Below are 57,496 nucleotides of genomic sequence, written 5' to 3'. Positions count from 1 at the left end.
TGCCCGGGTTTTTGAAGCTAAGACGCTTCGTCCCGCCAAGCATCGTAATAAGCTTATTCGGAGCGTCGAGCGCGATTAGCCGGCCGCCGCTAATAATAGCAACGCGGTCGCATAGCGCCTCGGCTTCCTCCATGTAGTGGGTGGTGACGACGATCGTTCTTCCCTCCTTGCGGAGCTTGAGAATGGTCTGCCACATCTCATGCCGGGCATTCGGATCGAGCCCCATGCTCGGTTCGTCCAGGAAGACGATTTCGGGATCGTTGATTAGCGACAGCGCAAGCGCGACCCGCTGCTTCCAGCCGCCGGAAAGAGATTTGTACATCGCATCAAGCTTGTCGTCCAGACCGAACGAGCGGGCAACGGCTTGTACGTCGGCGGACTTGTCGTAGAAGGAGGAGAATAAGCGGAGCAGCTCCCCTACCCTTGCTTTTCCCGGGATCGAAGTCGACTGGAGCAGCACTCCGATTTTTTGCTTGATTCGATCGGCTTCCTTGCCTATATCCATACCCAGCACCGCAGCGGTGCCGCCATCGGCTTGACGCAGCCCTTCGATAATTTCGATCAGCGTCGTCTTTCCCGCGCCATTAGGACCAACGATGCCGAATATTTCGCCCTTGCCGATTTCAAGCGTCAAATCGTCGACAGCCAGCTTCGCGCCATACGTTTTCCGAATTTTATCCAAGCGGATAACCGGATCCATGGGAAACTCCTCCTCGTTTGCTCTGGACAGCAGAGTCGCTCTGTCCTTCAGAGTAATCAACGATTCGGATATATTCAAGTTACTATAGGATGATTCTGGAAAAATACGTAGCTGCTACATCTCGTCCTGCTCGAACATCGCCGCTTCCCTGTCGCGAATCATCCGACGGAGGTCTCCCGCGATCTCGCGCGATATTTCCCCTTTTTCGAACAGCGACTGCACCTCGTCCCTCTCCGCCTGGATCGCCGTCCACCGAAGCTCCTTTTTCGCATCCAAAAAGGCAGGATCCGTTCGGCCTGTCGTCAGAGACGTCCGGCTTAACCGATCGACCACTTCATTGTAGAACGTTACGATCCCGTAGGATTCCTCCTCGTTGTCCGCGCACCTTATCTTGTTCACCTCGCGGATGGCAGCTTGGCACGTCTGGATTTTCGCTTTTCTCAACGTTTCGAGCTCATTGCCGGAAAGCTTATCGTCCGTGCTCCGTCTGCCGGGTGTCAATCCTGCCTTTATTCGCCGAAAAAGCAGCTTGAACGTCATTTTCCAGAGATGCGTCCGGTTCGACACGATTAGCTCCGCCTGATCCAGTCTTTTCATCAACCTGGCGGCTTGCTCGCGATTGATCTCTTCATCCCGGAGCATATTCCTCACGTATTCCCGTTCAGCTCCAATCGCAAGAAGGCGCAGCTCCGTCTCCGTTTCCCGGGATCGGGTCGGTCTTCTTCCGCTGTCTCCGCTCGTCCGCGCCTCGTGAATCCATTTGCGATAGTCGGCGATGACGGAAGCGGCCGCGGCTTTATGCTCGTGTTCCTCTTTCATCAGCATCACCGCTTGAACGGCTGCCTTCAACACTTTAATTCGGATTTCCCGCTCGTTCTGCTCCGCCTCGGCGCTCGCTTCCGAGCCTTTCTTCTTGGCGAGCAGGGGCAGCAGCACGCTTGCCGCGATGAGCGAGAGCAGGATAACCAATGCGGCTAGGAACAGTATGAGGTTGCGTTCGGGAAAAGGGCCGCCTCCCTCGACAACGAGCGGGATGGAGAAAGCTCCAGCGAGCGTAACCGCGCCGCGTACACCCGAGAACGAAGTCATGACCAGCATCTTGAGGCCGAGCGGCTTCTTGTCTTCATTGCCGCCGAAAAATCGGGGCGTCCTCGTAAAGGCGAATAGCCAGCCGAAGCGTAGAGCGATGAGCATAGCGAAAATAGCGACCGCATAGCCGATCACTTTGAAGTTGTCGAAGGCCGGATCGCTCAGAATGACGCGGGAAACCCCTGGAATTTGCAGCCCCAGGATGACGAATACGAGACCGTTCAATATAAAAAGAATGACCGACCACGTATTGTCCGACACGGTCTTCAAGTTGAGAATCGGCGATTCCGTCCGATCGCGCTCGATCGCATGAACGATTCCGCCCGCAACGGCAGCCAAGATGCCCGACATTCCGAGCTCCTCCGCCGTTATGTACAGAATGAAGGGCGTTAAAATTTGAATGAGCATATGCATTGTGACGTCTTCCATGCCCGAACGGCGGAGCAGCAGTCGTATCCAGGTGATGAGAAAAGCCAGCGCGGCGCCGATTGCGAGACCGCCCAATGAAATAAGGACGAAGCTGACCGACGCTTTCGGAAGCGAGAACACGCCGGTCACGGCGGCCGCGATGGCGAACTTGAACGCGACAAGCCCCGACGCGTCGTTCATGAGCGCTTCGCCTTCCAGCAGACGCATCATGCTTTTCGGCAGATGGATTCTTCCGGCGAGGGCGCTTACCGCAACGGCATCCGTCGGCGACAAAATCGCCGCCAGCCCGAACGCCGCGGGCAACGGAATTGTCGGGATCATGCCGTGAATCGCATATCCGACTGCGAATACGGTGATGAACACAAGACCGACCGCGAGCAGCAAAATAGGCGCGCGCAGCTTCCACAGCTCGTCGCGCGGCGTATGCTTGCCGTCATTATAGAGAAGCGGTGCGATGAACAGCACGAAGAACAGCTCAGGCTCCAGCGGAAGATGAACGCCCGACGGCAGTACGGCGACGACGATGCCTAGCGCGATTTGAATAAGCGGTACCGGAATGAACGGAACATACCGGTTAAGGACATTCGATACGCCGATTAAGCCCAGCAGAATAAGGACGGCCAAGAACGTTTCCATTTTTGCATCTTCCTTTCAGGATCGCTGCCCGACGCTTGGTCCCGCCGCGTCGCCAATGGCAAGTAGTATTTCCAGCAAAACAAATGAATGCGCGCTCGTTCGGCGAGTTTGTCAAACGTTCGGGTAGAACGTCCGAACGAAACGAATCCACTCCCGGGCGGCGAACGACAAATAGCGGTCTTTGCGCCAAACGAACGCTAAGCTCCATGGAATAACGGGGTCGGCGAGCGGCAATACGGTTATCCGATCGGGCGACATTCGCCGGCAGATTATTTTCGGAAGCAGCGATATGCCGAGCTTGGCGGCCACCAAATTGCCGATAAAATCCCATTGCGACGACTCGCACACGATTCGCGGCTGGAAGCCGGCGCCCAAGCAGGCTGCCGAAATTCTCCCGTGAAGCGCGAAATCTTCTTGGAACAGAATGAAAGCTTGCCCCGCAAGCTCCTTCAGCGTCACGCTTTCCCGGGACGCCAACGGGTGCCCGACATGCACGATAACCGCTAGACGTTCGTCGGCGATCGGGATCGTATGATAAATGTGTTGCTGCTTGGTCGGAAGAAGCACGACTCCGATGTCCAGCGCCCCGCTCTCGATATCGTCCTCGATTTTTCTCGCGCCGGATTCCATCAATTCGAGCGAAATGCCGGGATATCGCTCATGAAATCGTCCGATTATTTCCGGAAAATACCCCGCTCCCGCCATAGGCGGCAGCCCGATGCGAAGCTTCCCCTTCTGAGCGCGAGCATCGGGATTCAATCCGGTTGTCAAATTTTCGAACGACTGGACGATGTCTCTGGACTGGGCCAGCACCGTTTGGCCGTCGTTCGTCAGCTCCGCTTTTTTGCCCGTACGATCGAATAGATGGACTCCGAGCTCCTCTTCCATGTCCTTGATCGCTTTGCTGATCGTGGGCTGGCTTACCCGGAGCGACTCGGCCGCCTGCGTGAAGCTTCCCGTCATGGCTACTTCGATGAAATACTGCAGATGGCGAATATCCACTGGAACAGCTCCCGGTCATCAAAGTTATGAATATCTAACATTCCACATATGTATTTTACCTATGAAAATAACCGGCGTATACTTTCAATGACAACGAAACAACGGAACGACAACGGAAAGAAGGACATCTTATGAAAGCCGTCAAAAACAAGCTCGTCGCCGCGCTTCAAATCTCCATCCTCTATGCGTTTGCGTTGGTGCTGGATCAGGCGGCGGAAGCGTGCAAGCTTCCGATTCCCGGCAGCATTATCGGAATGGCGCTTCTGTTCGCGCTGCTCCGGACAGGCGCGATCAAGCTCCGCTGGATTGAAGCGGGGGCCCGCTGGCTCATCGCGGAGATGCTCTTGTTCTTCATCCCGGCAACGGCGGGAATCGTTCAATTCAAGCATCTCCTTCTATCGAACGGCCTCAGCCTCCTGCTCGTCATCGTCGTCAGCACATTCGTAGTCATGCTGACAGCCGGAATGCTGGTCGACCGGATCGGCAAACGGAAGGAGCAGGCTGCGGGATGATGAATGCGATGAATGCCATAACCTTCCTATTGCTAACCGCACTGCTTTACGGCGGGGCAAAAAGACTGTATCGCGCGAAACCGGCAATCGTTCTGTCTCCGCTTCTGGTGACGCCGATCCTTCTCATCGTCATTCTTGCAGCGGGGCATATTTCGTTCGACGACTATAACGAAGGCGGCAAGTGGCTGACCCGCTTGATTAGCCCGGCGACCGTCGCGCTCGCGGTTCCTTTGCACCAGCATTTTGGCGTTTTGAAAAAGCATGCGAAGGAAATCGCGCTCGGTACGCTCGGCGGTTCCTTGATGGGCTTTCTGTCCGCGCTTGAAATATCCGTCTCCTTCATCTGAACGATTCTCTGCTCGCGGGAATTATGCTGCGCTCGACGACGACCCCGGTCGCTCTGGCGATATCGTCCCGAATCGGAGGCGCGTCCGCGATTACCGCCGTTATCGTGCTCATCACCGGGTTGCTCGGAATGACGACTGGCCCGTTCGTCATTCGGGCGCTGCGCATCCGCAGCGAATGCGCCAAAGGCGTAATGATGGGGACGAGCGCTCACACAGCCGGCTCCTACAAAGCGTTCGAGCTGGGTGGCGGCTTGGCCGGAGCGATTGCGACCGTCTCGATGCTTGCAACGGCTTTCCTGACGCTAGGCTTGCTCCCTTGGATAATGGACCGTTTCGCATAGAGTGCCGCGCTCTGCCCGCTTGCCGAAGCACAAGAAAAGCCCGCGCTATGCGCGGACTTTCGCTTCCAAGTCGAACCTTCTGCGGTAGCCGCACTTGCGGCAAAGCTCTTCGACGACTTCTCGTCTGGAGAAGCCGTCGTACAAGCGGTTCGCCCGCTCGCCCTCGATAATATCGGAGAAAGCCGTCTCGCCTATGTTGCCGAGGTTAATGACCCCTTCCCCGTCCAGACAGCAAGGAATGACCGTGCCATCGAGCAGTACGCCCGCTTGATTGCGCAGCCCGTGACAGAAGCCGATGCCGTCGTCCTCGTCTTCCTTCAAATCCGGCCATTCGAATTCGTGATCCTGATTCAGGTAGACGCGATCCGCCAGCTTAATGCCGCCGCCGCGCACGAACTTCTCCTCGATTCGGAAATCCAGCGCGAACTCCCGTTCCAGCATTTCGACGATTTCCTTGTTTCGCTTGCGCTCCAGGTTGGTCCGTTGTCTTTGGTCAAGTTCCATAGACGGAAGGAGACGAACACATCCGGCTGCTTCACTAGCTCCTTGGCGAACGACAGGACGCTGGCGACATACCCGTCTTTGTCGGTTGAGCCTTCGTGTCCGTCGAAGCTGTGGAGAGAAAAGTTCATTTGCCGCAGCGCGGGCTTATCCAGAAGCTTATGCCTGTTTTTCTCGATCAGCGTGCCGTTCGTCGTAATATTCACCTTGAATCCTTTGGCGTGGCTTATATCGAGAATCGCGTCAAGCTTCGGATGAAGCAGCGGTTCTCCTTTGACGTGCAAATAAATATGATTCGTATGCGGCTTAATTTGATCCAGCCGATGCGAGAACTCGTCGAGCCCGATAAAGCCTTTGGCCCTCTGAGTCGGAGGACAGAAGCTGCACGCCAGGTTGCAAATGCTCGTAATTTCGATATAGAACTTTTTGAACGTTTTCATGAACGGAATTAATCTCCAATCGAATGCTCGAATGCGAAAAAGATCATCTCCATTATAGCACCTTAGAGCAGTTTGGACAGGTTCCGTATATTTCGATGCGGTAGCCGTCGACGACAAACCCTTCCTGCAAGCTCGAAAAAACCCGCGGCAAACCCGGCTCCCCGGCTTCCATATCGAATATTTCCTTGCACGACTTGCACGTGAAATGCCAATGCTCCGCTTGGGCGAGCTCGTAATGACTGACCCGGTCGCTATGCGTAAGCTCGGTGACGAGTCCATGCTCCTTCAGCAGCTTCAAAGTGTTGTATACGGTTGCGTGACTGACGTACGGATACCGCTCTATCAACCGGCAATAAAGCTGGTCGGCCGTCGGATGCCCCATTTCATAAAGAAGCTTCGTTACGTGAGCCCGCTGAGGAGTCATGCGCAGCCCTTTCTCTTTGAACTGACGCAGCACCGATTCTACGCTCATCGTCCATCCGCCTCCTTTATTATTTATTATAGATGGAAAGCATTTATAATCAATATTTATTTATAATTATTATCATTAAATATTGACTATAATATAAATTGCCCTTACAGTTAAATGAGCGACCTTTATTGTTGCATTCGCCAAGACGATTACTATGCGTCTAATTCTACCCATACGGAAGGAGAATGAGTGTACGCATGACGAGACTAACGACCAATCAAGGAGCACCTATCGGCGATAATCAAAATTCCAAAACGGCGGGAGTTCGGGGACCGACTCTTCTGGAGGACTACCAGCTTCTGGAGAAGCTGGCCCACTTCGATCGCGAGCGCGTCCCGGAACGCGTCGTTCACGCCCGCGGCGCCGGAGCTCACGGCGTATTTACGCTGACGAACAGCATGAAGCGTTATACGAAAGCCGCTTTCCTGCAAGAAGCGGGTATCGAAACTCCCGTGTTCGTCCGTTTCTCCACCGTTATACATGGTCAGCATTCCCCGAGACGCTAAGGGATCCTCGTGGATTCGCGATCAAATTCTACACCTCGGAAGGCAATTACGACGTAGTCGGCAACAATCTTCCGGTCTTCTTCATTCGCGACGCCATGAAATTTCCGGACATGGTCCATTCCTTAAAGCCCGACCCGCGCAATAACATTCAAAATCCCGACCGTTATTGGGATTTCATGTCCCTTACGCCGGAGTCTACGAATATGCTCGTTCATTTATTCTCAGATGAAGGCATTCCGGCCAATTATCGTCAGATGAGAGGCTCCAGCGTTCATGCCTTCAAGTGGATCAATGCGTTCGGCAATTCGGTCTACGTCAAGCTGCGCTGGGTGCCTAAGCAGGGCGTCGCCAACTTGAGCGCGCAGGAAGCGGCGGCTATTCAAGCGAACGATTTCAACCATGCGAGCCGCGATCTGTACGAAGCGATCGAGCGCGGGGACTATCCGGAATGGGAGCTGCACGCGCAAATTTTGGACCCGGCCGACGCGGACAATCTCGACTTCGATCCTCTCGATCCGACGAAGGATTGGTTCGAAGACGTCATTCCTTATCAGCTCGTCGGCACGATGACGCTCAACCGGAACCCGGACAACGTATTCGCCGAAACCGAGTCGGTTGGCTTCAATCCCGGCGTTGTCGTCCCGGAATCGAGCCTTCCGAGGATAAGCTGCTGCAAGGCCGGCTGTTCTCTTACTCGGATACACAGCGTTACCGGATCGGCACGAACTATTTGCAATTGCCGATTAATTGCCCGTTCGCCAAGGTCGACAATAATCAGCGGGACGGCGCTATGCCAGTCGGACAGCAAAAGTCACATATCAACTACGAGCCGAACCGTTACCAGGATACCCCGAAGGAGGATCCGGCCTACAACGATGCGCCGACTCCTCTGAACGGAGCTGCAGGACGTCAAAAAATCGAAAAAACGAACGATTTCGGGCAAGCGGGCCAAGTATGGAACCGTTACTCCGAAGAAGAAAAAGCGGCCGTTATCGCGAATTTATCCGCCGATCTGGCGTCGGTAACGGAGTCGACGAAGCTGCGGGCGATTTGCAACTTCTATCGCGCCGACGCGGCGTTAGGTCAAGCACTCGCCGATCGCTTGCAGGTTGATCTCGCTCCGTACTTGAAGCATTTGGTATCCCATGGCTGATCGAGAGATCGATTCCGACAAAGCCCCGGCCGAACGATTGGCCGGGGCTTTGTCGCGCTCGCGGGCACAATAATGCATCCATGAGCGCCATAACGAACGCAGCCGGTTTTTAACAATAAGCCACTTCAAAGCACGACCCTAGCGGCACCATCTCGTAGAGGTATTGACGAATAAGCTCCTTTTCGATATCGGTCAGCGCCGTTGCCGTCTGAACCTTCAGATGGATGACGCCTCGGAACGAATCGTATTTGTGAATCGTCATTTCCCCGTTTACGAACATATCATTAATGATGTTAACTATTCCGTACAGCGTCAAGCCACGGCTCATGGCCGCTTGCGTAATCGGCTCCGGCAGCTCATATACCGGAGGAACCTGCTCCTGCCGAATCATCGGATAGGCTTTCACTTGAAAGCAGACATAGGGGAGTAAATGGTCGGAGGCGAACTTTTTCAACTCGTAGATTTCTTCCTCGGGCAATTGCAATTGCTCGTTCCAGGCGTAGATGGTAGCCTTATGGCTCCCGCCGGTATGGATTCTGACATATCTGAGATGCGGATAACGGCTTTTAATTAAAGATTCTGACAATAAGCGGGTTCCCACGGTTATCACCTCATTCGAATTCGATTCTCGATAGGAGATCCAATTTGGTTGCGCTTACAATGTACCTTTATTATATTCGGTTTTTCGAATTTTGGACATAAAAAATGAGGAGCCGGCTCTAAAATGCCGACTCCTCTTCGTTTGCGTTTCTACATCTTGTTTTCGAGTTTTTCCGCGATCCGTTTCAGTATCGTAACCGCTTGGCCGCGCGTTGCGACTCCGCCCGGATTGAACCTGGACCCGCTTACCCCTTGCGCAAGACCCGATTGAATCGCCGCAGCGACATCCGAACGCGCCCAATCGTGAATCGCGTTCCTATCTTGGTAAGGCTCAAGCAGGCGACGCTGCTCCTCCTCGCCCGGCGCGGCGCCGGATTCGCCTGTAATCTGCTTGTAGGCTCTCCAAGTCATCGCCGTCATTTGCTCCCGCGTGACGAGCTCGGTCGGCTCGAAGCGTCCGTTGCCGTCTCCCGCGATCAGTCGAGCGGCGGCCGCCGCTCTGACCGCATCGTAGTACCAGTCCCCAGGCTTCACATCGGCGAAAGACGGTCCTCCTTCGACCGGGGGCTTCAGACCGAGCACGCGAGCGAGCATCGCCGCAAACTCGGCGCGCGTCACCTTCCGATCCGGCTTGAACGTCTCCTCCGAATAGCCGCTGACGAGCATCCGGGCAGCCATCCAATCGATTTGCGCTTTCGCCCAATGGTTTGCGATATCCGCGAACTCGCTGACATAAGTCATAACGGACAAATAGTTCGAATCGCGGAGCGCGAATTCAATATTTCGGCTTTGAGAGTCCGCTGCGCCGATGACATGCGTCCATTGCTTCTCGCTCGCGTTATAACGGTATAGACCTGTCGTTCCTTGACGCGCCGGAGGTTCTTTGGCCAGCTCCCATTTTACGAACACGGCGTTCGGAACGGCCAACGGAAGAACGACGACACCACCCTCCGCCTCCGCTTCCACCGCGAACTTGTACAGACCGGATTGCGGAATCAAGCTTCCGAACCTAGCTTTCAGTCCGTCAAGCCAACTGCGCTCTTCTTGCACGGATGCACGCCGAATAATGAAGTGTACGGCGGACATGCGATCCGTCACGTTCGTTGTCCATGCCGAGGGCTGAACGAGAACGGTTTGATTTCCGGCTTGCAGATTTACCTTCAATTGCGATTGCGCCAGCTCTCGGAAAGCGTCGATCGGAACTCGAACGTCATAGGAATCCGCGTTCTCCGGCACCTTCACGAACATTTCATCGCCGCTAACCGCCGATTTTAGCGCGTCTCTAACCGTTTCCGCCTTAATATCGATAACGACGCCCGTTCGTCCGTCGGACTCCGTCTTGGAAATCACTTTGGCGTTATGGCCAATGTCCCCTTTATCGCCTGTCGGCGATTCCGTGCCTGTACCGGATCCGGTACCCGGTCCGGGCCCCGGGCCAGGATCCGGATCGGATCCGTTCCGTTGGACGATGAGACTGTACGATTTAGCGATGTCCGGATGATTGGCAGCTTGCGCGAGAATGACGATCTTGCCGTCCGTCGGAATTTCGACGGATCGCTCGACACCGCTCGCAAGCGGCACTCCGCTAATGGAGAGCTTTCCTCCCGCCTCTGCCAAGGTCGCTTTCAGTTGCAGACGGGTCGCCGATGCGGCAACTTTCACCGTATAAGAGAATTTGTCGCTTGCGAACGGCTCCGTCATCGTTCCTCCCGCAATCGTTAAGCCGCTGAGAGAGGCGTTCGGACCGGCCAATTCGACGGACTTCGCTTGAGACGGATTGCTTAATGCGTCAGATACGGCGCCTTCCTTGGAATTGAGCTTCAACCCAGCTCCGTCGGACAACGGCCGGGACAGGGTCAAGATAACCGCCGTCGGCTGCTCGTTCCCTTCCGGCCGCTCGACGACGGCGGACAGAATAGCGCTATTTATTCCGATACCCTCACCGTTTAGTCCCGTTAATTCGAACGACTCGGGACTCAGAAGAACGTCACCGTCGATCGGTTCGTCGTAATAAACCTTAATGACCGTGTTGCCGCTCGCCGCCTCCGCCTTCTCCGGCAGCGGGCCTCGCGTATCCTGCTCAACGGCTATCGCCGACTTGGCGACGGTGTCCAGCATAACGCTTCCCGCGTAGCTGACGATCGTCTCCGGAACGACCTTGATCTCATAGGCATCTCCGGCTTGCAAGACCGTCGCGCCGGGAGTGAACCGGATTTTGCGCGACCACTCTTGATCGCGGCCGGGGTTCTTTTGCTTTTCCACGTATGCCGAAGTTCCTTCAACGACGGCTCCGTCCGGTCCCGTCACCGTTATTTCGGTTGCGGGAATCGCGGTCGTCGTACGCAAATATTTGCTGAACTCGATGTCGATATAGCTGCCGCCTTCGCCCGCATAAGCTTTAACGTCGGCGACTGTCGGAGAAGCTTTCGATACTAGACCGGCATTCACATCGAAGTGAGGAGGCGGCACGGTCAATTCGGCGCTGCCGGCCGGCTCATACCCCGCTTTTTCCCATACGACCTTCCATGTTCCTTCAGGTACGTCCCATCCGTAGCGGCCTTCTTTGTCCGTGAATTGAGGATTGATTTGATCGTAATCCCGCGCGTCGGACCAGACGGCCCACTTGCCCGATGCGGAATCTTTGTAAAGAACGGTCGCTTTGACGCCTTCCAGCCGATTTCCTTCGACCGCTTCATACACATAGCCGCTCGGATCGTAAATCCACTTCATGCGGGCTATTCGCTTCAACCTCTTTTTATAAATGTTCTCTTCATCGAGATCGTCGTAGCTGTCGTCCATGCAATTTTCCGTCGGCGTAGGTCCGGCCGTCGTAATTTTGTCGATTTGCTCATCGACGTAGCTGTCGATTTTGTTGGACACATACTTGCCCGCATATCCGCCAATAAAACCCACGGGTCCCTCCAGCATCATCGCGCCCGTCCAAGCCCCGATCGCCGTCTTCGCGATTTCGCCGCCTACCGTCACGAGTAACGCTTTGCCAGCCTGCTCACCGGTCATCTCCATATTTTCCGGACACACCGTCGCAGCTTCGACGTTGGACATGATCTTATTGATTTTGCCCGCGTACTCGCGGTAACCCTTGTATTGCTCCTTGATATCGAAAAGCGGACCGGAAGCTTCTTTCGCAATCATCGCATAGTCTGTCGACACTTGAATCATGCCTTGCTTGTAAGGGGACGGATCAATCCCCATATCGTCGAGAATTTCCAAAGGATCGACTTCGTCGAACGAGGCGAGCGACTTGACCTCGCCCTTCGATTTGCCTGCGACATCCTCCTTGTCGAACCCGCTGCCGGAGACGCTCGCGGGAATAAGAACCGTTTTCGGGACGTAGCCTTTCATTTTGACAACGAAGCCGTCCGCCGTCTCCTTCGCCTCGAAGCTGACGTTATACATAAGAACGCCTGTCGCTTCGGCTTTAACGATCTCCTCGACCGTCGGCCTGTAAGAGTTCGGCGTCAAGTCGATCGTCTGCTTTGCAACCAATCGCATGTTCGGAACTTGCGGGAAATCGAATACTGCGCTGCCCGAATAAACATTGTCCTTCAAGGTGAAGGGCGTCTTCTCGACGAGCTCGAAATCTCTAAGCTTGGCTGGAAGCGATTGCCGCGTCTCCTCGTCCGTAGGAATTTCACGGCTAACGACAACCTTCGGCTTTACCGTGTCGTAATCGACGTAGAGACCGCCCAAAGCGCCTCTCGTCGTAGGCACCGTCGCTCGGAACAAGCCGTCGGCTCCGCGTTCGGCCGTTACCGGGCCGCCGATTTGACCGCCCAAATAGACGGTGACGTTCTTAACCTTATCAGGATCGCTGAATTTCAGGTTGAACGCGAACGGGTTGCCGGGTACGACCGTGTAAGGCAGTTGGGCGATTCCATTCTCCACGTTCAGGCGCAGCCACTTGCCGTTCGGGTATTGAGCCATGGCGACCTCTGTCAAAATCGGCTGACTTTGCTCGTAGTGAACGAGCTTGTGCTCGGACTGCAGCGTCTTTGCACCGGATACCGATTGGGCCCACAGCAGGTGATCATCGGAGCCTGCCGCACTGTCCAGCGTAACCGTGCCTTGCCACGTTCCAGCGGCTGACGCTTCCGCCGTGCCGATCAGCACGTTGTCGTCATAGATTCGAACGCCGCTTCCGGCAGGAGCCAGACCGACGACCTTCACGACGTTAGACGCCACGCGGTCCGGCGCTTCAAGGGTCATCCTCGGAACGTCAAGCTGGACATATCCCAATGACTCGCTGATCGAAGCTCCCCGGCAGTGCCTTCGATCCGCGCCGTCAGCTGCGCTTTGCCGAGGCTGAAGTTGTCGTCCAGCTTCGTCTGCAAAGTAACGGTCCCCGAAGCTTTTTGCTCCAGATTGCCTAACGCAATTTCAAGCATACGGTCTTTCAACGTTGCCGTGCCGACGGTTCCGTTAACCTTCACGGGAATCCGGCTGCTTGAATCGGTAACGGGCCGGATCCCTCCCGGCAATTCGATGCTCAGAATCGCGTCCGCAACCGCGCCCTCTCCGCTGTTCCGGTAAAACGCCCGCAAATTAACGGTGCCGCCGGGAGACGCTTCAATCGGCTGCGCAATAAAGCCGTTCGCCGTAACGTGACTAAAGTAGCTCGAAGGCTGGAGCGCAATCGTTCCTACGTTCAGCGTCTCCTGCTCCTTGACGACGAGCTGCTTGAACGCTGTTTCCTGCTTGTTCGTCGTTGAGTTTCTCCGATTCAATTCGAGGCGGTAAGTGCCTGCTTTCGGCGCATGAATCGCGAATTGGGAAGTTCGGAAACTTTCCGAGCCGACATGCCGCAGATTGTCGCCGTCCACTTCGTACAGATTCGCGTAAGTCCACGCTCCCGTTTGCGCTGCGACTTGGCCTTCTATGAGTCCGCCCTTCTCTTCGATCCAAATATCTGCGACGCCGTTCGCGTTCTCGTCCAGCAAGATCGATTTGCATTCGGTGACGGACTTGTGCAGAACGCCGGACACGCACACTTCGATGTGTTCCCCCGGCTGTCCTTGGAACGAAATCGAATTCTGATAATAACTCGTGCGAGAGCCGAACTTGGAATTCAATTGCGCCCTGAACGCCAGCTGCTCCATATCGATCGGCCCTTGCCATTCTCCGCCGATCATTTTGACATGCACTTGAAGAACGACCATCCCTTTGTCGAACATCTTCACCGGAATGTCGAGCGTCGTCGTTTCGTCCTTGACGACGACTGCTCGCAAGCCTTCGGCCGAATTGTAATGATAGGAAGATTGGGCGGCTTGAATCGCCGCTTCTCCGGCGAACAGCGTCAGCGAATAAGTCCCGTTAAGATCGGTGTACGATTGCTTTACGACCGGCTTGCCTTTGTACGTTTGGGTTGCGGTTACGAGAGCGTTGAATACGGGCTTGCCTTCCGGATTCAACACCTTGCCCTGCAGCTTGCCTTCCGCCGAATGCTCCAGGGCAATTGGAATTTCATTGTCTCCCGGCTTCAACGAGATCGCCTTGTCAGGCAACGGCTCGTAATTCGATTCTTCCAAATGGACCTTAGCCGTGAGCTTCTTCAGGTTGTCGCTCACTGCCGTCCACGACGTAAGCCCATTTGCGTCGCTGAGGTAGTCCGCCAGCAGTTCACTCCCAGCTTCGTCCCAGACATCGATTGTGATGCCGGGAACAGGCTTGCCATCCTGATCGGTCACCTTGAATCGGAATTGCGCTTCTTGTAGGACGGTCATGGACAACGACTCGCTCATGCCGCTTTCTATAAGCACGCCCGAATTCGAGGCCAACAATTTCCCGTTGGCGGCGATTAATTGAACCTCGTAGTCCGAAGCGGCAGCCAAGCCTTCCACGATTACCGGACCGCTTCCGCTGAGCGTAACGACCTTATAGTTTTTACGGCTCGGACTGACCACCGTGAGGCGAGCTTTGTCGATGCTTACTTCCCCCGGATTATCGAATGCGAGCTTCAAGTTGCCGCTGACGGCTCGCGGAAGCCCTTCCGCCTGCTTCTCAATCGGCCCGCCCGCAGCTCCGGTCATAATCGCCGATACCGATGTCAGCTCCGAGATGCCTTCCTTGACGGAAAAAGCAGCGGCATAATCGCCGGATCCGGCGGCCGTTTCATTCAGCTTCAACGTTTCGGATACCGTTCGGGCGGCGGGAAGCCTCTCTCCGGCATCGTCCAGCCATGAGGCATACGCGATCGTTGCCGTTATCGTTCGGCCGGTCTTCGCCTTGCTCGATATCGTAAGAACGCTGTTCGTATACGGCAAATTCCCCGTCGCAACCCGGTCGAATACGGCAGCCAGCTCGAAGGTCCGATCGTCAGCTTCCGTTGTTAGAACGATCGTCGGTCCGCCGCTGCTCGCAATATCGTCCTCGTTAACGGCCTCCACACGGAACAAATATTCCGTTGCAGGTGCGAGCTCCGTCGCCGTATAAGAAGTTTTCGAGCCATCCACGGCAGCGATCAATTCGTCGTTCGCGTATATGCGATACTCTTTAATCCCAATCGCGTCGGACGCCGGCGTCCAAGTCAGCGTCGCCCGGTCCGTCTTCACTTCCGAGCTCTCCAGCTTGCTCCCTGCCGGCCAAGTCGGCGCCTCCCCGTCGATTTTGGAGGCGATGAACAGTCCGATCATCGGAAACTCTTCTCCGGTGCCCGGATCGACAACGGTGTAGCCGGCATTGAAGGCTCCGACTCCGGCTCCCCCGCTAAGAGCTAAATCGGTGAGCGGCAAAGTCAGCTGTTCCTCCGTACCCGAGATCGTAACCTCCGACGTGCTGCGAGAATTCAAGTCTGCGATCATCGACTCGTCGAAGTCTTCGGTATCCGGCGACGACTCGTAGGCGACATACGCTCCGTCCGCCCCGACTTTAGGCTCGAAGCTGTCATAATCGTTCTCGGTGCCATCCGGCGCGACGGATACACGCTCGACCGATCCGTTCGATTGACGGTAAACGTAAATGTCCAGCATCCCGTTCGTATCGTCATCCGCCAAAGCCGCGTAAGACTGGAACGCAACGATTTCCCCATTGGCGCTTATCGAGGCGTGCCCGCTTTCTTCCGCGGATTGGCTTCCCGCTGCGGTTACGCTAAGGAGCTGCGCCTTCCGTTCCGAGCGGTCGAACAAGAACACATCCGTATTGCCGTTATCGTCCCCCTCGGTCAAGAAAGATGAGCTTGATTCGAAGGCTACGAACTTCCCGTCTGCGCTGATCGAAGGCCTCTCGCTGTTGCCGGAGCTGATTTCGTCCGGATCCTCTGACGTTACGGCTTTGCTTATTTGCTCCGTCAAACCGCTCTCCCGGTCGTAGACGAAGACATCGAAATTATCCGAATCGCCCGCCACGATATCCGCAGCGGAGGAATCGTAAGCGACGAATCGCCCGTCGGCGCTAATAGACGGATTGTCGCTCATGCCCGATGCCGGCAAACCGTCCGGCTGCTTGCTAATAAGCTCGACCTCTTGCCGCTTCCTATCGTATACGTATACTTGGGTTTCCTCGACTCCCATCAGCCTCGTCTTGCCCGAATACGCGAACCATCTTGCGTCAGACGACATCGCAAAACGGACAGGCTCCTTGGCATCGACGCTCTTGAGCAGCTCTTCGATAGTTCCGGTCTCCCGGTCATACAAGACAAGCTTCGAATGAAGCTCGCCTCCGCCCGCGCTTCCGACGTACTCGAAATTAATAAATGCAACGTATCTTCCGTCCGGCGTGATCCGAACATTGTCGGCCACGACTGGAATCCGCTCGTCGTATACGCGGACAAGATGATTCCAACGGGCACCGTCCGCCGCCAGCCCGGTTCCTTCCGTCTTGCCGATTGCACGACCGTGCGGCGATTGCTTGGCGGCGTACGCTTGCGCCGTCCCCCGAGCACGGTGCTGGCAAGCAGACAGACAGATAAAAAATAAACCCATGCCCGAAAGCCTGCATTTCCTTTACGCTTCCCACTCATTTCGAATAGCCTCCCCATTTATCGATACCATGTGTATCATTTTACCGGGTGCAGACTATTCAACAAGTGACCGCCGTCGTCACATTAGTCAGTACAATGTGGTGACCCTCGTCATATGACAACGCTTGGAATAACGCATCGTTCGGACTAAAAAAAAGCAGCGGTCTCCGTTATGGAGACACGCCGCGTTGTTGTCCGGACTATTCCTTTAGGGAGCCAAAAGCGAGCTCCAGCGCCCTCTCGTACTCTATCTGATCGTCGAAAGAATAAGCGAAGCTTCCCGCTAACCCTTCCCGTTCCGATGCTCGTTCCCACGAGTCGGCCGGCAATCCGTACCAGCGAATCGCTCCCATCAAATCGGTAAGCTCGCCTCGTCCTTCTTCCAGCGTGGATTGCACCTTATCGGCGCAGCGCGTGTCGTATACGCCGTGAAGCGGAACCGGCTTTCCTCCCAGAACGGGCAAAACGGCATCGAAATGATTGCCGAATCGGCCTGCCATGACCAAGCGGGCGGCCGCCTCTGCCGATATAAACGGCATATCGCTGCCGACAATCCAGACGAACGGGTTTCTCGCCAGGCGCAGCGCCGCGTGGACGCCGCTCATCGGACCGCTGCCCGAATAGGAGTCGGTAATGATGCGAACCGAATGATCGAGTATTCGAAAAAAAGGCTTCGGGTCGTTCGTCACAACGACGACTTCCCGGCATATTTCCTGCATCGCTTGAATTTGCCTCTGAACGAGGGGCTCGTTGCCGAACGGAAGCAGCGCCTTCGACCGGCCATCCATCCCGGTGTTAGGCCCCCCCGCCAGAATGGCGCCCGTCACTGTGCCGGCGAGTCCATTCATCGCACATTCCTCCTTCCTTTCCCTTGAACGAAAGCTCCATTATAGGCTGCCTAATTCGATATGATCCATGAGCATTTCCGTAACCGGCAAAAGCACCTCGTTCTCGATTCGAAAATGCTCCGAAACGATTAGTAGGCACTGATGCAAGCAAGTCAGCGTCTCGTCGGTAAGAGCCCCCTCCGCCGATAGCTTCACGTATTCCGCGTAATACAGATCGGCGATTTGGCCATCCTGCTCAAGAACGGCGATCGGGCCAGCCCGACCGCCGGTTAACGGTTTTGCGATGGGATAGATTGCTCTGCGTTCCTTGTTCAGAAGCCGATGCCAGTTGCTCATGAACGCTCGGAACCGTTCGTCCAGCTCCTCGTGCTGCCGCTCCCATCGCTCGTAATCGAAGCTTGATCTCTTGCGCTGCACGTAAGCGCACAGCAATCGCACTTCGACTTGGAGCTCCTCATGCTCGGCTTTCCACTGATCGTATTCCCGGTACAATTCCAGCATCGGCGGATTCGAATGCGGCATTGTCGTCAGCACCTCTCTTTCTCATTCAAAGGGAATGATGTCCCCCCCTTTATCCTGTTACGTGGCCTCCGCCGCCGGCAGCCTTGCCGGCAAACAGCTTTTTCCATCCTTTGCGCAGAAGCGGAGTCAGGTAGCGGTCAAGCCCGAAGCGTCCTGCGTTGGCACCTGCCGTAAATACGATGAATCCGATGAGCAGCAGCCATGGATTCGTGCTTACCGTTCCGGCGAACAGGAAGAGGAAGTTCAGCAGCATTCCGAACAAGCCTGCCGTAAGCGTGAGTCCTCCGACGATCAGTCCGAGCCCGATTAAAAATTCGCCGACAGGAATGAGAAAGTTAATCAGCTTGACGTTAGGCAGCGCGAAGTGGTCCAGAAAGTATGTGTAGTTCGGAAAAATCATCGCGCCCGTCTCATGATCGGCAACCGGCTTCGTCACCGCTCCCTTCAAAAATCCTCCGGCGTTGAACGCATTGTCCGCCGTCAGCTTATGCCAACCGGCATCGAGCCACTGCCAGCCCAGATATATCCTTGCCACCGTGACCAGAACCGCCGCCCATACATTTTCCCTGTACCATTTCATGACCATTACGGCCAACTCCCTCCGGGTGTTGAGATTAGGTTTGCCTTACAACCCCAGTATGAAGGAGAAGCCGCTCCGTGAATGTGAAGTTTGTCACTATCCTTTCGTCTAATTTGTGAATACGGTCGTTGTTCGATACTATCCTTTTGACCGGGACGTCCCATTATCCCTTTCGTTCAGAAAACGGCTCTCAAGACGAAAACAGCCCGTTTCTGACGCGAAGGGATAATGGTACAAAATCAAAAACACTAGCATTTTCCCAAGCAAAAAAAGCCGACAGGAGCTTACACTCCCGTCGACGTTTATTGAAGCAACTGCTTTAGTCGCTATTATTTAATTACATTAATTAATCACATTAACTTTTATCGTTTTACAACGGGGATTACCAGTTTGACGGTAGTGCCTTGCCCCGGCGAGGAAACAATCGATAGCTCGCCCGAGACGGCTCTCGCCCGTTCCTCCATCCCGAAAAGACCGACTCCGCTCCCCTTCGATTCCTTGTTAAATCCGATGCCGTCGTCCGAGACGACAGCCTCGATCAGATCGTCCCGCTCGCGCAGCGCAACAACGGCTTCCGAAGCGCGGGCGTATTTGCCGATATTCGTAAGCGCCTCCTGCACAACGCGGTAAATCGTCGTCTCTGCCGACAGCGGCGGTCTTGCGCTCAGCTCGCTGTCGAAGCGGACGTGAATGCCGTAGTAGCGGCTAATATGTTCGGTATAAGTGCGCAAAGCGGGCACGACGCCCAGATCGTCAAGCACGGAAGGACGCATCTCCCAAGCGAGTCCGCGCACTTCCGTCATCAATTGAGTCACATCCTGCCTAAGAGCGTTCAAATCCGGGGAATCGTTGTCGGAGATCATTCGGTCCAGCGATATTTTCAGAGAAAACAAGCTTTGACCGATGCCGTCGTGCAAATCGCGGGAAAACTGTTTGCGCTGCTCCTCTTGAATGTGCATGATTTGGGACACCATCGTCTGCAGCTCTTCCTCCGTCTCCTTCAAGCGGGTCACTTCATGACGAATCGCCAAATATTGATAGGGCTCTCCCCCATCGCCGACAAACGGAACGATTGTCGTATTCACCCAATAGTATCGGCCGTCCTTGGCCCGATTTTTGATGTCGCCCCTCCATACGCGCCCGGAAGATATCGTGCTCCACAGCTCGCGCATGAACGATTTATCGTGATGTCCCGAATTAATGATCCGGTGATCCTCGCCCAGCAGTTCATCCCTACCGTATCCCGATATCGCGCAAAATTTGTCGTTGACGTACTGAATTTTCCCCTTGCGGTCCGTAACGGCCACAATCGACGCCTCGTCGAGAGCAAGCTTAACGTCGACAAGCTGCTTGAGCGAATTTTTCAGCCTGACGCGAATCGCTTCGTCTTCGACCTGGGCGTCGAATTCCGCCAGCAGCGAAGCGACGTGCGCTGCGCTGCTCTCCGGCCCGAAGGGGTTTAGGCTCGCCGTGTCACTCATATGTCAGAAGCCCCTTTTTCAAGGCGAATTTGACCAAGTCCGGCTTCGTCCGGATTCCCAGCTTCTCCATCAGGTTGCTCTTATGCGTCTCTACGGTTTTCACGCTTATTTGAAGCAGCTCGGCTATTTCCTTGTTGGAATAGCCTTGGGCGACCTTCGCCATAATTTCCTTCTCGCGCGCCGTCAACGAATCGTAAGCTCCCGAATGGTCGCCGTGCTTCAGCTTCTCCAAATAATCTCCCATCAGCTTCTTCGTCGCCGTCGGGTATAAATAAGCGTTGCCGTCCGCGATGTTTCGAATAGCCGCCAGCAGCTCTTCGTGCGGCGCGCTCTTGAGCAAGTATCCGGAAGCTCCCGCTTTGATCGCGCGGAACAAATATTCATCGTCGTCATGCATCGTCAGAATGAGAACGGACGTGTCCGGCAACCGCTTTTTCAGCTCGGAGGTTGCGGTGAGCCCGTCTTTGCCGTTCGGCATGCTCAAATCCATAAGTACGACGTCAGGGCGAAGCTCCTCGCCCTTCCGTATCGCTTCGTCTCCATCCGCCGCTTCTCCGACGACTTGCATGCCATGCTTGCCGTCCAGCAGCAAGACGAGACCTGATCGAACGACCGCATGGTCGTCCACTACCATAATGCGAACCATCCGTCTTCCCCTTTTCGAGTACGCCTTTAGACACATTTTAGCATATTACGCTCGATCCAAGGGTTTTCCCCCATGAAGATCAGGTTTTTCCCTGATAACGTTAATTCGCAAAGACGAGTATGATAAAGATGAGAAGGTCCGGAAGGAGTTGGATGCATTGGCTATGAACGCCATGGAAGCCCATCGGTACGAGCTCGCCGCAAAAACAGAAAATCCGCTTGGAATCGCCGCATTCTTCTCGGAAGAGCAATTCGGGATGCTTGAGGAAATCATGTATCCGAAACGCGCATCCGCAGGAAATTGCGTATTCCGCGAGGGAGACGTCTCCGATAAGCTCTACTACATTCGTTCCGGCAAAATCAAACTGAAAAAAACGACCGAGGACGGCAAAGAGTTCATTATCTCCATCCTCCAAGCCGGCGATCTGCTCTGCGAGCCGGAGGACGGCATGACCCAGCAGCATAGCTACTGCGCGGAAGTGATGGAGCATACGGAGCTTGGCGTCATTCAGCGGAAGGATCTCGATATTATTTTGTACCGCAACGGCGACTTCGCCATGCGGTTCATGAAGTGGATGGCTCTCCTGCACCGGATTACGGAATCGAAATTTCGTGATCTGCTGTTGTTCGGCAAGCCGGGCGCTCTGGCCTCCACGCTTATTCGTCTGTCGAACTCTTACGGGATCGCCTGCCCGGAAGGAATTCGGATCAGCCTCAAGCTGACCAATGCCGAACTGGCGGATTTCATCGGAACGACCAGGGAAAGCGTCAACCGGATGCTTAGCGCCTTGAAGGATGACGGTGCGATCGAGCTTCGGAAAGGCTACATTGTCATTCTTAGCCTTGAGAAGCTTCGCGGCATTTGCCATTGCCCATCTTGTCCTCAATGTCCGAAGGAAATATGCCGCATATAAATTTTTGCTCGTTCAACCAAAAAGCCGATCCCTGCCGGGATCGGCTTTTTGGTTCATTCGTTATTGCAGCTCCAACGATGCGATCAGACCTTTCAGCTTAGCGGACGACTGCCGCAGCTGCTCTAGTTCCTTGTCGGACAGCTCGATGTCCATCGTCCGTCGAACGCCTTGACGGTCGACGATGCAAGGAACTCCCAAGTAGACGTCCGACAGACCTTGCTGCCCTTCCAATAAAGTCGACACGTTCAGCACCGCGCCCTCATCTTTCAAAATCGCCGTGCAGATCCGATCCAGAGCAAGCCCGATGGCGTAGTATGTCGCGCCCTTCGCCTCGATAATCTGGTAAGCGGCATCCCTCGTATTCGTGAAGATCGATGCCTTCTCCTCCTCGTCGAAGTTCAGCTCCGTCCCGGCAACGTTCGCCAAGCTCCACAGCGGCAGCTCGGAATCGCCGTGCTCTCCGACGATTTGGGCATGAACGCTTCTGGCGTCGATGCCGAGCTGCTCCCCGATCAAATAGCGAAATCTTGCGCTGTCGAGCACGGTGCCCGAACCGATGACTCTGGAGGCCGGCCAATTCGATTTTTTCCACGAGAAGTAGCTCATGACGTCGACGGGATTAGTTGCGATAAGAAGAATGCCGTTCGAATTGTACTTCGTCACTTCCCCGATGATGCTGTCGAATATCCCGACGTTCCGCTTAAGCAAATCGATGCGCGACTCGCCCGGTTTTTGCGCCGCTCCCGCCGTCACGACGACGATATCCGCGTCACGGCAGTCCTCGTAAGTGCCCGCCCATACTTTAGTCCGTCCCAGGAACGGAAGTCCGTGGTTCATATCGAGCGCATCGCCTGCGGCTTTCTCTTTGTTGGCATCGATAAGCACCAATTCATCGGCGCGTTCCCTAAGCAGCAGCGTATACGCCGTCGTCGAGCCTACCGCTCCTACGCCTATAACTACGATTCTCGTTTTTTTCATGAAAGTCGTCCTCCTATTCTTTGTCCAGCAAAGGTTTATTAACGAAATAATACATGAAGCCCATGAACACGCTGCCGCCCAAAATATTGCCGAGCGTAACCGGAATCAAGTTGTGCAGGACGCCGTCCACGGAAATCGTGCCTGGATGATTCAGCACAAGCGCAATCGCGAACGTGCACATATTGGCAATGCTGTGCTCGTAGCCGGAGATGAAGAAGCAGAATACGAACAGCATCATCGCGAACATTTTGGAGCCGTCTTGCTTCATCGACATCGGAACGAAGAAGGCGAGGCAGACGAGCCAGTTGCACAAAATCCCCCGGAAAAAGAGCTCCGACGTCGGAGTCTGCATCTTGTGCGCCACTACGCTGAGCAAAAACCCGTTCACCGACGAATCCTCGAACAAGCCCGTCAAGTAGATCAGCAGCGCGAAGCAGCAAGCCCCGAGCATGTTGCCAATGTAAGTGAACAGCCAAAGCCGGAGTACGGTCAGCCATTGCATCTTCTTCCGGAGCGCGGAGAACGTGAAGTAGAACGTATTGCCGGTGAACAAGTCTCCGCCGCCGTAAAAGATAAGAATGATCGCCGCTCCGAACGTAATCGCCGCCGCGGGATACGTCAGCGGGGAATGCTCGGTATAAAAGTAATTCCCCGTCTTGAACGCTACGATGACTCCGAAGCCGATGAACATACTCGCCAGCATCGATCTGGCTATGTACCGGATGAAGCTTTGGCGAAACACCGCCAGCTTCTTCTCGGCCAGCTTCTCTACTTGATGCAGCGCTTCGATTTCCATTTCGCCCTCACCTCGCCACCTGGAGTGCCGCTAAAGCTGCTGTCACCGCAGCTTTCGTCTCCTTCGATGAAGTCAGCTTAACACGACGAGCACCCGATCCATTGTGACAAAAGTCACAGTTCACAAAACGGCAACAGATTCGGCTTCTTTTCGGACGAAGGATACTGAGCGACGGCGATAGCATCATCCGCAGAATATGGACTAACGCGCTGCGGCACGGCCCAATATCTATTACATGCATAACATACCGTTAAATGCTGTCGTTTTCAGGAATGCTGCGAACACATGCATTTCATACAGTTAATGTGATTAACTAATGTGAAATTTCGTCAAAGCGGCTAAAATACATGCACTTTCTGCAGCTATTCGCACCATTTCCGCTCCTTTGCTTGCAATACCTGTATGTAATGCATTTACACTCGCAATCGCTTCCCTAAACCACGGTAACAACCCGCTCAACGACGCCTAATAAAAAATCTTCACCGAATGGTGAAGATCTCTTATTTCCTTCTTCTCTTGTACAAAGAAATCGCCAAGCCGATGACTAAAACAAGCCCTACGGCGAATGTCAGCGTAGCGCTTAGCGAAAACTCGGATTGAACCGCCGAATCGTTCATCTTCGTTGCTCCCCTGCTCTGCAATGCTGCATCAAAAATCTTCCACTTCTAATTTATCATATCGTCCGCTCCGGCGAAACCTGCAATCCGAATATAGATTCGCGACCTCGCCCGAACGTGCCGACCTTACACTCAATCCATCAGCGCTATAAACAGGATCGCGACCAAAATGATCGATACCGCATACAAAGCGATCAGCCGTCCCCATTTCCGTCCCGTATTGGCGGTATACCCTGTATCCTCCTGGTTGTTGCTTCGCGAAAAACCGACCATCAGCGTTGCCGCGACGGCTGCGACCATGACGACTACGACGAGTATAATCAATAGCCCCGTATTCATTTGATATCCACCTTTCACCTTTCCTTGTCCGTACTCCGATTGTAGCGATATTGGCGAGGATGAACACCATCCATTCCGGGCGATTCTGACCCATCCAATTTGGATATCCTAATTCATCATTATGCCAATGGCAGGAATGGAAGGAACCGATATGAACGACGAAACGATGGAACGCGGGGACTGCGATTTTTCCCCATTGCGCCTCGAATTAAAGGAACAGCTGTCGGACATTCACACCCGAATGGGACAAATCATCGCGAGTCTGGACGAAGGGGAAGGCTGTCTGCTGAACGAAATGGAACATATTCTGAGCCGCTTCACCGAATCGGGCGCATTGGCGTCGACTTATTACTTGCGCTGTTTCCTGTCTCCTTATACGAGCAAATACAACGAAATCTCTCGCTCGATCCAACATCTTTGCGCCAAAAAACAAGGCGCCCTGCTCGTTATCCAACGGGAAAAGCCCGTCGAGCCGTGGATGACTCCGGGAATTCCTCTCGCGGCGGACATTACCAGCTCGCTGCTCGATTCGATATTCGTGCCCGCCAGTCCGTTGCACGACGGCGCCGTCTACATTCGCTCCGACAAAATCGTATCCGCGGCGAACGTGCTTCCGCTGACAAGGCAGTCCTACGGGGAGAAGAAGCTCGGAACGAGGCACCGCGCAGCCATCGGCTTGTCGGAGTTGACGGACGCTCTGACCATCGTCGTGTCGGAAGAGACCGGCAAAGCGTCCTTCTGCCTCGACGGCAAGCTATTCCCCTTTTCCATTCCCTAGAAGGCCGAAAGCTTCCGACAGAAGCCGGAAGGAATTCAGCCGCGCCTCGAAATCGTGCACCATGGTGACGATCATCAATTCCTCAAGCCCGTACTGATTCGCATAAGCCGTCAGGCGGGCTTTTACTTGGGCCGGCGTACCGACGAACCGGCGTCTGCGCCCTGCTTTCATTCGTTCTTTATCTAATTCGGTATAAGGGAACTCGGCGGCAGCCTGTGCCGAAGGAAACGACGATCGGAGCCTTCCGGTCTCAAGCAGCAGAAAGAACAGGTCGGCCGATTGTCCGAGCCGATCGGCCTCCTCCTCCGTGTCCGCGCAGATGACGAAAACGGCCGATAGAGCTTTGGGCTTCTCGTTAAGCTGCGACGGCTTAAACCGTTCCTCGTAATACGGCACGGCATCCTCGCTGCCCGGAACTCCGAAAAATTGAGCGTAGGCGAACCCCGTTCCTTGTGCGGCCGCGATGTGGGCGCTGCCTCCGCTCGAACCGAGCAGCCACAGCTCCGGAGCTGTCGGAATGGCCGGCGAAGCTTGGAGACCGGCGAACCGATGCGATTCCGGCAGCGAATCGTGCAAGTAGCCGGCCAGATCGGCTATTTGCTCCCCGTACAAGTCGACGTGACCAATCTTGCCTTCCTGCAATGCGCGCGTGGCGATCGGCATTCCTCCGGGAGCTCTGCCGACCCCAAGGTCGATCCTGCCGGGATAGAGAGCTTCCAGCAGCCGGAAATTTTCCGCAACCTTATAAGCGCTGTAATGAGGAAGCATGACTCCTCCCGAGCCGATCCGGATCGTTTCCGTCCGCGCGGCGAGATGCGCGATCATCACTTCGGGGCTCGACGAGGCGATTGAAAGCATGGAGTGATGCTCGGGTACCCAGAATCGGGTATAACCGAGCCGCTCCGCTTCTTGCGCCAGCCGCACTGTCAGTTCAAGCGATTGTTTGACCGAGAGCCCTTCAGCGACATGCGTATGGTCCAATACACTCAGCTTTATCATAGATGCATTACCTCCGCGCCAACCTCAATCGTTATCGCAGCAGCCTTCTTCCAAATGACCCGAGCGATTGATTTTTGTCTTCAAGTAATTTTGATTGTATTCGGACACGTCGCCCCACAGCTCGACCCGATCCGCCACGTCCAGCCCGGAATAGCGCAGAGCGTCCAGCTTCTTCGGATTGTTAGTAATGAGCTTGACCGGCTTGGACCGCAATGCCTTCAATACATGGATCGCGTCCCCGTAGCTGCGGGAATCGTCAACGAATCCAAGGCTCAAATTCGCATCGACCGTATCGTAGCCGTTCTCTTGCAGCACGTAAGCCATCGCCTTGCTGAACAAGCCGATTCCTCTGCCTTCGTGATTGGCGAGATAGAACAGCGCCCCGCTTCCGTGATCGGCTATCAGCTTAAGCGACTGCTTAAGCTGGAAGCCGCAGTCGCAGCGCTTGCTTCCGAAGATGTCGCCGGTATGGCATATCGAGTGAAAACGAATGAGCGCATCGTCCGCCGCTTCGAAGTCGCCGTAGACGAGAACGCTCGATTGCTGGAACTCCGCCAAGTTAATGGAGGAAAGCTTCTCGATGATCCGTTCGGTGTCGTCCGTTACCTCTTCGCAATTCAACCAGCAGTACCATTGGAAAATGACCGTCTCGTCCTCTAATTTGACAGGCAGCCTGATGGGGCCGACCAAGTAGATTGCGCCTTTGTCAGAGCGAATGAGCTTGATTTTCGGCTTTAGAATATCGATGACCTTAGGGTCGATTGCTTGCTTGACGCTCATATACGCTCTCCTTCACGTTTAGATTCAAATATCCCCTTCGACCCGTAAACGTATGTAGAAGAAAAAAGCCTCCCTCCGGGAAGGCTCTTTCACGACACCGCTTTACGCGTTCGCTTGCATTCCTTGTTGCCGCATTTGTTGAAATATCCGGTAAAATCGAGCCGGTGATCCGTAACCGTGAAGCCGAATTCCCGCTCCAGCCGCTGCTCCAGCTCCAGAAGCCAATCTTCCTTGATTTCCTTAACCGAACCGCATTCGCTGCAAATCAGGTGATGATGCATATGCGTATGGTCTTCTCGCAGATCGAAGCGCGCAACCCCGTCGCCGAAATTCATCTTTTGAACGACATGCAGCTCGCTGAGCAGCTCCAATGTCCGGTAGACGGTCGCAAGTCCGATGTCGGGATAGCGGCCTTTCACGAGCATGAACACTTCTTCGGCGCTTAGATGATCCTTCTCGTTCTCAAGCAGAACCATCAAAGTCGCCTCGCGCTGTTTCGTGAGCTTGAAGCCCTTCTGCGTCAGCTGACGATTGATCTTATCGATTTGTTCTGTGATGGTCATGGACTGTTGGCACCCCCATGCTTGCCGTTATCACATTAGAATAATTACAAAGTAATTCTAACGCAAAACGATAAAATACGCAAAGACCGATATTAGGAACTTTAGCCTGTCATTATGAAGTTCGGATAAAATGCCGCGCTTTCAGCCATGCTTCGCAAAGCTCGGACCATACTCGGACTCCCTCATGATCGGCTGCCAGTCCCAGCCCGTGCCTCCCGCTCTCGAACAGATGAAGCTCGCACGATACGCCGTGACGGATTAACGCCGATGCGAACCTTAGGCTGTTCTCCGCATGAACCGCTCCGTCATCCGCCGTATGCCATAGAAAAGTCGGCGGCGTATCGCTCGTCACTTGATTCTCGTTGGAATAGGCATCGATCAATTCCGGAGAAGGATTGTCGCCGAACAGATTCGTTCGACTGCCTTCATGAGTATAATCCCCCATTGTAATGACGGGATAGCATAAAATTATCAGATCGGGCCGGCTGCTTACCCGTTCTATCGGATCTTCGGCTGCCGGATTCCCGCGGTCGTAATGAGTGCCTGAGGAGGAAGCCAGATGACCGCCTGCGGAAAAACCGAGAATGCCGACTCTGTCCGGATCGAGCTTCCACTCGTCTGCGCGCGCTCTTACCGTTCGGATCGCCCGGGTTGCGTCATCGTGAGGGTCGGGATACTTGAACGGAGCGACGCGGTAATTCAGGACGAAGGCGGATACGCCTAGTTCATTGAGCCATCTGGCAACAGGCTCTCCTTCATGATCGGCCCGGTTTCCGTAACCGCCGCCCGGGTACACAATAACGACGGGATAAGGACCTTTGCCTTCCAGCAAATATGGCGTCAAGCTCGGACACCCTTCATTGATCGCTCCTTTGTCATTACCGGTTAAAAGCCCCAACTCAATGTTCATCTTCTTTCTCCTCTACGCCCGTTTGTCGTGGTTGCTCGTATCTTCCATCATGATGTCACAGGTCAAAATAAATGGCAACCGATAAATTTCCGGTTGCCGTCGACTTATTGACGATTATTTGGTTTATTGGCTCAAGCTCCGCTGCCCTGCTTCACCCACCCGGCGACCGTTACAGTGCGCTTCGCCTGGTGCTTCACGGCCGCCTGAACGTCTTCCGTCATTTTGCCGTCTTGACCAACCGTTACGCTGGTGCCATAGGGATTGCCTCCGGCCGCGAACGTTACTGGGTCCGTGTAGCCGGGCGCAGCGACAATCGCTCCCCAATGGTACATGGTCGTATACAGCGCCAATATCGTCGCTTCATGCCCGCCATGAAGATTGCTCGTGCTGGACATTGCGCTGACAACTTTGTTAGCTAGCTTCCCTTGAAACCACAACCCGCCTGTCGTATCGAGAAATTGCTTCATCTGAGCGGGAATGTTGCCGAACCGGGTCGGTACGCTGAATATGATCGCGTCCGCCCACTCCAGGTCTACGAGCGTAACGGTTGGAACATCCTTCGTTGCATCGACATGCGCCTTCCAAGCGGGGTTGCCTGCGATAGCCGACTCCGGTGCAAGCTCCGGCACCTTAAGCACCTTGACTTCCGCTCCCGTTTCTTTAGCGCCGTCCGACGCCCATTGCGCAAGCTGATAATTCGTCCCCGTCGAGCTATAGTAGATGACGGCTAGTTTAACGTTTGCCACGAAATAGGCCTCCCTCATACGTTCATATTTCCACACTGAGTATGCCCGGAAAGCCGTTCGTTTCATTCCCGAATAGGAAAGAGCCCCCTGCTTCCAAAAAATCGGAAATCGGAGGCTCCTCGCCCATTAACAAACTCTTATTTTTTAACGGATTGACCACGTACCCGAATTTGCCTCCGTTAGACACCGCGGACATGCCCTCCGAAAAGTCGGACATCCCTTCGTAGGCCGGTTTTGTCCATATAACCGAGCTTGGAATCCTCAGTAGCGACGAAAGCCGCCATTCCTTCATAGAAGCTGTCCACTCCGTAATTTTTCGCTTGGATAACCAGCTTGCCCTTTTTGTCGATAAATCCGACTTTCCCCTTGATCGCAACGGGAGCAAGCCCTTCCGAAAAGCGATCCCGCCGTCATATTGAGGCTTCACGACGAGCGTGCCTTTCTTGTCGATATAACCGGCTTTGCCGTTAGGTGCAGGATGACAATTGATTAATGTCGAAAATAGTCATATTTTAGGAAATCTTTACTTTGGCGAATAGCGAAATTATGACCGATCCTGCCCGCTCTCCCACACTCTATCGATTTTCTCCAACCGATCGCCAACGAAAGTCATCCGATAAATATCCGGCTTGGAAGTGCCGTTCCAAAACTCAAAGCCGAAGCTCTTATCGAAATAGTTCATTATTATCGTCATTATATTGCCGTGAGTCCCTATGACGATATTTTTGCCTTCGTAGTCCTGCAGCAGCTTCTGCACAACCGGAATGGCTCTTTGCCCGGCTGCGCGTGTCGATTCTCCGCCTTCCAAAGCGTAATCGATATCGGTGAACGACCTCTTTATAGCTTCGAATAGTTGTTCCCATGGAGCTTTGTAGTTCAATCCCATGATTGGCCTCTCAATGAGTTCGTCATATTCTATGATAGGCAAATTGTTGGCTTCGGCCAAATAACGAACCGTCTGAATCGCTCTTGCGTACGAGCTCGAAGCAACGCAATGGACTTCAACATTTTTCATCGTCTCGGCCACTTTTTTCGCGGCTTCCAGGCCTTCTTCCGATAGTCCCCTCGATCTCTCTTCTCCGAAAATATGCGGCGATTCCGCGTGTCTGACCATATAGATCGTCGTGTTCATTTGTTCGCTCCTTGCTCTAGTCAATTAGAATCGCCTAGGTAACACGGACTATAATTGCCTCGTTTAATTTTTTCTCCCAATGCGTTCGGGTACAGCCTTATCTCGTCCAAGCGACTTAACTCCACCCACTCGACGCCAACTTGATTCTCATCTGGATTTTCCCCGATTGAAGCCGGTGTATCCTTATTCTCCAAGATGCATCGAAAGTAAAACTCAACTTGATGAACCTCTTTGTCCCATTCGGCAAATTCATGATTTTTCCCTATATATTCACGTATAAATAGTAGATCTTCTACTTCTACTTCACACCCGGCCTCTTCCATACATTCCCTCTTGACAGCGTGTTTAAGCTCTTCTCCCTTTTCTTGTCCTCCACCAGGAAAAAGATAAAAATAGCCTTGATCGTCTTTGTTCTTAGTCAATAACAAACTTTCGTTATGAATAATGATGGCTTTGGCAGAATTACGAATGGGCATCATTATGGGGTTGTCTCCCTTGAAATTTATTAGAAATTAAGATATCCTTCCAATCTTCTTCTTACGTCAAGCCATTCATCGTTTGTGATGCTATAAATTACATAATCCATGTTATTGTATTTTTTTCTGAGCACTCCTTCTTTCACAGCGCCTAATCTTTCGATCGCTTTTTGCGATCTTGTATTTTCCGTAGTCGTTATAATTTCAACCCGAACCGTATGTAAAAATTCGAATGCGTATTTCAACATCAAATACTTCGTTTCCGTATTAACTCTAGTCCTCCATACCTTCGGACAATACCAAGTAGAGCCTATATTCAAATTGTTGTTCTCTTCGGAAATTCTAAGGAACCGGGTCGAGCCCACATATTCCTGAAGTTCTTTGTCGTATACGGCAAACGGGAACTGATCTCTACGTTCACGACCTTCGATCGCTTTTTGCACAAAGCTTTTCATTGCCTCGACAGAGTTAATCTTTGTCGGATAATTAGCCCATATTTCGGGATTTTTGGAACAATCATAAAGAGGAAGAACATGCTCCATCTCCAATGGCATGAGCCTAACTCTCTGCCCCTCTAATTCGGTGAACTTATACAAATTATTCCCTGCCTTTACCTATTCGGTTCAACCTGTCAACGCTTCTCCGCCGTCCAGATGTATTTCCATTCCCGCATTCCCAATCGACCGTCGTGCAAAATAAATGGTTCTTTTCTTGCTCTAAATAACTCGATATTATCCGGGTTCGTATAATCGATATTTCCGGGCACTCCCGTCAGAAATTTTGCCAGTTCCCGATCGTTCGGAAAGTAGATCATCGCCTGGTCGAATATTTCGACTTCGATATTGACGAATTCATTGCTAGCAAGCCTTTCCTTGACTACTTCCATAGCGCCGGTATGTATACCGATTATTTTCCCTTTGGGCTTAAGAATTCGCGCATGATTTAGTATGGAAGTCGGCCCTCGGCGATTATAGATAAGATCGAATTCACCATCCTCAAAGGGCAATTTTTCCTTAGTCGTCGCGTGGATAAATCGGATTGCCGGGTTGGGTGTATCGTGCAGGGATGCTTCTGCAAGCTTGATCATCTCGATGGAATTGTCGAGTCCCGTTATTCGCGAACCAAATGACGACATGCGAATCGTAAAGTCTCCATGCCCGCATCCGGCATCCAATGCATGCTTGCTAAACGCCAATAATTCCTTCAACCGTTCTTCAAAAACCTGTTCGCCCGATTGGCCTTCTACGCTGTATATCGCATTGCTCTTATAACCCCCATTGCGCCGAGCAATGGCATCGTACCATTCCATCCCCATTGGCGGATCACCTACGTGAAGCTTTAAGAACTCCTATGAATGGATTGCCTTTTTATTAAAATATGTATGAATTATCGACCTTAATTTTTGTTCGTCTACTAACGATTTTGGAAGGATCATTCCTTGATTTTGAGCAATATAAATAATAAATAGTTTTTTGGACTCGGATACTCTGTAAATTTCGTTCCACTGAATAAGTCCTTTGCTTGTATCGGTTTCCATATTAATTCCTTGCTCAAAAAATTGAAAAACATACTCTTGACGTAACAACTTATTGGATTTGAAAACTCTTTTTGCTTTTATTTTCAAGAACACGACAAAAAATATAGTAAATAAAAGAGTTATTACTATTCCTAACGAAATAAGGATACCTAAACTGCTGGCGTCAGCTCCTGCAAGTAGCGCCCAGCATACAAATAGGACGATATTAAATAAGGGAAAAAACCGAATCGACATTCTGCTATGAAACAAAACAAATTCCGTGTAATCTTCTAAAGTAACTTGATAGTTAGTACTAAGCAGCGGTTCGCTATTCATCTGAATTTTTTCCTTCCGAATTTTTAATTACAGCCATGCCTTTCTCCCAATCAACGACTCAATCTGAGCAAAATGGTGCCGATGGTGCCATACGAATCGTTGGAGAGCAACATCCAAGGTTACGCTGCCCAATACTTGTGTACGCAATTTCCGTTGGAAGTCTTCCGGCTTCAAGGCATGAATAAGGATCATAAAACGAAGATGAAGCGTTTCCATTAATACAATTGAATTCTCGACGGGAACTTGCCCGTAGTCGCTCAATTCGGCCCACAAGTCTTCTCGATAAGACTGTCCCATCGGTTCGTCCTCGGTTAACGCCTTCTTGAACCTCAAATACGCGTTCATGTCGTTATCGGCAAGATGATGAACGATTTGCTTAATCGTCCAGCCGTCCTGACGATACGGGACATCAAGCTGCTCCGGTTTAAGCTTGCTTATTGTTTCCCTTAGCTTCTTCGTAATCTCCGGAATCTGTTCGGTAATAGCGATTCTTTCTTCATTCGTAAGGTTCACAATAGCTTCGAACTGACCGATCGGGAACCGAATAGCATCCACACACTCGCCCCCTTCATATAGTGTTCGTTTTTCTCATAAAATGAGTGAATTCGGAAACTTTATAAAAATCCCATTTATTATAAAATTCAATTTTGTCCGGCGCGCAATACAGCTCTATTCTTTCGATGTCTTTTAATTCCGGGTGATTGACGACTTCATCCATCAGCATTCTCCCTAACCCTTTGCCCTGATAGTCGCTTTGAATAATGACATCGTACACGGTTGCACGATAAACAAAGTCCGTTATTACTCTTAAAAACCCAACTAATTTATCGTTATCTTTGTCAACCAGCCCGATAATCGTGCAATGCTCCATCATTTTTTTGATTCCAGCGGGGTTTCGTTTGTTCGTCCACTCTTCTTGTTCATACAGCTTAAGAAGGTCCAAGAAGAAACGTTCCGTTATCGCATAGATCACTTCAATGTTCATCCCGATTCACGACCTTTTTCCGAGTTTCATATCCGCAATATCCATCGCTAAAATTCGCCCGCATTTCTAACTCCAAAAGGCACGTGAACGGAAGGCGCAATTCTGGCAACTCCTTCAATATGCCCGACCTGATCGTCGAAAAAGATATGCGGCTTGAAAATTTTCAAAACCCTCTCTTTATCAATACCGCCCAAAAAGAAAGCCTCATCGATCCGAATATCCAATTTCCTAAGCGTAGAGATGACTCGTTCATGCGCCGGGGCGTTTCGCGCCGTAGCGATAGCCACTCTTATTTTCGTCCTATAATCGGCTTTCTCCGCTTTTTTGGCCAGTTCCCTTTTTTGAAGCTTGGATATTTCCAGGAAAAATCGCAGCAGCGGCCCCTCCGGCATAGGCTCTCCCGCTTTCAATCGTTCGTGCTGGTGAAAAAGCTCTATAGCTCCTTGCTCATAGACCGATTCGGAAGAATCGTCGGCGATAATTCCATCGAAATCAAAGGCAATTCTCAATTCGTCGTCCGCATCGTCATCGACAAAATCGGTCGGATAAACGCATCCCGCAGGCAATCCCAACGCAACAGCTTGTTTGACATCCTCTTTGTTCCCAGACAAAAACAGCGACGCGTTGAATGCGTCCATATAATTGAACGGATCGTTGCCCGTTACAAAAACAGCCCGGCTAATAGGAAGCTCGTAATGTTCTATCGACTTGAATACGCGAAGACCCGTATCCGGGTCATTGCGCGACAACAAAACAACCTCCACTTGCCGATCGTCAGAGTCCGTTCCGTTCATATTCAGCAATCGCTTAATAAGGGGAAAAGCAACTCCCTTGCCGAGCACGACATTTTCATTCCTTCTCTGATAGGTTCGATATTCGTCTTCTCCCGATTTCTGGAATACGGAATCCGACTCCGAAAGATCAAACAAGGCGCTGGAAGCAACGGCCACAACGAATTTCTCTTGAATTTGATATCCCATCGTTCTCTCCCTTTCACGCACTTCATTTGCATCTTTTTCAATATATTTCAAAATCATAAAACAAAGGTTCCCTTCTGTAAACAGTTGAGCGCATTGTTGGGGCGGCTTCATCTGTTTTGGAGTCGGGAACCTTTAGGCTAGTTCAGATTCGAAATCACACATATCCCCTTTTACTCAACTTACCCGGTATACATAAGGATCCTTCGGTTCGTCGATTTTTTCCCAGGAGGTGACTTTGAGGACGGGAATCGTTTGTTTGAACGGCTGGTAAAATTCCCATGTCAGCTTGCCTTCTACATGCACCCAGTCATCGTCGCTGAAGGCCGGGGCGTTCTTGGGGAAATCGACAAGCATGCCGAAAACACCGGAGTCGGCCACGCAATGGATGAAGCCGAAACGGAAAATAAAGTAATGATTCCCGTCCGCCTGCTCACCCTTGTAGGCAAAGCCGTTGAAGCTAATCGTCTTGCCCATGAAATTGCCGGGGAAGTTGTAGATGACTTCCATCCCCTTCAAAAACTCCTCGTCCGACAGCTTTACCGACTCCCGGTTAACGAATTCGGCCAGCTCTCTATTCTTCACTTTCTGGTAATTTTCGTCGCCGTAATAGACGCTCGTGTCGGGCTTCAGAAATTGGTGCTGGCCGGGATTGTCCGACGAAGCGTCGAAATCCGGGAATGAGAAGCCTTTCGCTTTGACAAAGCTCGAATCGAGCGTCTGAACCGGCAGGAACAGTCCCGTGAGAATCGGCACGATCAGAATGACGTAGCTGATCGCACGCTTCCAGCCGGAAGAGCTGCCATGCGAATGACCGTGATCATGGCCGAAATGGTCATGGTCGTGATTGTGGCTATGCTCATGCTCGTGGTTATGATTATGCTCGTGATCGCAAGCAAGATCATGGCTGTGATCATGACTATTCTCGTGAAGAGGCTCGTGAGTCCCTTCATCCTTGCTTCCTTCCGCCTTCAACGCTTCGGCCGCCTTCTTCTTCTCTTCTTCCTTTTCCTTACGGTACATGGCTTCGAATTGAACCAGACAAAGGATACCAAGGATCACAATGGCGATGATCGATAGATACGAGTATTTCGTATTGATATATTTGTTCAAATTGCCGCTTAGATGGAGCGAAATGAACATGACCGTGAACCCTAGCAGAATGCAAAAGCGAGACATCATCCGACCAACCTCCCTACGATAATCGAACCCAGCAGCGTGAATACGGTAACTAGCGCGATTAGTACGGCGACGAATTTGCCTCGGAACGTTCCTAGCAGCATCAGCGTATTTTTGATATCGATCATCGGGCCGAAGACGAGGAACGCCGATAACGCCCCCATGGAAAACGTGCTGCGGAACGACGAAGCGATGAAAGCGTCGGCTTCCGAGCAGAGCGACATCGTAAACGCAAGTCCGATCATAACGAGCGAAGCTGTCCATGGATTGCTGCCCAGATGCATCAGCGACGAGGTCGGGATGAACGTTTGCATACACGCTGCGATGAACGCGCCGAGCACCAGAAACTTGCCGACGTCAAAAAACTCTTCGATGGCATGAGTCAGAACGCTGTACAATCTTTTGCCTGCCGAAGCCCTCGTCTCGGGAACGACAGCGTGATCCACCGTCGCCGCGACGGGAGCCGGATTGTCGGCTCCGATCCGCATCGGAAGCTGAGGAAATACTAGCGCGATTATTAGAGAGACGCAGAAAGCGACGGCGATCGCCATTCCCGCTCGAACGAAAACGACGGTCCAGTCGTTGCCGAAAGCAATGTAGGTCGAGAACAGAACGATGGGGTTAATGACCGGTCCGGTTAGCATGAAGGCAATACCGGCGTTGAGAGGCACGCCTTTTCCGAGCAGCCTTCGCGTAATCGGTACAATACCGCATTCGCACGACGGAAACAGCACGCCGATCCCGCACCCTAGTACGGTCGACAGGAACCGATTTTTCGGCATAACTTTGGCGATCCATTTTTCCGTGACGAACATTTGGATTAATCCGGACACCAGCACACCGATCAGAACGAAAGGAATAGCCTCCATAACCATGCTCAAGAAGACGGTGTTCAGCTGCAAAAAGATTTTCATAAGTTCCTCCAAGCATTCGATCCGTATTCCATACTCTAGTGAGAATACTGCGATTGACAAGCAAATGCAAACGCAAAAAGAAAAGCCTCCTTCCCCACTAAAGTGGTTTGGGAGGCCTATCTCTCTGTTTATTGTTTCGAAGGATATTTGTCCGGAAGCTGCTTCACGTAGCTGTCCGATAAATGAAGCAGCTCGAGGGCATTCTCGTACTGCTTTTGCGTGGCATCGGCATTCGTGTTTTGCGCTAAGCCCAACGGATAATTCGTTCCGTCCTCGAATCCGATCCCAGGCACGAACACGTCGGAATCCGTCACGAACGACCCCGACGGCAAGAAATGCCGCATCGGAAGAACGCTGGAAGCTTGCCCCTGATTGAGCAAATCAACCCCGAAATGAATTTGATTAGCAATAGATACGCCAGTCAGGTTGGCTACAGTCGGCAAAATGTCGATTTGTCCGCCCGTTTTCTCGATCAACGCCGGAGATGTCACTCCCGGTGCGTGCATGATGAGCGGAATGTTGAACATGTCGGCGTAGCTGTATTCGTGACCGAGCATATCCTTCATCAAGTCCTTCTCTTTGTTGTCCAACGAATAGACAGGCAGTCCTTGATGATCTCCGTACAGAAGCACGATGCTATTGTCCCAGATTCCGCTTTGCTTCAACTCGTCGATGAACTTGCCAAGCGCGTAGTCGGAATAGTTCTGAGCCCGGATGTAGCGGCCGACCAACGTATCCTCCATCCGTTCGGGAAGAGTCATTCGATACTTGTTTTCCGGAATGTTATACGGATGGTGAGAGCTCATCGAAATGATCTGGGCATAAAAAGGCTTGCCGGCGGCTCTCATCTTTTTCAGCTCTTCCGCCGTTTTTGCATAAAGCACTTCATCCGAAGCTCCGAAAGCGACATGATCCTCGTCTCCGAAGAAGCTCTTGTCGTAGTATCGGTCGAACCCGACCGCATCGTACAGCTCCTTGCGGTTCCAGAATTCCACTTCGTTCGTGTGGAACGTCGCCGACGTATATCCTTGAGCTCCCAGAAGCTTCGGAAGGCTCGGAAGCTGCTTTTCCACATTGTTCTGAGTGGCCGGTTCATGCTTGGGTACGTATAACGATGTGTTGACTACAAACTCGGCATCCGACGTCGTACCTTGACCAACCATCGTGTAGAAGTTGTCGAAATGAACATTTTCCTTCGCCAGCTTATTCAAGTTTGGCGTCACTTCCTGGCCGTCTACGGTCAGACCGATCAGGAAATTCTGGAACGATTCCATCTGGATGATGATAACGTTCTTGCCTTTGTCTATCCCGAAGTACGCCGTACCCGGCTTCTCCGTATTCCCTTTCAGATTGTCGATGACGGGCTGCGTAATATCTTCCATATCCACCAGCTCAGCGTCCTCCGTGCTGTCCGAGAATATGGTGAAAATTTCGTAATTAAGAATGCCCATCTCTTCCGCTTGCTTGTTCTCGTTCATGCTCGCGCGGTTCGGCCAGATGCTGAAATAACAAAGAGCAATCGACATGAGGAACAGCGCGGACAGCACGGTTTTGCGAATCGGCTTGAGGTTCATTTGAATTTTTTTAGACTTGCTGCGCCGCAGCCATAGCGGGATGGCGATCAGCACGACGATGTCGATGAACACGAGCAAATAATAAGGATCCATAAGCGAATAAGTACTGTTGCCGACCTTCGTAACTTTGTCAGCCTGGCTAAGCGCATGGTAGGTGACGATGATGCCGTAATATTTGAAATACATAAGGACGGTAAAATAAAGCAGCGTAAAAAGCAAGTTGGCAATCGTATAATAAAGCAGCTTTCGCTTGACAGCGAACCACTCGATCAAGCAGAACACGAGCCAGAAGAACGGTATTTCCGTCAGCATCGTCGTCCAGGACGGTCCATCCTCGAAAACGACGAACCACGCCAAGCAACACTTGAGCAACAATAGCAGCGTAAAAAGCATGAACCGCCTGTTTCCCAATTTAATAAGCAACGCCATTATGTTCATCCCTTTCCCCACGCGTGAAAGCTTCTCTCTACTCTACTATAATCTCCCAAATTCGTTTCTTAAAAAATTCTAAAGGTTCGAAACTTCCACCGCGAAAAAAACCAATCATCATAATCAGGCTAAGTACCGGTAAAAATAATGATTGAAAAACAGGTCAACCTGCTCCTCGACGGAGACGTTCGTCAGAAACTCCCGGTCATCGTCGGCACCCGCTTGCTTACGAGCGCATGCGGAGCGGAATGCGGGCGAGAATATCGCCGCGAAAATTTGCTGCATCATCGCAGAGGTCACTTTGGCGTTCGTTTCGCCCGTTATTTCCTCCAAGGTTGCGCGAATTTGCTCGAAGCCCTTCGTTTTGAAAAAGCTGACGTATTCCGCTTGGGATTCGGACATGCTTTCTTGCCCCTGACCGACCAGTCTTTTCATCAATTCCGGATGCTCCTGCAAGGAGCTCAAAATTTGAAGCAAAAATGATTTGAGCCGCGTAAGAGAATCGACTTCCCGGTTCTCCAACGCCGAGAACGCTTCGCGGAAGGAATCGAACTGAACCTTGATCGCTTCTCCGATAAGCTTTTCCTTAGAGCCAAAATAATAGTTGATGAGCGCAACGTTAGATCCGGCCAAAGCTGCGATCTTGCGGATGGTTACTTGCTCGATGCCGTCCGTCGCAATGAGGCTCAGAGTCGCGTTCAGTATCTTTTGCTTAGTCGTGGTCGTTCACCTCGGAGTTAAACACTGTTTAAAACATGATTAAATGTAATCCCAAACCGCCAATCTGTCAACCCTTCGGCGCAAGAAAACGGAACGCATAAGCGTTCCGTTTTCCGAGAGCCCGTCTATTGGCTGCCGCATCCGCACTCCCGCTAGTTAGGCAAGGAATCGGCAACGAGCTTCGCGTAAGCTTCGGCTCCCTTGAGCTTCAGGTGTACGCCGTCCTTTGCGAACCATTCCGCTTTGTCGGCGCTGAAGGCGTACCAATCGATAAGCGTAACATTATCGTGTTCGGCAGCGGCTTTGCTGAGCGCCGAATTGACCGTATCTTGCCACTTGCGGGGCACGCGGGTGTTAACGAGCACGATACGGCGATCTTTCCCGATCGTATCGATCAGCTTGTTCATCTGCTTCGCTGTAAAAGAACCGTTCGTGCCCAATTCGATAATAACGAGGTTCCCCAGCTTTTTCTCAGCGAGCAATCCATCGACGACTTCCTGCGCTTTCGACATTTGCCGTCCGACCTTCCCGTCGATTAGGATTCCCTGGACAAGCTTCTTTAAGTAAGGCTCCGCGTCAAGCAACACCGAATCTCCTATAGCGGTAATTCCTCCGGCTCCCTCGACCGGTTTTTCTGCGCCCGGAGAAGGCTTTGAATCCGACGAATCCGGCATAGGCTTCGGAGGCTTCACGACCGGCTTAGCCGTCGGCGAAGGGCCCGGAGAGTCCTTCGAAGGCGATGGCTTCGGCGACGGCGCAGGCTCGGCCTGTGCTGCCGAGGGCGCAGGAAATGCCGGCACGGTTGGATTTGTCGTGTCCGGTACATCAACCGGGCCCGATGCTTCCGGCGATGCCGAAGAATCGTCCGATACCGCAGGCTGTTTGCCGGAATCGGCGGAAACGCTCGGATGACCGTTGTTGCCATTCGTACAGGAGATACAGATCATGACGATCAAGCTGACAGTCAGCATCTTCGTCGACCTTTGTCGAAGCAGCCGCAGCCTTCCGGACCCGAGGCGGTCTTTCTTCCGAAGAATGGCCTTCCATGGCTTCCAACGGCCGCGACGGATCGGTTCTTCGACGTATTTGTAAGAGAATGCGGCCAATGCGACGCTTGCGGCTACTTGGAGCAACGCTCGAACGGCATCCGGCTCTCCGGTCGGAACAGCCGGTCCCGTCATGACGATGACCGGATAATGCCACAAGTAAATGCCGTACGATCGTACCCCCAGCCAGCGCAGCGGTTTGCAGCCAAGCAGCTTGCCGATCAAGCTGTATGGGCTCGCGACAGCTGCGATTACGAAGGCGACCGCCACCGACAGCACGACCATGCCTCCCTTGTACAGAGACTCGTCATATTCGCCTGTCGCAGCAAGCATGTAGACGGTGCAAGCAAGACCCGCGGCGCCTAAAGAGTCGATGATCAAGGCTCCTTTTCGCGAGAACGCACCCGCCAGCTTGCCGCTAGGCCATACGATCGCAAGCGCTGCACCGATCAGCAAGCCGAATGCGCGCGTATCCGTTCCATAGTAGACGCGGCTCGGGTCGGAGCCGGGTTCGTACAGAATGGCCATGGAAGCGAACGACAACGCGGCTCCCGCGAGGATGATCATCGCGACTTTGCCCCTCGAAGGCACGAGCATAAGGATGCCCGTCAATAACAAAGGCCATAGCAAGTAGAATTGCTCTTCCACCGCCAATGACCAGAGATGGCCGATCGGCGAAGGCGGTCCGAAGCTCTCGAAATAAGAAACATCGTGAAAAATTAAGTACCAGTTGCTCGAATAAGTCAGCGCGGACAACAAGTCCCCTTTTATGGATGCCAGTCGGCCGGAGTCGGTTATCGACAATACCGCGACGACGACAAGCATCATGAACAGCATTGCGGGCAGAAGTCTGCGCGCTCGCCGGATCCAGAACATTTTCAAATCGATTCGATTGTTCCGCTGCCGCTCCTCGACAAGCAAATCCGTAATGAGGTATCCGGACAGCACAAAGAACGCGCCTACTCCCAAGAGTCCTCCTGTGGCCCATCTCAAGTCGAGATGATAAGCGATAACCGCGAATACGGCTAACGTTCGGAGGCCATCCAACCCTGGCATGTAGCGCCGGTTGCCATGCTCGTTATTTTTCATATTAGCGGTCTCCTCCGCACTTCTTGACGCTTTGACGCTCGTTGCGCTTGCTCTTTCCTGTCGTAAATCCGAACCTTCCAAGGTGACTGCCGATTTCAAAGTCCATGTCCGTTCTTCCCTTTCGTCTTAATAATTGCTCAGCGTCAAGTACGGTAAAACCGCATTTCAACAAACATTCAGGTCCTTTCCAGCATGCCTCCTTTTTCTTTTGCTTTTACAATCGATTAGACGAAGCAAATCGCATTCGGGTTCAATGAAAAAAAGAGAAAAATGATAAAAATGAGAGAAATGTCGAAAAGTTTTTGGCGCCCATCAGCATCTATTCCTGCCGGGCAGCATTTCTCTCCAAAAGTATGCCAACTCGCCCCACTACTGGACGTATGAGCCATCTAACCGCCGCATGTATGGGAGCACGTACCACTGTTGCGCCTCCGAGCACACAAACCGCCGCATATATGGAAGCACGTACCACTGTTGCGCCTCCGAGCACACAAACCGCCGCATGTATGGGAGCACGTACCACTGTTGCGCCTCTCAGCACACAAACCGCCGCATGTATGGGAGCACGTACCACTGTTGCGCCTCTCGGCATGTCTTGACGAGACCAGACGCAAAATAGGACTATCCCCTTGGTCATAACAGACCTAAAAGGACAGTCCTATTGCCATCATATCTTTTAATTAGCTGAATACTTTGATTCGCTCTTCAAGCGGCTTGAATTGCTTTTCGCCGGCTGGTGCGACTGGAGTGCCGAACGGAAGCTGAGCTTCAAGCGACCAGGAAGCCGGTAGATTCCATTCCGCTTTTACTTTCTCGTCGATAATCGGGTTGTAGTGCTGCAGGCTCGCTCCGAGTCCTTCGCTTTCCAGCCCGGTCCAAACGACGAATTGATGCATAGCGCTCGTGTGGTGCGACCAGATCGGGAATTTGTCCTGGTACGACGGGAACGACGCCTGCAGCCCTTCGATGACGGATTTGTCTTCGAAGAACAGCACCGTACCGTAAGCGCCGCGGAAAGCGTCCATTTTTTGTTGGGTCGGCTCGAATTGGTTCGCGGGGACGATCCCTTTCAGTACTTCTGTCGTAATGTCCCATAGCTTGTTGTGTTGCTCTCCGAGCAGAAGCACAAGTCGTGCGCTTTGCGAGTTGAACGAAGAAGGCGTATGCTTGACGGCTTCCTCTACGATTTCCTGGATGCGCGCATCGGAAATAGGCGATTGTTTGCTTAGCGCGTACAACGAGCGACGCTCGCGTACCGCTGTCCAAAATTCTTTTGCCATTGGGATATTCCTCCAAACTGCGATATAATCTTCACAGTTGTTATTGTAAACTCGTTACTTTAGAATAGGAAGTACGCACATTTTTTTCATTCAGTAATATTTCTTATATCTACTTACCAACTTGTTAGGGAGTTGAATCAAGGATGTACATGAACGAGCAACAACAATCCGTATGTCTGAATCGGCTTCATCGCGTACTGGATCTATTCGGCGGAAAATGGTCATTCGAAGTGATAGCGCAGCTCTATAACGGATCGAGACGTTACCACCAATTGCAGCAGGCGCTGGAATCGATCAGCTCCAAAGCGTTGTCCGATACGCTTCGCCGCCTGGAGAGCGGCGGCATCGTCAAAAGAACCGTCTACGCGACCACTCCGGTGACCGTCGAATATTCGCTCACTCCCCAAGGCTTCGACTTCCGCCGCGTCATTAGCGAAATGAACGACTGGGCTGCCAAGTGGCTGCCGAACGAAGAAGAAGTCTCTTCCGTTCGGTTATAACCGTTAACACTTATTTACACCGCTGCATCTAGGCTTGGGCTTAACCCGTCGGTTGCATGACATAAGCGAGCAGCAAGGAAGCCGTCCCGAGGATCGCGTCAGCGTGCGTTCTTTCCATACCATGCGAAGAGTGAACGCCGGGCCCGATGAGAGCGGCGCGAATGTTGCTTCCTCCGCGAAGCGCGGCGGAAGCGTCGGAGCCGTAGTGCGGATAAATATCGACCGCATGCGCAATGCCCTCCCGCTTCGCAAGCTCGATCAGCCTTGTCGTCATTCCGTAATCGTAAGGGCCGGAGGAATCCTTCGCGCAGATGGAAACGTCGCGTTCGGTCGTCTGCAAGTCGTCGCCGATCGCGCCCATGTCGACAGCGATCATCTCGTCGATATCCGGCGGAAGGTAAGAGCTCCCGTGACCGACTTCTTCATAGGTAGAAAAAATAATTTTTACGTTCCGGGAAGGCTTCGAGCCCGATCTTTTCAGCCATTTCAACAAGCCGAACAGCGCCGCCACGCTGGCTTTGTCGTCCAGGTGCCTCGATTTTACCCACCCGTTCGGCAAAATGCGAGTGCGTGCATCCCAGGAAATGAAATCGCCGACCGAAATGCCCAATTTCTCGACATCTTCCTTCGTTCGAACCGATTCGTCGATCCGTATTTCCATATTCTCTTCTACTCGCTTCAAATCCCTCATATCCGAATAGACGTGAACGGAAGGCTTCGTCGACAGCACCGTACCTTCGTAACTTCTCCCGTCTCGCGTATGCACAAGGCAATACTCGCCCTCTACCGTATGCATGGAGTAGCCTCCGACCGGCGTGAACCGGATCATTCCCGTCGGCTTGATGGAACGCACCATGGCGCCAAGCGTGTCGACATGCGCGGTTAAACCGAGAGCAGCTCCTCCGCCAACACCTGTTATTGTAACGATCCCGTTGCCCTTCGGAGTCGTCTCCATTTCGTAGCCGAGCTTGCGGACTTCCTCTTCGACAACACTCATAACTTCCATGCAGAACCCGCTCGGGCTCGGCGTCCTCAGTAGCTTTTCCAATATTCCCAGCACATAATCCTTGTCCAATCCAGGCGAAAGCGGTCTTGCCGGATCAAGCTTGCCCTCTGTCATCAGCCTTCCTCCTCTCAGTCCTATTTCGTCAACGGTCCGCCGGAAACACAAGCCCGATTTGTTTGCGCGCCTCGTCCATCATTCTCAATACGGCAAGCGAAGTCGCGTGGGTGTTCACATCCGATTCGATTTTCCCGCTTCTAATGCATTCTATAAAATGATTAACCTCATAAAACATCGAAGGCTTGTCCGCCACGCTGCCGATTTGTTCCGACCGCCCGTCCCGGTACTGGATCGTTACGCGACCGGGCTCGCTGATTTTATCGATCAGAATGCTGCCAAGCTCACCCTGAATCTCGTTCGCGACCGCCGAATCCGATATTTTCGAATAAGGAACGACCGCTTCCATCCCTTCGTACTTCGCAAGTATCGTTCCCTGGCCGTCCACGCCGGATTCGAGCAGGTAGGCGCTGGCCGTCAACGATTGCGGCTCGCCAAAAAGAAGGACGAGCGGATAAAGTCCATAGACGCCGAGGTCCATGAGCGCCCCGTTCGAATACTCCGGCTTGAAAGCGTTCAGCACAATTCCTTCCTTGTACGAATCGTAACGCGAGGAATATTGGCAATAGCCTCCCGAATATCGGCGAACCGGACCGATCTTGCTTAGATTATCGCGAATGGCGTTCATACTAGGCAGGAACGAGCTTTTCATCGCTTCCATCAGAAGAACGCCATGCTCCCTCGCCGTCAGGGACATTCGCTCGAATTCAGCCGCATTGGAAGCTGCCGGCTTCTCACAAAGAACGTGAACTCCCCTTTTCATGCACTCGATCGCATGTTCCGAATGCATGGAATTCGGACTGGCTACATATACGGCGTCAACCTCGGAGCAGCCGGCCAATTCCGCTATATCGGTGAACACGTGCGCCGCTCCATATTTATCCGCAAATTCCCGACCTTTCGCTTCCGTCCGCGAATAGACGGCCGTTAGTTTGAAATTTTCGCAGTGCCCAGCCGCCTGTACAAATCGATCCGTAATCCAATTGGTCCCAATAACGCCGAATCGTATCAATTTCGTTGCTCCTTCATGTTCATATGGCATGATCGCCCTTTTATTTTAACGGCGAAGCGAGATCGGAACAACCTCCCGGCGAGATACTATATTATCGTTTCGATGCAGACGGTATAAATTTCTTTGACAAATCCAGGCACAAAGTAATATCATATGAACAAGTATTCATTTGTTAATAAGAAACGAGGTCATCTTATGAGTCGAGCTTCGAACGACGATCATGCGACAGGATCGTGCAAACATTGCGAACCATTGCAGTCCAAGCGTCACAATCACGAGCACTCTCGCCAAGGGCACTCCCATGAAGGACACTCACACGCTGGACATTCGCACCATGAGCATTCTCATGAAGAGCACTCCCACTCCCATAACCACGACAGCGGAACGAAGACAATCGCACTTCTATTGATTTCGGTCGCACTGTACATCGTTGCCGTGTTAATGAATAGCCGGTGCCGGACGCCGTTATTATTCCCGTTTATTTGGTCACGATGGCTATTAGCGGCGGGCCGACATTCGTTCGTGGCTTAGTTAAGCTGTTCCGGCTTAAATTCGATATCGATTCGCTGATGACGATCGCTCTTGTCGGGCGGTAGCTATCGGCGACTGGAAAGAAGCGTCGCTTGTCGCTATCTTGTTCGGCTTGAACGAGCTGCTTGAGGGCTACGGCTCCAATAAAGCGCGGCGGTCGATGGAGACATTGCTCGACTCTGCACCGAAGGAAGCGATCCGGCTCGATCCGGTCACCAACTCGGAGACGGTCTTACCCATTGATCAGCTGAAGGTCGGAGATATCGTTATCGTCAAGCCCGGCTCCTCCATACCTTCCGACGGCACCGTGTCGCGCGGCGTCAGCTCGGTGAACGAAGCGGCCATTACGGGAGAATCGCTGCCGGTCGACAAGTCGGAAGGAGACTCTGTCTTTGGAGGCAGCCTCAACAACGAAGGCATTCTTCAAGTCCGCATCGAAAAAGAGTATGCCGACTCCTCCCTGTCCCGAATGCTGCACCTCGTTCAGGAAGCCCAGGAGACGAAAACTCCGACGGAATTGTTCATCAATCGCTTCGCCAGGTACTACACCCCTTTCATCATGATCGCGGCATTGCTTGTCCTGCTCGTCCCTCCGCTCGCTTTCGGCGGGGAATGGAAAAAATGGCTGTACGAAGCGCTGGCCGTTCTTATTGTTGGATGTCCGTGCGCGCTCATCCTGTCTTCGCCGGTCGCCATCCTGTCGGGAATTACGAGAACGGCCCGTAATGGCATTCTCATCAAAGGAGGCGCATTTCTTGAGCAGCTAGGCAAACTGGATACGATCGCCTTTGACAAAACAGGAACTCTGACCAAGGGCGAGCCGCGCGTCGAGCGCACGATCGTATACGACCCCGATCGGTTCTATCCCGTCGCGGGAGCCATTGAAAGAACGTCCTCTCATCCGCTGTCCAAAGCGATCATGAGAGAGCTTTCCCGCTTCGAAAGCGAGACTTGGGAAATGGAGCGAATCGAAACGGTCGCCGGAGTCGGCGTCTTTGGCTGGAGAGATGGAGCCGAGTACCGAATCGGCAATGAGAAGAGTGTGTCCGCGCTGGCGTTGACGGAATCGACCGTCGCTGCTATTCGCGAATTCAAGGATGAAGGTCTTACTCTTGTCATCGTATCGGACGCACAAAACGTACTCGGCCTCTTCGGAGTAGCGGACGAAATAAGGGCGGAGAGCGCCCAGGCTATCCGGGAGCTTAATGGAATGGGCATCCGTACCGTGATGCTGACAGGCGACCATGCGCGCAGCGCAGATAAAGTCGCCTCAGCCGTTGGCATCCAACAATGGCATGCCGCCTTGCTGCCGGAAAACAAAGCAACCATTATCCGCGACTTGGCCGAAAGCGCAACGGTTGGAATGGTGGGCGACGGCATTAACGACGCTCCCGCTCTAGCGTCCGCCCAGCTCGGAATCGCGATGGGCAAAGGAACGGACGCCGCCATCGAGACGGCCGATATGGTGCTGATGCAGGATCACCTCGGCAAGCTTCCCGAGGCGATTCGAACCGGACGCCAAGTGAACCGAATTATCCGGTTCAACATCGGAGTCGCGCTCGGTCTGAAGCTGCTCGCCCTCGCGCTGGCCGTTCCCGGCTTGCTCACGTTATGGATCGCCATCCTGTCGGACATGGGTGCGACGGTATTCGTCACCCTCGTAAGTCTGACCCTGCTTCTGCGGAGCCCGCGGACTCCGTAACGCAAAGACGGCTAAACGATCGCGCAACAAAGAAGGTTCCCCTCTTGTCGGTTCGGACAAGTGAGGAACCTTCTTCATTGTTGCAGACGATTAACGGTATTGCACGAGGAAATAGTTCTTTTTGCCTCGGCGGAGAACGACGTACTTGCCGTGCAGCCTGTAGTCGGAGCTTACCGCAAGCTCCGCTTCTTTCAGCCGTTCGCCGTTGATGTAGACGGCGCCGCTCTCAATATCCTGCTTCGCTTGGCGCTTCGACGGCGCGGCTCCGGCCGCGATGACGAAATCAAGCAGCGGCAGCGGCTCGCCGTCTTCCAGCAGGACGGACGGAACGCCGTCCAACGCTTCGACGAGCTCGCTTTCGCTCAGCAGCTTGACGTCGCCGGAGAAGAGCGCCTGCGAAATTTTCTCGGCGCTGACAACCGCTTCTTGCCCATGTACCAGACCGGTCACTTCGCGAGCGAGCGTACGTTGCGCGGCCCGCTGCTCCGGACGCTCGCGCAGCTCCGCTTCGAGCTCTTCGATCTGCTCGCGAGTCAGGAAGGTGAAGTATTTGAGAAACTTGATAACGTCGTTGTCGTCTGTGTTCAGCCAAAATTGATAGAACTGGTACGCGCTCGTCTTGTTCCGATCAAGCCAGACCGCGCCGGACTCGGACTTGCCGAACTTCTTGCCGTCGCTCTTCGTGACGAGCGGCATTGTGAAGCCGAACGATTTGGTGCCGCCCATCTTGCCGATCAGGTCGAGCCCGGCCGTAATATTGCCCCATTGGTCGCTTCCGCCGATTTGCAGCGAGCAGCCGAAATCCTTGTTCAGCTTGAAGAAGTCGTAAGACTGCAAAATCATGTAACTGAATTCCGTGAACGAGATGCCGCTTTCCATTCGCGAGTTGACGGAATCCTTCGCCAGCATATAGTTGACGGTGAAGTTCTTGCCAATGTCCCGCAGGAACGTAATGACGTCGAGCGGCGCGAGCCAATCGTAGTTGCTGGCCATGACCGCCGGGTTAACGTCCGTCTCGAAATCGAGGAAGGAAGATAGCTGCTCCTTCAGGCGCTCCGTCCATTGGGCGACCGTATCCGACGTATTCAGGGAGCGCTCGGTCGATCGTCCGCTCGGATCGCCGATCAAGCCCGTTCCGCCGCCTACGAGAGCGATCGGCAAATGTCCGGCAAGTTGAAAACGGCGCAAGCACAATACAGGCAGCAGGTGACCGATATGCAGACTGTCCGCCGTCGGATCGAAGCCGCTGTAAAGCTTGACCCTCTCGTTTTGCAATTTTTCCAACAAGCCTTCGCGGTCCGTCAACTGATAAATCAGACCCCGGTATTCCAAATCCTCAATAAACGTCAGTGCTGCAACCTTGTCGCTCATCGTTCTCTCTCCTCCGACTGAAAATACAAAAAAGACCCGTCCTTGCCTAAGCAAGGGACGAGTCATCGCGGTACCACCCTAGTTGGAAAAGCGCCAGGCGCCTTCCCCTCTCGAAACGGATAACGGCCGTCAACCGTCGCGTCCTTCCGCCAAAAGCAGACGGGTTCGGATCGCAATGCTCGGGGACGTAATTCGCATTCGGCCTCGTACCGGCTTGCACCAACCGCCGGCTCTCTGGAACGTGCGGAACGAACGCTACTGCTTCCCTTCAACGCGCATGGGATGAACTTTGATTCACTATAATTCATCGGGCTCGCTTTTGTCAAATGGTCGAAACGGCCGGAGTTATTTGCGAAAAGCCCGGTTGTGATAAGACGTAATGTGCCCGAACAGCCTCTTGCCGTCCTCCGGCATAGAGCTGTCCGAATCGAGCTTGGCGTACATAGCCCGATAAGTCTCCGGCACCCACACGTACCGGTGAACATAATCCGTCAACGTAAAGCCGCAACGTTCCCAGAAGCGAATTCTGCTCCGGTTCTCTTCGTTATCCTCGGCTTCCACCTCGACAATGATTCCCTGCACCCGGCCATCCGATTTTGCCCATTGCCGGATTGCTCCCACCATCTCGCCGCCTATGCCCAGGCGCGGGCGTCCTCACTTACCGCTACATAGTCGATGAGGAGCAAATTGCCCGTTGTTCCGGAGATCGCCATCGCCAACAATTCGGGATCGCCGTCTCCGTCTTTGATAAGGAGGTGCAGATGCGCCATCCTCCGGTCGAACATAGCCGAAATAACGGAATCGGGCTTGCGCCCATGGGGAAAAGCGCCATCGTAGATCCGGTGAGCCTGCGGCCACCATCGATCATCAAGACGATCCAGCGTCATCATTCTCATGCCATCCCGCCGCCTTGTCCGAAAAAAGAATCAAACCTCCGAATTCGCCGAGGCAAATGGGAGGTTTGGCTTTGTTTAGGGTTGCCCCAGGCCGTGCTCGTCGCGAATTCGATACAACCCGTTAATGATTATATCGGCCGGATCCCGATTCAACAAATAATGGATCATCAGAATTGGAATCGGAACGGCGCATACGTTGTTGCCCTCTGTAATAGCTTGGAAGCCGGATTCCAGAACGGGACCGTATTGCTCGTGCAAATCCAACTGAATATGAATGATTTCCGGCTCGAATTCTTCCTGCACGGCTTTTCTGCAATGCGGAATTAACTCGTTGTCGATCAAATGCGTGACATCGTCCTCGGACTGCGGAGGCTGCGGAAGAGGCTTGCCTCCCTCCGTCTCCATCAAATCGACGAAGAACGAAGACAGGTACGTCGCTGCGTTCGTACCCTTTTGGAACTTATTGAGAAGCTCATTCAAGAAAAATCCGCACGAATAAACGTGCCCTTGCTCATTTTTCACATGGAAAACAAGAAGCGGGCCGAACTGCTCGTGGTTCATAATCTGGCCGTCGACTTCGTTGTCCGGAAACCCGCTTTTGATTGCGGTGATGCTATGCTGATATACTTGAGTCAGCAGCCTCATCATTTCCGCTTGCTTTTCCACTTCTTCCGTTTTTTCCGGCGTTTGGTTTTCCGTTGTCATATATCATCACCGTTGTTCATCATACCATTTCGACTATCGCACAACAAGTGACAAGGATTCCGGGCATTCTAAAAAATCGACGAGGTGAAAGCTCTTGAGCTATCGGGAATACGATCGAACATGCGAAGACGGCACGAATCAATTCATTTGCGAATGGGTTCCAGTCGATTTGGAACGGCCGCTGGGAATGATCGGACTCGTGCACGGCATGGGCGAGCATATGGGCCGCTACGGCCATGTGGGCGAGATGTTCGCGCAGACCGGCTATGTCGTATTCGGCTTTGATCAACGCGGGCATGGACGCACGGAAGGCAAGCGCGGGCATACGCCTTCCTACGAGGCGCTCCTGGAAGGCATCGACTGGATGCTGACGCAAATGCGAAGCCGATATCCCGGAGTACCGGTCTTTTTGTACGGCCACAGCATGGGCGGCAATCTTACCCTGAACTACGTTCTGCGAAAACAGCCCGAATTGGCCGGTGCCATCGTCAGCGGGCCGTGGCTGAAGCTCGCCTTCGCCCCGCCTTCGCTGTCTCTCATCGTCGGTAGACTGGTGGAAAATGTGTTTCCGTCTTATATGAACGATCGCCCGATTTCCACGGATCGGCTGACTTCCGACCCCGATATGGCGGCCATGATTCGAGGCGACCGGCTGGGCCACGGTCAAATTACGGCGAAATACTTTTTCAGCATACATCGATCGGGACTGTGGGCATTGAACCATGCGAGCGAGCTTCGAATTCCGTTACTTCTTATGCATGGCGGCGACGACAGTGTCACTTCGATAGAAGCGAGCCGGAAATTCGCCGACCATGCGGGCCCGCGGTGCATGTTCGTGGAGTGGCCGGGCTTCAAGCACGAGCTGCATAACGAAAAAGACCGCGAAGCGGTCTTTGCGTTCATCAGGCGTTGGTTGGAAGAGAGAACGTCTACAGCGATTTGATTCTCCTCTTCTTCCGGACTCGCAAAACGACGATCGCGCAAAAAACGGCCAGAGCGACAAGAGTGATGACCGAAACCGGATTTCGACGGTGACCGGGAGCGCTGTCCTCCGAGGCCGCCGCATCGCTCGAAGAGATCCTGACCGATTCCGCCGGTTTCACTTGTTCGAGCTGGGCAACAACCTGGGCACCCGTGGCCGACGACATCCATAGCCGTCCGTCCTCTCCGACGGACAGCTGCGGCTGGATATCGTTCCGGACAAGCGGTGACAAAGACGAGACCGCCTTGAATTCCAAGGCGGACTCGCCGCTCCCGGCGGCAAACACGTCCCCCGCCTTCACGAGCTCGCGGGGCTCGAAGGCAGCGAATCCGTAATCGAGCAGCTTTTTCATATCGTCGTACACCGCATTGCTGCTCGGAGCCTTCAGAACGACCCCGATCAAGCTTTTCGTTCCGCGAGCAGCCGAAGCGACCAGCGTGCTGCCCGCCGCTACCGTATAACCGTTCTTAATGCCGGTCGCGCCTTCGTACGTACCGATAAGCTTGTTATGATTAATTAGGCTGGACTGCCATTCGAGACCGTTCCAGGCCATTTTTTTCGTGGAAACGATCGCTCGAAACGTCGGATTTTGCATGGCATATTTCGCTATGACCGCCATATCCGAAGCCGTCGTATAATGGTCCTCGTCCGGTAGTCCCGACGGATTCGTGAAATGAGTGCCGGTCAGCCCCAGCTTCCCCGAGACGAATTCGTTCATTCTGTTCGAGAAAGCTTCCTTCGAGCCGTCGACATGCTCCGCAATCGCCGTCGCCGCGTCATTGCCCGAATTGAGCATCAAGCCGTACAGCAAATCTCCCATCGGCTTTTGTTCGCCTTCCGCCAAGTAAATCCGCGTTCCCTCTTCTTCCCTTGCCGTTCTCGACACGGTAACCGTCTCGTCCGGATCGGACGTTTCCAATGCCAGAATAGCGGTTACCATTTTCGTAATGCTCGCCGGGTACATCCGCGTATTCGCGTTTTTCCCGAATAGTGCGATTCCGGTATCCGCATCGATGAGAATAGCCGACTCCGATTGAATGGCAGGCTCGGACTGCACGGCAGAGCCGGGTTCGGCTCCAATCGGCGTTCCCGCCAACCCGCCGATCCCGACCAAGAAGACAACAATCGATAAGCCTGCTCTCGCATAACGATGCATTCTTCTCATGACTGCGATACCGTCCCTCATCTTTCGTTTCTACTACCGTATCATAGCTTCGAAAAATGCGAAAGACCGCATTGACTGCATGCGGTCTTTCAAAGGGAAAAGATAATGGATTACAGGCTTCCGAACGTTTCCGTCAATACCGGAACGATTTGGGACTTGCGGGAAACGACGCCTTTGAGAACGGCTTTGTTGTTCTCCAGCGACACGTTGTAAGCTTTCTCTACCGCATGAGCGGATTTGCCGAGCGCAAGACCGACCGAATCGTTGTTCAGGATGTCCGTGACGACGAACAGGAACAGATCTAGGCCTTTCTCTTCGATGATCGCGTTAAGAGCAGCTTCGAGCTCCGCTTGCTTGGAAAGGACGTCGTTCACGTCGACCGCGTTCACTTGGGCGATCTCGACTTTTGCGCTGCCCATGCTGAATTCTTTGGCATCGAGGGAGATGAGCTGAGCGATCGTCTTGTCGCTAAGGTCGGCCCCTGCTTTCAGCATCGCAAGACCGTATTCTTCCGCGTTGACGCCTGCGATTTCGGCAAGCTCTTTCGCAGCGGCGACGTCTTCCGGCGTGCAAGTCGGCGATTTGAACAACAAGGAATCGGAGATGATAGCCGAAAGCATCAGTCCGGCCGTTTCCTTGCGTACGGCAACGCCGTTCTCTTTGTACAGCTTCAGAAGAATCGTAGCTGTGCAGCCGACAGGCTCTGCACGGAAATACAGAGGACCCTTCGTCTCGAAATTCGCGATGCGGTGGTGATCGATAACTTCCGCTACGCGAACTTGGTCGATGTCGGAAATGCTCTGTTGACGCTCGTTGTGGTCAACCAGAATGACGCTTTTCACTTCATTGGCCGCCGTCTCTACCAGACGAGGCGCGTCGAAGCCGAACTTGTCCAGCGCGAATTGCGTTTCTCCGTTCACTTCGCCCAGACGTACGGCTTCCGCGTCGAAGCCCAGCTTCGATTTCAATTCCGCATATGCGATCGCCGAAGTGATCGTGTCGGTATCCGGATTTTTGTGGCCGAAAATAAGAAATTTCTCCATCTTGTTTCCTTGCCCCTTCGCTATGAATTTGCGAGACAAGTATACCCTATTCGGACAGGTGCAAACAAGTCTTTCAGGGTAGACCGACCTCATTACTTGTTCTTATGAAAGCCATTATTTATCCTTATAAAAGAGATGTCTGGCTCGGATTTGCCGCCCTTCGATTTCCAACAGGCCGAAAGAATAGAGCGGCTGCTTTCTCTTATCGGTCGGCGAGCCCGGGTTGAAGACAAGAACGCCCCCGACTTCGCGCAGTGCGGGAATATGAGAGTGACCGTAGACGATGCAATCGACGTCTTCGTCCTTGAAGGCGGCAATCGCTCTCTCCTCCGTCCCCATTCTCCCGCCGTCCCCGTGACCGTGAACGATGCCGACTTTCACTTCCCCGAACGAGATCGTCTTTTTCCAGCCGAATTTGCGCCAGACGTCATGTCCGTCGTTATTGCCGGTTACGCCGTCAAGTGGCGCATGCTTCTCCAATTCCTCCGCCACCCTCAGATCGGTCCAATCTCCCGCGTGGATAATGAAATCGGCACCGCGCAGCTCCTTCGTGAGCGTCGCGGGCAGACCTTTTGCCATTCTCGGCATATGCGTATCGGAAACAACGACGATTTTCACAGCCGCAAGCCCCCTTCCGCCGTCCAGCCCACGACGAACGTTTCATAGCGCCTGGACTCGGAGAAAGCCGCTCCTTGGCCGAAATATCTTTCGATCGCAAGCCGCTGGGACTCATGAGCCCATAATGCCCTCGCTTTCATCTCCCACATCGGCTTCGCGTCGATCGTCATATCCGGCGCGATTCCTTGTTCCGCCAGTCCCGCCGACATGACGTAATAAAGCTCGCGAACCGTCTCGCAGCGTCCGGATACGACCGCGGCCGTCGTGAAACGCGAAATCGCGACATGGTCGCGATGACCGTTGCCGCCGTCAGGCGGAAACGTGACAAGCGTTCGCGCTCCGTGCAAGTTCGCGAACTCCGCGATCCGGCTCGCGACTTCCGTCTCGTCGGCTTCGTCAAGACGACCGTCCGGTATTCCGAGATGCGAGACAGCGGTCAGTCCCAGTACGCGGGCGGCCGCTTCCATTTCCCGTTCGCGCAGCTCGCCGAGCTGCTCTCTCGTTAGCTGGGAGGCAAAGCCGTTCTTGCCGCCGGCATCTCCTCTCGTCGCGAGCAGCAGCACAGGCGCTTGCTCTTGGTCCGCCAAACGGCGGATCATGCACGCGCTCAAAAACGATTCATCGTCCGGATGAGCGTATATAAAGGCTGTTTTGCCAAGCTGATTCATACGTGTTCGCTCCCTTCCTTCCCCTCCGTCAGCAAGCCGAATCGGCGCAACTGCTCCCATTCCCCCGCTCGAAGCAGAACTTCCGCCTGTTTCGGACCGAACAGGTCAAAGTGCGGGTAAGCGTCGCGCCGATGGATATAACGCGAAGGGAGACCGTTCTCCTCGCACCAGGCTGCGAGCCGTTCCACGTTCGCGCATCCGACCTTGGTCACCGTCCGGCTGTCGGGAAAGCGGGGATCGAGCCAATAATGGGTCAAATAGGCGATTTCCCCGCGCGTCACGCGATCTTTCCATTGCTGAAGCTCTTGCCTGCGAATTCCGAATGCCACGTCGACGTCCCTTTCGCGCTTTTGGCCAAATTGTAGCACTTTTGGGGGCCGTCCGTCCAAACCTCACGATACGTTCGAAGTAAAACTCCGCGTTCTTCTCGGATTGACATGGCTTTCAGACAACTTCTTGTTTCGGCGACCCGCTTCGTCATTCCGGCTGCTCGGACGGCATTGGCGTTGCTCCATTCGTTGAAGGAGCCGCCCCATAGTATGCGCTGAGAAGCGGAACGAGTCCGAGCGGATTTCTCCGCAAATCCTTGGCGCTGAAATAGACGTCTCCGCGAATTTGCGGAATCGTTTCGTTATATTTAAGCTGGTTAATAATTTCGTCTGCGCTGTTCCAACCGGTTTCCTTCGTTCCGAGCTTGTACGGCGCGTGTCCGATGTACAGCTTCACGCCCGTTCCGTCCACTTCCTTCGCCCACCAACTGGCAATCGTATTATAACGGGCTACGGAGAGCGACTGGCTCCAATAAACTTGAGGAATAACATAATCGATCCAGCTCTGCCGAATCCATGTCCGCACGTCCGCGTTCATATCGTCGTATGCCGTCACCCCGGCTCTCGTATCCGAGCCCGTCGGATCGACAGCCGCATTGCGCCATACGCCGAAAGGGCTGATGCCGTAGTCAAGCTTCGGCTTCGCCTTATGAATCGCTTTGCCCAGCTTTTCAACGAAGTCGTTAATGTTGCTCCGGCGCCAATCGCCAAGGGTTGCATACTGACTGCCTTTATAGGCAGCGTAAGCTGCGGAATCGTCGAAAGCCCCGCTCGAAGGATAGAAATAATCGTCCAGATGAATGCCGTCCACCGGATACTTGCTTGCGACTTCCATAATCGTGTCGATGATATATTGACGCGCTTCGGGAATGCCGGGGTTGACGTACAGGATGCCGCTCCCGCCTGCAACGATCCACTCCGGATGCGTCAAGGCGACGTGTCCCGGCGCTAAAACCGCCGTATTCGAGCTCACCGCGGCGCGAAACGGATTGAACCAAGCCTGGAACGACATTCCCCTCGCGTGCGCCTGCTCTATCATATAGGCAAGCGGATCATAGCCCGGATCCTTTCCTTGCTGTCCGGTCAAATAGGCGGACCATGGCGCGTAAGCCGAAGGATAGAAGGCGTCGCCGGTCGGCCTCACCTGCACGAACACGGTATTCAAGCCTATCCCTTGCAGCTCGTCCAACAGTTGAGTAAATTCCAGCTTTTGCTGCTCTGCGTTGCCGTATGAATTTTTGGACGGCCAGTCGAGGTTGTACACCGTCGACACCCACGCCCCGCGCAGCTCGGCTGCCGCTTCCGATTCCAAAGCGATTGTCCGGGTGTCTCCATACCATTTGACCGTCAGTCCAAGCTGCTCCCCGACGAACCGGAGAGGAACCATCGTCCGGGAATTAACAAGCTGGACAGATGTATCCAATGCCACTCGACTCCCGTTCACGGTTGCGTATTTCTGGCCGATAGTCATGACGATCGTCTTGCCCGGCTTGCGAATAGTGACGGTTTTCGTCTTTTGCGCCCAATCCGTCTCCGCGCCCAAGCCCGAGCCAATGACGCGCATCGGCACCATGGTCACGTTCGCTTTTGGCACGATGAACGGGGCCGTGTCGCTCTGCACCCGATTCCCGTCCAAATAAATCCGAATATCCGGGACAGAACCTTGCGCATGCGCGACGGGTTCCCCGGCTCCTATCATCGTCAGTAACAACGCCATTGCAAGTCCGATTCCTTTTGCCTTCCTCTTCATGATCCGTTAAAGCCCTCCCAGCGTCCCCGTAAGGGGGTATGCTGGAATAGACGCCGTTTTTTGCCGATAGTTGCACTAAGAGTGCCAAGTTTGGTCTTTCTTTTCCCGCCCAAAGCAGACTATAATGAGAGCTGTCATGTACAAAATCGGATGAAAAAGGTGTAATCCATGAGCATATTAACCGTCAAAAATTTAAGCCACGGCTTTGGGGATCGAGCGATCTTCAACGACGTGTCGTTCCGGCTTCTTAAA

At 53.3% G+C, this 57,496-nt stretch carries 57 protein-coding genes, 4 pseudogenes and 1 other annotated feature (2 of these 62 only partly in view); of the genes and pseudogenes, 10 read left to right on the top strand and 51 right to left on the bottom strand.

The window, feature by feature from the left end; all coding sequences use genetic code 11:
- From D3H35_RS12355 to D3H35_RS12345, 3 genes are all read right to left on the bottom strand, one after another.
- Positions 1-700, bottom strand: the 5' portion of a protein-coding gene (locus D3H35_RS12355; protein ID WP_119149651.1) for an ABC transporter ATP-binding protein. The gene continues 224 nt to the left of window position 1, outside the view; only the first 700 of its 924 coding nucleotides appear in the window; its start codon is at positions 698-700; its stop codon lies beyond the left edge, outside the window.
- 114 nt (positions 701-814) lie between these two features.
- On the bottom strand, positions 815-2,854 hold the full coding sequence (locus D3H35_RS12350; protein ID WP_119149650.1) for a Na+/H+ antiporter: 2,040 nt from the start codon (positions 2,852-2,854) through the stop codon (positions 815-817).
- 111 nt (positions 2,855-2,965) lie between these two features.
- Entirely contained in the window at positions 2,966-3,856 is an 891-nt protein-coding gene (locus tag D3H35_RS12345; RefSeq protein WP_199728509.1) for a LysR family transcriptional regulator, read from the bottom strand.
- Positions 3,857-3,987: 131 nt separating this feature from the next.
- Here D3H35_RS12345 and D3H35_RS12340 point away from each other — a divergent pair, with 131 nt between their 5' ends.
- A complete protein-coding gene (locus tag D3H35_RS12340; RefSeq protein WP_119149649.1) occupies positions 3,988-4,368 on the top strand; it encodes a CidA/LrgA family protein in 381 nt (126 codons plus the stop codon).
- Positions 4,365-5,056 (top strand): annotated as a pseudogene (locus D3H35_RS34825) (LrgB family protein). The gene D3H35_RS12340 and the pseudogene D3H35_RS34825 overlap by 4 nt, the downstream one beginning before the upstream one ends.
- Positions 5,057-5,101: 45 nt before the next feature.
- Here D3H35_RS34825 and D3H35_RS12330 read toward each other — a convergent pair.
- Together D3H35_RS12330 and D3H35_RS12325 are read right to left on the bottom strand one after the other, a co-directional pair.
- Positions 5,102-5,997: pseudogene (locus tag D3H35_RS12330) on the bottom strand (radical SAM/SPASM domain-containing protein).
- A 52-nt stretch (positions 5,998-6,049) separates the two neighbouring features.
- Positions 6,050-6,469 (bottom strand): Fur family transcriptional regulator, encoded by a 420-nt coding sequence (locus D3H35_RS12325; RefSeq protein ID WP_119149648.1) that lies wholly within the window; start codon positions 6,467-6,469, stop codon positions 6,050-6,052.
- A 197-nt stretch (positions 6,470-6,666) separates the two neighbouring features.
- Here D3H35_RS12325 and D3H35_RS12320 point away from each other — a divergent pair.
- Positions 6,667-8,128 (top strand): annotated as a pseudogene (locus D3H35_RS12320) (catalase).
- A gap of 109 nt (positions 8,129-8,237) precedes the next feature.
- Here the strand turns inward: D3H35_RS12320 and D3H35_RS12315 are convergent.
- The 8 genes from D3H35_RS12315 to D3H35_RS12280 all read right to left on the bottom strand — a co-directional run bounded on the left by D3H35_RS12315 (position 8,238) and on the right by D3H35_RS12280 (position 20,780).
- Entirely contained in the window at positions 8,238-8,714 is a 477-nt protein-coding gene (locus D3H35_RS12315) for a hypothetical protein (RefSeq protein ID WP_233567899.1), read from the bottom strand.
- 164 nt (positions 8,715-8,878) lie between these two features.
- Entirely contained in the window at positions 8,879-12,955 is a 4,077-nt protein-coding gene (locus D3H35_RS12310; protein ID WP_147355823.1) for an S-layer homology domain-containing protein, read from the bottom strand.
- Positions 12,952-16,665: a fibronectin type III domain-containing protein gene (locus D3H35_RS12305; protein ID WP_119149645.1), complete on the bottom strand. Its 3,714-nt coding sequence runs from the start codon at positions 16,663-16,665 to the stop codon at positions 12,952-12,954. The genes D3H35_RS12310 and D3H35_RS12305 overlap by 4 nt, the downstream gene beginning before the upstream one ends.
- 238 nt (positions 16,666-16,903) lie before the next feature.
- Positions 16,904-17,551, bottom strand: coding sequence for a molybdenum cofactor guanylyltransferase (gene mobA / locus D3H35_RS12300; RefSeq protein WP_119149644.1), 648 nt, complete (start codon positions 17,549-17,551; stop codon positions 16,904-16,906).
- A gap of 39 nt (positions 17,552-17,590) precedes the next feature.
- On the bottom strand, positions 17,591-18,073 hold the full coding sequence (locus tag D3H35_RS12295) for a hemerythrin domain-containing protein (protein WP_119149643.1): 483 nt from the start codon (positions 18,071-18,073) through the stop codon (positions 17,591-17,593).
- 49 nt (positions 18,074-18,122) lie between these two features.
- Positions 18,123-18,659: a DoxX family membrane protein gene (locus D3H35_RS12290; protein WP_119149642.1), complete on the bottom strand. Its 537-nt coding sequence runs from the start codon at positions 18,657-18,659 to the stop codon at positions 18,123-18,125.
- A gap of 356 nt (positions 18,660-19,015) precedes the next feature.
- Positions 19,016-20,134, bottom strand: a complete 1,119-nt coding sequence (locus D3H35_RS12285; RefSeq protein ID WP_119149641.1) for a PAS domain-containing sensor histidine kinase — start codon at positions 20,132-20,134, stop codon at positions 19,016-19,018.
- On the bottom strand, positions 20,127-20,780 hold the full coding sequence (locus tag D3H35_RS12280) for a response regulator transcription factor (protein ID WP_119149640.1): 654 nt from the start codon (positions 20,778-20,780) through the stop codon (positions 20,127-20,129). Before D3H35_RS12280 ends, D3H35_RS12285 begins: the two co-directional genes overlap by 8 nt.
- Positions 20,781-20,943: 163 nt before the next feature.
- Between D3H35_RS12280 and D3H35_RS12275 the strand changes: the two genes are divergently transcribed.
- On the top strand, positions 20,944-21,693 hold the full coding sequence (locus D3H35_RS12275) for a Crp/Fnr family transcriptional regulator (RefSeq protein WP_233567907.1): 750 nt from the start codon (positions 20,944-20,946) through the stop codon (positions 21,691-21,693).
- 60 nt (positions 21,694-21,753) lie between these two features.
- On the opposite strand, the gene D3H35_RS12270 is transcribed toward D3H35_RS12275, so the two are convergent.
- From D3H35_RS12270 to D3H35_RS12255, 4 genes are all read right to left on the bottom strand, one after another.
- A complete protein-coding gene (locus D3H35_RS12270) occupies positions 21,754-22,671 on the bottom strand; it encodes an L-lactate dehydrogenase (protein ID WP_119149639.1) in 918 nt (305 codons plus the stop codon).
- Positions 22,672-22,684: 13 nt separating this feature from the next.
- Entirely contained in the window at positions 22,685-23,467 is a 783-nt protein-coding gene (locus D3H35_RS12265) for a formate/nitrite transporter family protein (RefSeq protein ID WP_119149638.1), read from the bottom strand.
- A 500-nt stretch (positions 23,468-23,967) separates the two neighbouring features.
- The gene (locus D3H35_RS12260) at positions 23,968-24,084 is read right to left on the bottom strand and encodes an LPXTG cell wall anchor domain-containing protein (RefSeq protein WP_119149637.1); all 117 of its coding nucleotides are present in this window, start codon (positions 24,082-24,084) and stop codon (positions 23,968-23,970) included.
- Between the two features lie 132 nt (positions 24,085-24,216).
- Complete coding sequence (locus tag D3H35_RS12255; RefSeq protein ID WP_119149636.1) at positions 24,217-24,423, bottom strand: hypothetical protein; 207 nt, start codon at positions 24,421-24,423, stop codon at positions 24,217-24,219.
- A gap of 166 nt (positions 24,424-24,589) precedes the next feature.
- Here D3H35_RS12255 and cdaS point away from each other — a divergent pair, with 166 nt between their 5' ends.
- Positions 24,590-25,201 carry a sporulation-specific diadenylate cyclase CdaS gene (gene cdaS, locus D3H35_RS12250; RefSeq protein WP_119149734.1) on the top strand — a complete coding sequence of 204 codons (612 nt, stop codon included), beginning with the start codon at positions 24,590-24,592 and terminating at the stop codon, positions 25,199-25,201.
- Here the strand turns inward: cdaS and D3H35_RS12245 are convergent.
- The 22 genes and pseudogenes from D3H35_RS12245 to D3H35_RS12150 form a co-directional block, all read right to left on the bottom strand.
- Positions 25,178-26,200, bottom strand: a complete 1,023-nt coding sequence (locus D3H35_RS12245; protein ID WP_119149635.1) for an LLM class flavin-dependent oxidoreductase — start codon at positions 26,198-26,200, stop codon at positions 25,178-25,180. The two genes, cdaS and D3H35_RS12245, sit on opposite strands and share 24 nt — an antisense overlap.
- Before the next feature lie 24 nt (positions 26,201-26,224).
- The gene (locus tag D3H35_RS12240) at positions 26,225-26,980 is read right to left on the bottom strand and encodes a GTP cyclohydrolase II (protein ID WP_119149634.1); all 756 of its coding nucleotides are present in this window, start codon (positions 26,978-26,980) and stop codon (positions 26,225-26,227) included.
- Between the two features lie 89 nt (positions 26,981-27,069).
- Entirely contained in the window at positions 27,070-27,543 is a 474-nt protein-coding gene (fur, locus tag D3H35_RS12235; protein ID WP_119149633.1) for a ferric iron uptake transcriptional regulator, read from the bottom strand.
- A 112-nt stretch (positions 27,544-27,655) separates the two neighbouring features.
- Positions 27,656-28,453 carry an alpha/beta hydrolase gene (locus tag D3H35_RS12230; protein WP_119149632.1) on the bottom strand — a complete coding sequence of 266 codons (798 nt, stop codon included), beginning with the start codon at positions 28,451-28,453 and terminating at the stop codon, positions 27,656-27,658.
- A gap of 131 nt (positions 28,454-28,584) precedes the next feature.
- Positions 28,585-29,199, bottom strand: a complete 615-nt coding sequence (gene wrbA, locus D3H35_RS12225; protein ID WP_119149631.1) for an NAD(P)H:quinone oxidoreductase — start codon at positions 29,197-29,199, stop codon at positions 28,585-28,587.
- 22 nt (positions 29,200-29,221) lie between these two features.
- Positions 29,222-29,443 (bottom strand): hypothetical protein, encoded by a 222-nt coding sequence (locus D3H35_RS34820; protein WP_411675147.1) that lies wholly within the window; start codon positions 29,441-29,443, stop codon positions 29,222-29,224.
- Positions 29,379-29,570 carry a WG repeat-containing protein gene (locus D3H35_RS34815; RefSeq protein ID WP_147355829.1) on the bottom strand — a complete coding sequence of 64 codons (192 nt, stop codon included), beginning with the start codon at positions 29,568-29,570 and terminating at the stop codon, positions 29,379-29,381. The genes D3H35_RS34820 and D3H35_RS34815 overlap by 65 nt, the downstream gene beginning before the upstream one ends.
- Positions 29,570-29,650, bottom strand: a pseudogene (locus tag D3H35_RS34810) (WG repeat-containing protein); the annotation flags it as partial. The gene D3H35_RS34815 and the pseudogene D3H35_RS34810, both read right to left, overlap by 1 nt.
- Before the next feature lie 93 nt (positions 29,651-29,743).
- On the bottom strand, positions 29,744-30,331 hold the full coding sequence (locus tag D3H35_RS12215; protein WP_119149629.1) for a histidine phosphatase family protein: 588 nt from the start codon (positions 30,329-30,331) through the stop codon (positions 29,744-29,746).
- A gap of 20 nt (positions 30,332-30,351) precedes the next feature.
- Positions 30,352-30,810, bottom strand: coding sequence for an NUDIX domain-containing protein (locus tag D3H35_RS12210; RefSeq protein WP_119149628.1), 459 nt, complete (start codon positions 30,808-30,810; stop codon positions 30,352-30,354).
- Between the two features lie 26 nt (positions 30,811-30,836).
- Positions 30,837-31,403 (bottom strand): GNAT family N-acetyltransferase, encoded by a 567-nt coding sequence (locus tag D3H35_RS12205; protein WP_147355821.1) that lies wholly within the window; start codon positions 31,401-31,403, stop codon positions 30,837-30,839.
- A gap of 35 nt (positions 31,404-31,438) precedes the next feature.
- A complete protein-coding gene (locus tag D3H35_RS12200; protein ID WP_119149626.1) occupies positions 31,439-32,122 on the bottom strand; it encodes a class I SAM-dependent methyltransferase in 684 nt (227 codons plus the stop codon).
- Positions 32,123-32,155: 33 nt separating this feature from the next.
- Positions 32,156-32,659: a YcxB family protein gene (locus tag D3H35_RS12195; protein WP_119149625.1), complete on the bottom strand. Its 504-nt coding sequence runs from the start codon at positions 32,657-32,659 to the stop codon at positions 32,156-32,158.
- Positions 32,660-32,686: 27 nt separating this feature from the next.
- Positions 32,687-33,214, bottom strand: coding sequence for a YfiT family bacillithiol transferase (locus D3H35_RS12190; RefSeq protein ID WP_119149624.1), 528 nt, complete (start codon positions 33,212-33,214; stop codon positions 32,687-32,689).
- 13 nt (positions 33,215-33,227) lie between these two features.
- Complete coding sequence (locus tag D3H35_RS12185) at positions 33,228-33,644, bottom strand: GNAT family N-acetyltransferase (protein WP_119149623.1); 417 nt, start codon at positions 33,642-33,644, stop codon at positions 33,228-33,230.
- Between the two features lie 47 nt (positions 33,645-33,691).
- Positions 33,692-34,624, bottom strand: coding sequence for a 5'-nucleotidase (locus D3H35_RS12180; protein WP_119149733.1), 933 nt, complete (start codon positions 34,622-34,624; stop codon positions 33,692-33,694).
- A gap of 174 nt (positions 34,625-34,798) precedes the next feature.
- Complete coding sequence (locus D3H35_RS12175; RefSeq protein WP_119149732.1) at positions 34,799-35,800, bottom strand: TIGR03943 family putative permease subunit; 1,002 nt, start codon at positions 35,798-35,800, stop codon at positions 34,799-34,801.
- Positions 35,800-36,714 carry a permease gene (locus D3H35_RS12170; RefSeq protein ID WP_119149622.1) on the bottom strand — a complete coding sequence of 305 codons (915 nt, stop codon included), beginning with the start codon at positions 36,712-36,714 and terminating at the stop codon, positions 35,800-35,802. Before D3H35_RS12170 ends, D3H35_RS12175 begins: the two co-directional genes overlap by 1 nt.
- A gap of 128 nt (positions 36,715-36,842) precedes the next feature.
- Positions 36,843-38,717, bottom strand: coding sequence for an LTA synthase family protein (locus tag D3H35_RS12165; protein WP_119149621.1), 1,875 nt, complete (start codon positions 38,715-38,717; stop codon positions 36,843-36,845).
- 123 nt (positions 38,718-38,840) lie between these two features.
- Positions 38,841-39,419, bottom strand: coding sequence for a TetR/AcrR family transcriptional regulator (locus tag D3H35_RS12160; protein WP_267901388.1), 579 nt, complete (start codon positions 39,417-39,419; stop codon positions 38,841-38,843).
- Positions 39,420-39,589: 170 nt separating this feature from the next.
- Positions 39,590-41,572 (bottom strand): acyltransferase family protein, encoded by a 1,983-nt coding sequence (locus D3H35_RS12155; protein ID WP_119149619.1) that lies wholly within the window; start codon positions 41,570-41,572, stop codon positions 39,590-39,592.
- 680 nt (positions 41,573-42,252) lie between these two features.
- On the bottom strand, positions 42,253-42,852 hold the full coding sequence (locus tag D3H35_RS12150; protein ID WP_119149618.1) for a nitroreductase family protein: 600 nt from the start codon (positions 42,850-42,852) through the stop codon (positions 42,253-42,255).
- Positions 42,853-42,995: 143 nt separating this feature from the next.
- On the opposite strand from D3H35_RS12150, the gene D3H35_RS12145 reads away from it, so the two are divergent.
- A complete protein-coding gene (locus D3H35_RS12145) occupies positions 42,996-43,352 on the top strand; it encodes a winged helix-turn-helix transcriptional regulator (protein ID WP_233567898.1) in 357 nt (118 codons plus the stop codon).
- 40 nt (positions 43,353-43,392) lie between these two features.
- On the opposite strand, the gene D3H35_RS12140 is transcribed toward D3H35_RS12145, so the two are convergent.
- Complete coding sequence (locus tag D3H35_RS12140; RefSeq protein WP_119149616.1) at positions 43,393-44,472, bottom strand: M42 family metallopeptidase; 1,080 nt, start codon at positions 44,470-44,472, stop codon at positions 43,393-43,395.
- Positions 44,473-44,500: 28 nt separating this feature from the next.
- Entirely contained in the window at positions 44,501-45,484 is a 984-nt protein-coding gene (locus D3H35_RS12135; RefSeq protein WP_119149731.1) for a Gfo/Idh/MocA family protein, read from the bottom strand.
- Between the two features lie 452 nt (positions 45,485-45,936).
- On the opposite strand from D3H35_RS12135, the gene D3H35_RS34130 reads away from it, so the two are divergent.
- Both D3H35_RS34130 and D3H35_RS12130 read left to right on the top strand, forming a co-directional pair.
- Complete coding sequence (locus D3H35_RS34130; protein WP_325050059.1) at positions 45,937-46,080, top strand: hypothetical protein; 144 nt, start codon at positions 45,937-45,939, stop codon at positions 46,078-46,080.
- A 38-nt stretch (positions 46,081-46,118) separates the two neighbouring features.
- Positions 46,119-47,717, top strand: a complete 1,599-nt coding sequence (locus D3H35_RS12130; protein WP_325050058.1) for a heavy metal translocating P-type ATPase — start codon at positions 46,119-46,121, stop codon at positions 47,715-47,717.
- Positions 47,718-47,807: 90 nt separating this feature from the next.
- Here D3H35_RS12130 and tyrS read toward each other — a convergent pair whose 3' ends face one another.
- The 4 genes from tyrS to D3H35_RS12105 form a co-directional block, all read right to left on the bottom strand.
- Positions 47,808-49,088: a tyrosine--tRNA ligase gene (tyrS, locus tag D3H35_RS12125; protein ID WP_325050057.1), complete on the bottom strand. Its 1,281-nt coding sequence runs from the start codon at positions 49,086-49,088 to the stop codon at positions 47,808-47,810.
- Positions 49,089-49,138: 50 nt separating this feature from the next.
- Positions 49,139-49,369, bottom strand: a binding site (T-box leader).
- 64 nt (positions 49,370-49,433) lie between these two features.
- Positions 49,434-49,712, bottom strand: coding sequence for an N-acetyltransferase (locus tag D3H35_RS12115; protein WP_119149614.1), 279 nt, complete (start codon positions 49,710-49,712; stop codon positions 49,434-49,436).
- 8 nt (positions 49,713-49,720) lie between these two features.
- Complete coding sequence (locus tag D3H35_RS12110) at positions 49,721-49,984, bottom strand: hypothetical protein (protein ID WP_119149613.1); 264 nt, start codon at positions 49,982-49,984, stop codon at positions 49,721-49,723.
- 75 nt (positions 49,985-50,059) lie between these two features.
- Entirely contained in the window at positions 50,060-50,689 is a 630-nt protein-coding gene (locus D3H35_RS12105; protein ID WP_119149612.1) for a hypothetical protein, read from the bottom strand.
- Positions 50,690-50,783: 94 nt separating this feature from the next.
- Between D3H35_RS12105 and D3H35_RS12100 the strand changes: the two genes are divergently transcribed.
- A complete protein-coding gene (locus D3H35_RS12100; RefSeq protein ID WP_233567897.1) occupies positions 50,784-51,632 on the top strand; it encodes an alpha/beta hydrolase in 849 nt (282 codons plus the stop codon).
- Here the strand turns inward: D3H35_RS12100 and D3H35_RS12095 are convergent.
- The 6 genes from D3H35_RS12095 to D3H35_RS12070 form a co-directional block, all read right to left on the bottom strand.
- Positions 51,619-52,836, bottom strand: a complete 1,218-nt coding sequence (locus D3H35_RS12095) for a D-alanyl-D-alanine carboxypeptidase family protein (protein ID WP_233567896.1) — start codon at positions 52,834-52,836, stop codon at positions 51,619-51,621. The two genes, D3H35_RS12100 and D3H35_RS12095, sit on opposite strands and share 14 nt — an antisense overlap.
- 110 nt (positions 52,837-52,946) lie before the next feature.
- The gene (locus D3H35_RS12090; protein WP_119149611.1) at positions 52,947-53,879 is read right to left on the bottom strand and encodes a manganese-dependent inorganic pyrophosphatase; all 933 of its coding nucleotides are present in this window, start codon (positions 53,877-53,879) and stop codon (positions 52,947-52,949) included.
- A gap of 114 nt (positions 53,880-53,993) precedes the next feature.
- Positions 53,994-54,497: a metallophosphoesterase family protein gene (locus D3H35_RS12085; RefSeq protein WP_119149610.1), complete on the bottom strand. Its 504-nt coding sequence runs from the start codon at positions 54,495-54,497 to the stop codon at positions 53,994-53,996.
- The gene (locus tag D3H35_RS12080; RefSeq protein WP_119149609.1) at positions 54,494-55,165 is read right to left on the bottom strand and encodes a PIG-L deacetylase family protein; all 672 of its coding nucleotides are present in this window, start codon (positions 55,163-55,165) and stop codon (positions 54,494-54,496) included. Before D3H35_RS12080 ends, D3H35_RS12085 begins: the two co-directional genes overlap by 4 nt.
- A complete protein-coding gene (locus tag D3H35_RS12075) occupies positions 55,162-55,494 on the bottom strand; it encodes a hypothetical protein (RefSeq protein ID WP_119149608.1) in 333 nt (110 codons plus the stop codon). The genes D3H35_RS12080 and D3H35_RS12075 overlap by 4 nt, the downstream gene beginning before the upstream one ends.
- A 148-nt stretch (positions 55,495-55,642) precedes the next feature.
- The gene (locus D3H35_RS12070) at positions 55,643-57,244 is read right to left on the bottom strand and encodes a family 10 glycosylhydrolase (protein ID WP_119149606.1); all 1,602 of its coding nucleotides are present in this window, start codon (positions 57,242-57,244) and stop codon (positions 55,643-55,645) included.
- 168 nt (positions 57,245-57,412) lie between these two features.
- Here D3H35_RS12070 and D3H35_RS12065 point away from each other — a divergent pair, with 168 nt between their 5' ends.
- On the top strand, positions 57,413-57,496 hold the start of the coding sequence (locus D3H35_RS12065) for an ABC-F family ATP-binding cassette domain-containing protein (RefSeq protein ID WP_119149605.1). Its footprint extends 1,473 nt past the window's final position; 84 of the gene's 1,557 nt are visible here — the first part of the coding sequence; the start codon lies at positions 57,413-57,415; its stop codon lies off the right edge, out of view.

Source organism: Cohnella faecalis (assembly GCF_003570905.1).
GTDB lineage: Bacteria > Bacillota > Bacilli > Paenibacillales > Paenibacillaceae > Cohnella > Cohnella faecalis.
Note: the sequence above shows the minus strand (reverse complement) of the source record. Positions and strands in the feature narration are given on the sequence as shown.

Coding starts and splice junctions, on each gene's coding strand:
- D3H35_RS12295 (WP_119149643.1), bottom strand. CDS start 18,073: ATGCCGCATTCGAATCCGCCGATGCTGGAATTGTACCGGGAATACGAT.
- D3H35_RS12105 (WP_119149612.1), bottom strand. CDS start 50,689: ATGACAACGGAAAACCAAACGCCGGAAAAAACGGAAGAAGTGGAAAAG.
- mobA (WP_119149644.1), bottom strand. CDS start 17,551: ATGAATGGACTCGCCGGCACAGTGACGGGCGCCATTCTGGCGGGGGGG.
- fur (WP_119149633.1), bottom strand. CDS start 27,543: ATGACCATCACAGAACAAATCGATAAGATCAATCGTCAGCTGACGCAG.
- D3H35_RS12195 (WP_119149625.1), bottom strand. CDS start 32,659: ATGAATAGCGAACCGCTGCTTAGTACTAACTATCAAGTTACTTTAGAA.
- D3H35_RS12275 (WP_233567907.1), top strand. CDS start 20,944: ATGAACGCCATGGAAGCCCATCGGTACGAGCTCGCCGCAAAAACAGAA.
- D3H35_RS12280 (WP_119149640.1), bottom strand. CDS start 20,780: ATGGTTCGCATTATGGTAGTGGACGACCATGCGGTCGTTCGATCAGGT.
- D3H35_RS12245 (WP_119149635.1), bottom strand. CDS start 26,200: ATGATAAAGCTGAGTGTATTGGACCATACGCATGTCGCTGAAGGGCTC.
- D3H35_RS12115 (WP_119149614.1), bottom strand. CDS start 49,712: ATGGTGGGAGCAATCCGGCAATGGGCAAAATCGGATGGCCGGGTGCAG.
- D3H35_RS12150 (WP_119149618.1), bottom strand. CDS start 42,852: ATGGCAAAAGAATTTTGGACAGCGGTACGCGAGCGTCGCTCGTTGTAC.
- D3H35_RS12080 (WP_119149609.1), bottom strand. CDS start 55,165: ATGAATCAGCTTGGCAAAACAGCCTTTATATACGCTCATCCGGACGAT.
- D3H35_RS12255 (WP_119149636.1), bottom strand. CDS start 24,423: ATGAATACGGGGCTATTGATTATACTCGTCGTAGTCGTCATGGTCGCA.
- D3H35_RS12095 (WP_233567896.1), bottom strand. CDS start 52,836: ATGAGAAGAATGCATCGTTATGCGAGAGCAGGCTTATCGATTGTTGTC.
- D3H35_RS12090 (WP_119149611.1), bottom strand. CDS start 53,879: ATGGAGAAATTTCTTATTTTCGGCCACAAAAATCCGGATACCGACACG.
- D3H35_RS12170 (WP_119149622.1), bottom strand. CDS start 36,714: ATGAAAATCTTTTTGCAGCTGAACACCGTCTTCTTGAGCATGGTTATG.
- D3H35_RS12210 (WP_119149628.1), bottom strand. CDS start 30,810: ATGATGCCCATTCGTAATTCTGCCAAAGCCATCATTATTCATAACGAA.
- D3H35_RS12140 (WP_119149616.1), bottom strand. CDS start 44,472: ATGACAGAGGGCAAGCTTGATCCGGCAAGACCGCTTTCGCCTGGATTG.
- D3H35_RS12285 (WP_119149641.1), bottom strand. CDS start 20,134: ATGAGTGACACGGCGAGCCTAAACCCCTTCGGGCCGGAGAGCAGCGCA.
- D3H35_RS12310 (WP_147355823.1), bottom strand. CDS start 12,955: ATGACCCTTGAAGCGCCGGACCGCGTGGCGTCTAACGTCGTGAAGGTC.
- D3H35_RS12175 (WP_119149732.1), bottom strand. CDS start 35,800: ATGTCTCGCTTTTGCATTCTGCTAGGGTTCACGGTCATGTTCATTTCG.
- D3H35_RS12110 (WP_119149613.1), bottom strand. CDS start 49,984: ATGAGAATGATGACGCTGGATCGTCTTGATGATCGATGGTGGCCGCAG.
- D3H35_RS12180 (WP_119149733.1), bottom strand. CDS start 34,624: ATGGGATATCAAATTCAAGAGAAATTCGTTGTGGCCGTTGCTTCCAGC.
- D3H35_RS12260 (WP_119149637.1), bottom strand. CDS start 24,084: ATGAACGATTCGGCGGTTCAATCCGAGTTTTCGCTAAGCGCTACGCTG.
- D3H35_RS12070 (WP_119149606.1), bottom strand. CDS start 57,244: ATGAAGAGGAAGGCAAAAGGAATCGGACTTGCAATGGCGTTGTTACTG.
- cdaS (WP_119149734.1), top strand. CDS start 24,590: ATGGAACGCGGGGACTGCGATTTTTCCCCATTGCGCCTCGAATTAAAG.
- D3H35_RS12290 (WP_119149642.1), bottom strand. CDS start 18,659: ATGGTCATGAAATGGTACAGGGAAAATGTATGGGCGGCGGTTCTGGTC.
- D3H35_RS12185 (WP_119149623.1), bottom strand. CDS start 33,644: ATGAACATTGAAGTGATCTATGCGATAACGGAACGTTTCTTCTTGGAC.
- D3H35_RS12215 (WP_119149629.1), bottom strand. CDS start 30,331: ATGAACACGACGATCTATATGGTCAGACACGCGGAATCGCCGCATATT.
- D3H35_RS12265 (WP_119149638.1), bottom strand. CDS start 23,467: ATGGAAATCGAAGCGCTGCATCAAGTAGAGAAGCTGGCCGAGAAGAAG.
- D3H35_RS12165 (WP_119149621.1), bottom strand. CDS start 38,717: ATGGCGTTGCTTATTAAATTGGGAAACAGGCGGTTCATGCTTTTTACG.
- D3H35_RS12305 (WP_119149645.1), bottom strand. CDS start 16,665: ATGGGTTTATTTTTTATCTGTCTGTCTGCTTGCCAGCACCGTGCTCGG.
- D3H35_RS12155 (WP_119149619.1), bottom strand. CDS start 41,572: ATGAAAAATAACGAGCATGGCAACCGGCGCTACATGCCAGGGTTGGAT.
- tyrS (WP_325050057.1), bottom strand. CDS start 49,088: ATGAGCGACAAGGTTGCAGCACTGACGTTTATTGAGGATTTGGAATAC.
- D3H35_RS12240 (WP_119149634.1), bottom strand. CDS start 26,980: ATGAGCGTCAAGCAAGCAATCGACCCTAAGGTCATCGATATTCTAAAG.
- D3H35_RS12340 (WP_119149649.1), top strand. CDS start 3,988: ATGAAAGCCGTCAAAAACAAGCTCGTCGCCGCGCTTCAAATCTCCATC.
- D3H35_RS12350 (WP_119149650.1), bottom strand. CDS start 2,854: ATGGAAACGTTCTTGGCCGTCCTTATTCTGCTGGGCTTAATCGGCGTA.
- D3H35_RS12325 (WP_119149648.1), bottom strand. CDS start 6,469: ATGAGCGTAGAATCGGTGCTGCGTCAGTTCAAAGAGAAAGGGCTGCGC.
- D3H35_RS12145 (WP_233567898.1), top strand. CDS start 42,996: ATGTACATGAACGAGCAACAACAATCCGTATGTCTGAATCGGCTTCAT.
- D3H35_RS12200 (WP_119149626.1), bottom strand. CDS start 32,122: ATGGGGATGGAATGGTACGATGCCATTGCTCGGCGCAATGGGGGTTAT.
- D3H35_RS12270 (WP_119149639.1), bottom strand. CDS start 22,671: ATGAAAAAAACGAGAATCGTAGTTATAGGCGTAGGAGCGGTAGGCTCG.
- D3H35_RS12230 (WP_119149632.1), bottom strand. CDS start 28,453: ATGAACATTGAGTTGGGGCTTTTAACCGGTAATGACAAAGGAGCGATC.